Raw genomic sequence first — 57,671 nt, forward strand, 5'->3', positions numbered from 1 at the left:
ACTTCGAAAGAGCTGACATGACAGAAGGATTCGAGGTTGATACCGCTGAGGTCGCCGGCCTCGGAAGTCTGGCGGACCGTATCGGTCACGGCACCTTGGCGAGCCATCGCTATATCGGCGAACATGCAGGCCTCAGCGGCACCATCCCCGGACAGATTTTACAACGGTTGGCACCGTTCATCACGAACTATCAGGCCAAGAAGATCCCCGTCTTAGGAAGAAGCCTGGCAGATCGAACGGATAGTCGAAATATGCTGGCAAGCTATGGATCTGACCATGAAACTTGTCCGCAACATCGAGGAAGTGGTCGACGATTTCGGGTGGTTCCTGGATGCGATCGCCGATCCCACCGGCCGGATCGGCCGGACCATCGAACAGCATCTGACCCCGCTGACCGACTTTCTGGACAAAGGAAAACCGCAATCGACACCGAAAAGACTGCCGACAGCACCCCACTGATCTTCACTCCCGACGAGAGGTTCTCCGTCGGAGAAGGCTCAGCACCCTGGCAGGACGCATGACCGACGACCCAGCAATGAGTGCTGCTCGAGATCGCGTACTCGACTCGCTGAATCGGCTCGATGCGGCACGTCGGCACGCAGTGAGTGTCACCATCGGGGCATCGACCACGCGTCACGCCGTCACTGCAAAGTTTCTTGCGCGCCTCGCCGAATCGACACATGCGTCGCCGGAGTTGCGTGAGTTTTCTCGGCGAGTTTCAGCGAAAGACACCACTTGGGACCGCCTCGAATTCGACGCAAAACCCATACCCGCCGAGGTGCGCGAACTCCGCGCAGACCTCAGCGTCGATTGGCCGGGAAATTGGCCACTACAGACCGAGGAACAGCCGTTTCGCATCGAATGGCAATGACCGCGGACGCGCGCAGACCTTTCTGATCTGCGAGACTTCCGAATATGCGGGGAATTATTCTGGCGGGCGGTACCGGGTCGCGTCTTCATCCGATCACGATGGGCATCAGCAAGCAGTTGGTGCCGGTGTACGACAAGCCGATGATCTATTACCCACTCTCGACGCTGATCTTGGCCAATATCCGCGATATTCTGATCATCACCACCGAACAGGATTCGCAGCAGTTCCAACGTCTGCTCGGTGACGGCTCCCAGTTCGGCATCAACCTGACATACAAGGTTCAGCACGAGCCGAACGGGCTCGCTCAGGCATTCGTCCTCGGAGCGGACCATATCGGCTCCGACAGTGCCGCTTTGGTGCTCGGCGACAACATCTTCTACGGCCCCGGACTGGGATCGCAACTGGGCAGATTCGGTGACATCGACGGCGGAGCAGTCTTCGCCTACGAGGTGAAGGATCCCAGCGCATACGGCGTCATCGAGTTCGACGCCGCCGGCAAGGCGATCTCGTTGGAAGAGAAGCCGAAAGTCCCGAAGTCGAACTTTTCCGTCCCCGGCCTGTACTTCTACGACAACGACGTACTCGCCATCGCCCGCGATCTGGAGCCATCGGCGCGGGGCGAATACGAGATCACCGACGTCAACCGGCACTACCTCGACGCTGGGCGTCTTGCCGTGGAAGTGTTGCCCCGCGGGACGGCATGGCTCGATACCGGCACCTTCGATTCGCTACTCGATGCTTCCAATTATGTGCGCACCATCGAGCAACGGCAGGGCCTGAAAATTGGTTCACCGGAGGAAGTGTCGTGGCGTCGGGGATTCATCACCGACGATCAACTGCGGGAACGGGCAACAAAGCTGGTCAAATCCGGGTACGGGCAGTATCTGCTCGACCTCGTCGATCGCGGCAAGTAGAGGATTTGTGTAGATGAGTTTTCGTGAATTGAAAATCCCCGGTGCGTTCGAATTCACCCCACGTCAGTTCGGTGACGATCGCGGTGTGTTCTTCGAATGGTTCAAATCCTCGGACTTCGAACAGGCCGTCGGGCGGCCGTTGGAGTTGGCGCAGGCGAACTGCTCGGTCTCTGCAGCCGGGGTGCTGCGCGGTATCCACTTCACCGACACCCCACCCGGCCAGGCGAAATACGTCACCTGCACCAAGGGCGCGTTTCTGGATGTGATCGTCGATCTGCGGGTCGGGTCGCCGACATTCGGGACATGGGACAGTGTGCTGATCGACGACGTCGACCGTCGTGCGGTGTATCTCCCGGAAGGCCTCGGGCATGCGATCTTGTCGCTCGAAGACGGCTCGACGGTAATGTACCTGTGCTCGATCGAGTACGCCCCGAGTCTGGATCGCGACATGAATCCGCTCGATATCGATCTGGCGATCGACTGGCCCACCCTCGCCCGCGACGGCTCCCCACTCGAGTACCAACTCTCCGACAAAGACAAAGCTGCACCCTCACTCGCGCAGGCCATCGACGCCGGATACTTGCCGACCTACACAGCCTGAGCGCAGACGATCAGCGGATCTTGAAGATCACGGTGCGCTGGACGATGAAGTTGATGACCGTCGCGGTCCCTTGGGCGATGACGAACGCTGCGGCGCTGTACAGGATCGTCTCAGGCCAAACATGTCCGAAGACGGTGTACAAAGCGTTCTGCACCCCGAAGGTCGCAGCGTAGAGCGCGACCACAGCAATGAATCGAGCGCGCGAAGGTGCCGCGCGGAACGTCCAACGCCGATTTATCAGGTACGCCACCGTCGTACCCACGATGAATCCGACGGCTTTGGCGATCGACAGTTGGAAGTCGAGGCCGTACTGCAAGGCGATGGTGATGGAGAAGTCGAAGATCGCCGACAGCACTCCCGTCGCCAAGAAGCGGATCACCTGGGTCTTGAGATCCAGGGCGTCGTCGGCGATGTTCTCGGTCAGCGGCAGCTCGACGGGGAGGGGAACGTGGTGCTGGAGTTCCTCGTCTTCGGCTGACCAGTCGTCGGGTTGCGGCACGATCACCCACACTAGCTGTCTCATCGACGAGAGCGCAGCCTGCGAAGCGACCGAGATGACCGAGTACCCTCTAGACCGATGTCCACGACAGCCGACGACGCACTCTTCCCCCTGGAACCACAGGCCGGGAACACTGCGCCGCTACCCACGCAGACCCGCACGCTTTCCGGATGGGGCCGCACCTCGCCGTCCACCGGTGAGGTGCTCTCGACTTCCGACCTGGAGCTCATCGCGAGCGCAGTCAAACAAGTCGCAGAGCAAAACGACAGCAAGCCCTCTCACCTGCGCCGCGGCGTCATTGCGCGTGGCCTTGGCCGCTCGTACGGCGACAATGCGCAGAACTCGGGCGGCCTCGTCATCGACATGACGGCGCTCACCGGCATCCACAGCATCGACGCTGGAACTCGTATCGTCGACGTGGACGGCGGCGTCAGTCTCGACCAGCTGATGCGCGCAGCACTGCCCTTCGGCCTGTGGGTTCCGGTGTTGCCGGGGACGCGTCAGGTCACCATCGGTGGCGCGATCGGCACGGATATCCACGGTAAGAACCATCACAGTGCCGGTAGCTTCGGCAACCATGTGCGCTCGATGGAGCTCCTCACCGCTGATGGACAGATCCGGCACCTCACCCCGACAGGAAAAAGTGCCAAGCTGTTCTGGGCCACTGTCGGTGGCAACGGCCTCACCGGGATCATCCTGCGGGCGACCATCGAGATGACGCCGACCGAGACGGCCTATTTCATCGCCGACGGTGACGTCACCCGGAACCTCGACGAAACCATCGCCCTGCACAGTGATGGCAGCGAGAACAACTACGACTACTCGAGCGCCTGGTTCGACGCCATCGCCGCCCCGCCGAAGCTCGGCCGTGCCGCCGTGTCGCGTGGGTCCTTGGCGAGGCTCGATCAGCTGCCCGAGAAACTGCAGAAGGATCCGCTTCGATTCAACGCGAAGCCGCTGCTGACGTTCCCCGATGTGTTCCCCAACGGGCTGGCCAACAAGTTCACGCTCGGCGCGGTCGGTCAGGCGTGGTACCTCAAAGCAGGTAATTACCGGAACAAGGTTCAGAACCTCACGGCGTTCTACCACCCGCTCGACATGTTCGGTGAGTGGAATCGTGCATACGGTTCGAACGGGTTCCTGCAGTACCAGTTCGTGGTGCCGCCGGAGGCTGTCGACGAGTTCAAGAAGATCATCGTCGACATTCAGAAGTCGGGGCACTACTCCTTCCTCAACGTCTTCAAGCTGTTCGGTCCGGGAAACAAAGCGCCACTGAGCTTCCCGATCCCAGGCTGGAACATCTGCGTCGATTTTCCGATCAAGGCAGGCTTGGGCGAGTTCGTTCGAGAACTCGACAAGCGCGTCCTCGAATTCGGCGGACGCCTCTACACGGCGAAGGACTCACGCACCAGCGCCGAGACCTTCCATGCGATGTACCCCCGGATCGACGAGTGGATCAAGGTTCGCCGATCCGTCGACCCCACAGGCGTTTTCGCCTCCGATATGGCCAGAAGGTTGGAATTGTTGTGACGATCGACGCTGTGGGCAACCCACAGACCATTCTCGTACTCGGCGGAACAAGCGAGATCGGCCTGGCGATCGCCGAGGAGTACCTGTCGAAGTCACCGGCACGCGTCATTCTCGCCGCACTGCCGAACGACCCTCTCCGTGACGGCGCCATAGCACAGCTGACCGCCAAGGGCGCCAAGTCCGTCGACGTCATCGATTTCGATGCGCTCGACACAGCGTCGCACCCCAAGGTGATAAACGAAGCCTGGTCCAAGGGCGACGTCGACGTCGCAATCGTCGCATTCGCGGTAGATTTCGACGCCGAAGAACTGTGGCAGGACCAGCGCAAGGCAGTGCTCGCCGCGAACATCAACTACACGGCATCGGTTTCGGTCGGTGTGCTGCTGGGCGAGAAGATGAAAGCACAGGCCTACGGCCGCATCATCGTCATGTCCTCGGTGGCGGGTGAGCGGGTTCGTCGCTCCAACTTCGTCTACGGCTCCACCAAGGCCGGACTCGACGGCTTCTACCTCGGGCTCGGAGAAGCGTTGCGCGAGTTCGGTCCTCGCGTCACGGTCGTTCGGCCGGGAATGGTGCGCACCAAGTTCAGCGCGCACGTCAAGGAAGCGCCGATGACCGTCGACAAGGAGGTCATCGCGAAGCTCGCGGTGAACGCTTCGCAGAAGGGCAAAGAGCTCATCTGGACGCCGGCGCCGTGGCGTCTGGTGATGATGGTTCTGCGGCACGTCCCGCGGCCGATCTTCCGCAAGCTCCCTATCTAGATGAGACGAGCGCTCGGCACGGCCTTCGAAGGCGTACTGGCCGCTCTCGTCGCGGCAATTGTTGCGACGGTCGGGTTGTATGCCTTCTCACTCGTCGAGTGGCCGGCATTCAACTCGTCCAACGTCACCCGCGCCGTGACGACGCTCGGCCAAGTCGCCTGCGCCATCGCGTTCGCAGTGGCCATCGCGCTCTACCGTCGAGGAAAGCTCGAATGGTTGGCGAAGTCACTGACGTGGGTCGGGCTGTCCGGATTCGTGACGATCACCCTCGGAATGCCGCTGGCCGCAACCAAGCTGTACTTGTTCGGCGTCTCGGTCGACCAGGAGTTCCGTACAGAATATCTGACGCGGCTCACCGATTCGGCCGCACTCCGCGATATGACGTACGCAGACGTCCCGCCCTTTTATCCCGCGGGATGGTTTTGGCTGGGCGGGCGCGTCGGAAACCTGCTCGGCATGGATGGCTGGGAAGTGTTCAAGCCGTTCGCAATCGGATTCCTCGCCGTCACCGCAGTGCTGGCCTTCACGCTGTGGAAAGCACTCGTGAGGGTCGACTGGGCCGTCGCCGTCAGCGCAGTGACAACTGCACTGGTCGTCGCCTATGCATCTCCCGAGGCCTACAGCGCCGTCATCGCCCTGCTGATCGCGCCTGCACTCCTGTTGGCCTGGGGTGCGCTGAACAGACCGGTTGCTGCCGGTGTCAGCGGACGCTTGAATGGCGCCTTCAAGCCATCTGATCGTATGAATGGACCATTGAAGCGATCAGGGGGCGCGGGCGAACCCCAGCGATCAGGGGGCACGGGCTCCTGGGGATGGGGAGCGGTCGTGGGCACCGGCCTGTTCCTCGGCCTGGCCGCCACTTTCTACACCCTTTACCTGGGCCTGGCTGCGTTCGCGGTCACGTTGATGGCCGTCGTATCGGCGATCTCGGGTATCAGGGCCCAGAAGAGCTGGCGCGCGGCGATTCCTGTTGCCGTCCGACTTGTCGTCATCGCAGCTATCTCCGGTCTCGTGGCGCTGACCGTGTGGCTCCCCTATCTGGCCGACGCTCTGACCGGGACGCCGTCGACGTCGGGAACCGCTCTGCACTACCTTCCGGAGGCCGGTGCGACACTGCCGTTTCCGATGTTGGAGTTCTCGTTGGTCGGTGCACTGTGCCTTGTGGGAACGTTGTGGCTCGCGGTGCGGGCGGCGTCTTCGCGTCGCGCCCAGGCGTTGGGCATCGGCGTCGTCGCGGTCTACCTATGGACGCTTCTGTCGATGGCTGCCACCGTCGCGGGCACGACGCTACTGTCGTTCCGACTCGAAGCCGTCCTGATCGTATTGCTCGGCGCAGCAGGCGTTTTCGGCTTCCTCGAAGGCTCCAAAGCGATCTACCAGGCGATCAACGAACCGTCACGGTTCAAGATTGCGGCCGTCGTGATCGCGGCCGTCGGGGCAATGGCGTTCGCACAGAGCATTCCGCAGATCCTCCAAACCGAGATCACCGTCGCCTACTCCGATACCGACGGTGACGGCGTGCGCGCCGACAAGCGTCCGCCGAGCGCGGTGTCGTACTACAGCGAAGTCGACGCTGCCATCGGCGAGCAGATCGGCAGACCTCGGGACGAGACGATCGTGTTGACTGCCGACACGTCGTTCCTGAGCTACTACCCGTACTTCGGGTTCCAAGGCCTGACCTCGCATTATGCGAATCCGCTCGCCCAGTTCGACGAGCGCGCTGCAGCTATCGCAGACTGGGCGAAGCTCGAGTCTCCTGACGAACTGATCGCGGCCATGGACGGCAGTGCATGGGCGGCGCCGGATGCGTTCCTGTTCCGGCGTGGGGCCGAGGGTTACACCCTTCGGTTGGCCGAGGACGTGTACCCGAACGATCCGAACGTCCGCCGCTACACCGTCACTTTCGACGAATCGTTGTTCGAGGATCAGCGGTTCACCGTCACCGACATCGGCCCGTTCGCCCTGGTCACCCGCATTGCCTAGAAGAATCACATAACGTTCACGTAACGTGCATCGCGATGACAAACACCGATCGGACTGTGCTCGAGCAGCCGCAGACTGCCCCAGCGTCGAAACTCGGGTCGATCTCGACACGTGTACACACTGTGCTGATCTCGCGCGTGGACCGCGCCGACGTGGCTACTGCCTCCTTGTTCACGGTCCTCGCGCTGTTCGTCATGCAGGGGCAATGGCGCAACCTCAGCAATGGATACCTCTACAACAGTGGCCAGGACCAGGCCATGTGGGAGTGGTTCCTCTCCGTCGCGGCGCACTCGGTCGCCCATCTCGACAACCCGCTGTGGAGTGATCTGCAGAACTACCCCGCGGGCGTCAACATGATGGCGAACACCGCGATGTTCGGACTGTCGATCCCATTGGCGCCGATCACGCTGATGTTCGGCCCCACGGTGACCTGGGCGATCGGGCTCACCGTCGGTCTAGCCGGTACGGCCTATGCCTGGTATCGGCTGTTTGCCCGCAGGTTGGGCGCATCGCGCGGCGCATCCGCCTTGGGCGGTGCACTCTGCGGATTCGCCCCCGCCATGGTCTCGCACGCCAACGGTCATCCGAACTTCGTGGTCCTGTTCCTGCTGCCGGTGATCGCCTCGATGGTCATCCACATCGCACACGACGGACCGACGGCAAAGCGGACGATCGCCCTCGGACTCGTCGTTGCGCTGCAGATCTTGCTCGGCGAAGAACCATTGCTGATCTTCGCGATCTCGTTCGGAATCTTCGCCGCCGTCTTCTACCTCGGCAACCCTCGAAGAATCGTGTCCGCGGTCGCCAACGCGGCCAAGAGCCTGCCGATCGCAGCCGTGATCGCCGTCGCAGTCGTTGCTGTTCCACTGTGGTGGCAGTTCCTCGGTCCGCAGAGTTACTCGTTCATCGAGCACGGCAACATGGGTAACGACGCCAAAGCCCTCTTCCAGTTCCCGACGCAGTCCATCGGCGGAAAGGTGACACCAGGCCAGGACGTGCGCATCAATGCCACCGAGGAGAACGCCTATCTCGGTTGGCCACTGCTCGTGCTGTGCCTCGCTGCGACGTTGTGGATGTGGCGCGACGCCCGAGTGCGAGCAGCTGCCGCTACCGCGGTCGTCATGGGTGTCCTCTCACTCGGGACCGTGCTGTACATCGGCAAGAACGACACCGGAATCGAACTTCCGTGGAAGTGGTTCGCGGAGGCCCCACTCGTCGAATCCGTGTTGGAAACTAGATTCGTCCTCGGCGCGGTGCCCGCACTCGCGCTGATCCTGGTGTTGGCCACCGACAAGGCATTCGGACGCGGCATTCGCCCCTTGCCGGGCCTGTGGTCGATCGCGTTGGCGCTCGCTCTCCTTCCGTTGTTCCCGATGCCGTTGCAGGCGGTGGAGAGAACCCCGACGCCGGCGTTCTTCGCCGACGGCGAATGGCGGGACTACCTCGACGGCGGTTCGATCGTCACCGTCCCGCTACCTCGACCCGAGGACGCCCGTCCGCTGCTGTGGCAGATCGACGCCGGGATGGGTTTCCCGCTGGCAGCCGGTTACTTCGTCGGGCCGAGCGATCACGAAGACAAGAAGGCGAAATACGGTGCCGTCGACCGAAGGACAGCACTTCTGCTGGGCTCGGTTCAGAACTCCGGCACGGTTCCGGACATCACCGCCGAGCAGAAGAAGCAGGCCATCGAAGATCTGGACTATTGGAACGCCGACGTAGTCGTGCTTCCACCGGGCAAGAACAACAGGGCATTGCGTGCGACGGTCGATACTCTCCTGGGCACCCAAGCCCAGTTCCACGGTGGGGTGTGGGTCTGGGACGTGCGTGCGCTCACACCCTGACACACTGACCTGCACGAAACGAGCGACGACGTGACCGTGCAATAGCATGGGCAACCGTGTCCACCGCCGCAGCCACCGCACCGAACCCGACTTCTCGGAAATCGTCGCCACGCATCTCCGCCGGAGTCGTTGCCGTCGTCTCCGGCGTGATCGCCGTGCTCGCTGCGGTCCTGACACCGCTGTTGCCGGTCACTCAGGATTCGGCGTCGATCAGCTGGCCGCAGAACGGGACGCTGACGTCCGTCGAAGCGCCGTTGATTTCCTACACACCGCTGTCTTTGGACGCGTCCATTCCATGTGCCGTGATCGAGAACGCACCGCCTGGCACACTCGTTCTCTCCACCACCGCGCCCAGCGCCCCCGACGCACAAGGCGTCGGACTGGTCGTCACCCGCACCGAAAGCGGCATGCAGGCCGTGCTGCGCGAGCGCGTCCTGCTCACTCTCACCAACGCACAGCTGGCGTCCTGCTCGTCGGTCGACATCAGCTCGACGAATACCGGATCGACCGCGTCGGCACCGGGCACCGATGCAACAGGCTCGATCGACGGCGACGCGCGCCCGCAGACCGTCGGCATCTTCACCGAATTGCAGGGGGCTGCGCCTGCCGACTTGCGTGTCGATATCCAGATCGACTCGCGATTCTCTTCCACCCCAACGCTTCTCAAGAAACTCGCGATGGCCGCCGCAGTCATCTTCACGATCATCTCGCTGATCGCACTGCACCGGCTGGACCTGCGGGACGGACGGCGCGGACGCCGATTCTTCCCCTCGCATTGGCTACGCATCACGGTCGTCGACGGAGTGGTCGCCGGCGTTCTGCTTCTCTGGCATTTCATCGGCGCCAATACCTCGGACGACGGCTACCTGCTCACGATGGCACGAGTGTCCGAACACGCCGGCTACATGGCCAACTACTACCGCTGGTTCGGTGTCCCAGAGGCTCCGTTCGGCATGCCGTACTATGACATGCTCGCCGCGTTCGCCAAGGTGTCCACGGCCAGCCCATGGATGCGACTGCCTGCGCTGATCGCCGGTCTGCTGTGTTGGGCCGTCATCAGCCGCGAGGTGATTCCGCGCCTCGGTCGCGCAGTGCGGTCGGACAAGGTTGCGATCTGGACCGCCGGGCTCGTCTTTCTGGCGTTCTGGCTCCCATACGACAACGGTCTTCGCCCCGAGCCCGTCATTGCCCTCGGCGCCCTGTTGACCTGGTGCTCGGTCGAACGTGCCATCGCGACGGGCCGGTTGCTTCCCGCAGCCGTCGCCGTGCTCATCGCGGCGTTCTCGCTCGCCGCCGGGCCCACTGGACTCATCTGCGTCGCGGCACTGCTGGCAGGAGGTAGACCGCTCGTCCGCGTTCTCATCTCGCGTGCTCGTCACGTCGGCTGGTTCCCGGTCCTGCTACCGATTCTCGCGTCGGGTGTAGTAATCGTCGCCGCGGTCTTCGCCGACCAAACCCTCTCGACGGTCCTCGAAGCAACGCGGGCACGTGCCGCTGTGGGCCCGAACGTCCCGTGGTTCGAAGAGCGCACCCGCTGGGACTCGCTCATGGAGATCACACCGGACGGTTCACTCGCGCGAAGATTCGCTGTGTTCGTCATGATCTTGTGCGTTATCACCACGATCGTCGTGATGCTGCGTCGAAACGGCCGCATTCCCGGTGTGGCACTGGGGCCCTCGCGTCGGATCGTGGGCATCGTGATCGGCGCACTGGCTCTCATGATGTTCACCCCGACCAAATGGACCCACCATTTCGGTGTGTACGCCGGTCTGGCCGCGTCACTCGCCGCCGTTGCTGCGATCGCCGTCGCATCGGCCACACACGACAACCCACGAAACCGAACTCTGTTCACCGCAGCCGTACTGTTTCTCACCGCTCTCGCGTTCACCGGCTCCAACGGCTGGTGGTACGTCTCGAGTTACGGCATCCCGTGGTTCGACAAGCCTCCGATGATCCTCGGAAAAGGCTTCTCGACCATTTTCCTCGGACTGACAATTCTCGCGCTGCTCTACGCCGGATGGCAGCATTTACGCGCGCCCTACCGTGCCACTGCCAGGTCCGCGCGCTTCGGAGTCTCGGCTCTGACGGTCATGTCCGCCTTCGTCGTGCTGTTCGAACTCGCGTCCTTCGTCAAAGGTGCGGTCGCACAGTATCCGGCCTACTCGGTGGCGCGCTCGAACCTGAACGCACTGACCGGAAACTCCTGCAGCCTGGCCAACGACGTACTGGTGGAACAGGACCCCAATGAGGCGATGCTGACGCCGATCGGTTCCACCCTCGCAGATTCCCTCGCAGGTGAGGGCACCGCAGGCTTCGCACCCGACGGTGTCCCGACCGACCTCACCGCCGACGAAGAAGACGTATCGCAAGAGAGCACACGCGGATTCAGCGACGACACGACAACCGATCAGCAGACGTCGAGTTCCTCCGGGTCCTCAGGCACCGAAGGCGGCACCACCGAGGGCACGGGCATCAACGGAAGCTCCGTCGCACTGCCCTTCGGTCTGGACCCCTCGCGCACACCCGTCCTCGGCAGCTACGGCGCGGACACATCGGAGCCCTCGACCCTCACCACCGAGTGGTTCTCACTCCCCACAGTGCCCGACGGGGATTTCCTTTCCATCAGCGCGGCCGGCCGAATCAGATCCGTCGACTCCGACGGCATCGTCGCATCCGGCCAGCCGCTCGAAGTGGAGTATGCCGCCGTCGATCAGGTTCTCGGACGAGTAACTCCGATAGACGTCGGACCGCAGCCGTCCTGGCGCAATCTCCGCGTGCCCTTGTCCGAGATTCCCGAGAATGCCGATCGGGTCCGACTGGTCGCAACCGACTCCGACATCTCGTCCGACCAATGGCTTGCCGTGACACCCCCGCGCATACCGCGCACAGTCCCGCTCGTCGACGTCATCGGGTCCGATACGCCGGTGATGCTCGACTGGACCGTCGCGCTTGGATTCCCGTGCCAACGCCCGTTCGACCACAAAGACGGCGTCGCGGAACTGCCCGAGTACCGGATATTGCCGGATCGGAGTGGCGCGGCCGCGCACAGTCCGGTCATGGACGCGTTCGGTGGAGGCCCCCTCGGCTGGCAACAACTCGTACTCTCCGCCGAAGTGGTCCCGACCTATCTGCGCGACGACCTCGACCGCGACTGGGGATCACTCGAACGGTTCAGCCCACTCGATCCGTCCGCAAGGCCCGCAGAGCTGACGGTCGAGACCGTGACACGCAGCGGATGGGAGTCGGAGGGCCCGATCAGGGTCGAATGAAACGGGTATCTTCCCGGTTCTTTCACGATGCGAATGTGGTGAACCGATCGCGCTCGCATACCATCGTCAACCGTGCCCGACGCCGTGACAGATTCTTCCGCCGTGCCCTCCGCCTCACCGAGGAAGGGTTCTGCAGTCGATCTTCGATCCCAGGTGCGCACCACGCGCCTGGTTGCCATCATCACCGGTCTGCTCGGCGCGTTTCTCGCGATCCTGACCCCGTTTCTTCCGGTCGCGCAGACCACGTCGACGATCAACTGGCCCGAGGCCGGTTCGCTGCAGGACATCGATGCACCGCTCGTGTCGCAGGCTCCCCTCGCCTTCACTGCGAGCATCCCGTGCAGCGCCGTCGCACAGCTACCGCCGTCGGGCGGCCTTCTACTGGCAACCGCACCACCTCAGGGTGAAGGGGCAGCGCTCAACAGCCTCTTCGTGCGCGTCAGCGAAGCCTCCGTGGATGTATTGGACCGCAACGTAGTCGTCGCCACAGCACCGCGTGCGGACGTCCAGGGCGCCGCGTGTGGCTCCATCGAGATCACCTCGGACATCGACTCGACCACGGCCGAGTTCACCGGCTTGTCCGACAAGCAGGGCAATCCGCGCTCCGGACGTCTCGACGGCGACTTACGTCCCCAGGTCGTCGGACTCTTCACCGACCTCTCCGGCGCCGCGCCTGCAGGAATGTCGGCGACGATCGACGTCGACTCGCGGTTCTCCTCGAGCCCGACGATTCTCAAACTGCTCGCGATGATCCTGGCGGTCGTCTGCACCATCCTCGCTGTGGGCGCGCTCGGCCGACTCGACGGCATCGACGGCCGCGGTCACCGCCGGTTCTTCCCGTCGAACTGGTGGAAGTTCACCGGCATCGACGTCACGGTCGTCGGCGTCTTGATCGGCTGGCACTTCGTCGGAGCAAATACCTCCGACGACGGCTACCTGCTGACCATGGCCCGCGCGGCCGAGAAGTCCGGCTACATGGCCAACTACTTCCGGTGGTTCGGCGTCCCCGAAGCACCGTTCGGCTGGTACTACGACGTCCTCGCACTGTTCGCCAAGGTGTCCACGGCCAGCCCCTGGATCCGCCTACCCGCATTGATCGCCGGAATCCTGTGCTGGATGGTCATCAGCCGCGAGGTCGTTCCGCGCCTGGGTCGCGCAGTACGCAAATCGAACGTCGCACTGTGGACCGGTGGCCTGGTATTCCTTGCGTTCTGGTTGCCGTACAACAACGGACTGCGCCCGGAGCCGATCGTTGCCGTCGGTGCGCTGCTCACCTGGTGCTCGATCGAACGCTCCATCGCAACCGGAAGATTGCTACCCGCGGCCGCCGCTTTCTTGATCGGCGCATTCACACTCGCTGCCGCACCTACCGGATTGATGTGTGTCGCAGCATTGTTGGCAGGCGCACGGCCCATGGCTCGAATCGTCATTCGACGTCATCGCCAAGTCGGTACGTTGGCACTCGTAGCGCCACTTGCAGCGGCAGGATTCCTCGTTCTCGTCGTCGTCTTCGCCGACCAGACCTTCGCCACCGTCATCGAATCCACCCGAGTCCGTACGGCCATCGGCCCGAGCGAGGCGTGGTACCAGGACTTCCTGCGCTACTACTACCTGTTCGTCCAGACCGTGGACGGTTCCGTCGCACGCCGATTCGCATTCCTGGTGATGCTGCTGTGCCTGTTCTCGACACTGTTCATCCTGCTGCGACGTCGACGCGTCCCCGGCATTGCCAACGGACCCGCATGGCGTCTCATCGGCGTCGTATTCGGAACCATCTTCTTCATGATGTTCAACCCGACCAAGTGGACGCACCACTTCGGTTCGTACGCCGGTATCGCCGGTAGCCTCGCGGCACTGACGGCCGTCGCCATCTCGGCCAGTGCACTCCGATCGCGCAGAAACCGCACGATCTTCCTTGCCGGTCTGATGTTCGTTCTCGCACTGGCATTTTCGGGCATCAACGGCTACTGGTACGTCTCGAGCTACGGCGTCCCGTGGTTCGACAAGACCGTGTCCCTCGCCGGCAACGAATCCGGAACACTGTTCCTCGCCCTGTTCGCACTCGCCCTGGCGCTCGCTGCCTGGCAGTACCTCAGGGAGGGATACGCGCCACCGCAACCACGAGCCACCAGCGAACGCGGCAGACGCATCAAGAAATTCGCTGCAGCACCGCTCACCGTCGTCGCCGGACTCATGGTCCTCTTCGAGATCCTCTCGCTCGTCAAGGGAGCCGTCTCGCAGTACCCCGCATACTCACTGGCCCGGTCCAACATCGAATCCTTGACCGGCAAAAGCTGCGGTTTGGCCACCGACGTTCTCGTCGAATCGGATCCCAACGCCGGAGTCCTCGATCCGATCCCCGCCGGCTTCGACCCCGAAACCGGCCCCCTCGGTGGCGAAGACCCCTCCAACTTCACTGCAAACGGCATTCCCACCGACCTCAGCGCCGACGCCGTGGAAGTCAAACCAGGACAAGGCAATACCGATCAGCAGAGCGTCGGACCGGCCTTCGAAGAAGGCCAGAGCTCCGGAACCGGAGGCGGAATCGGCGACCGTGGCGTCAACGGATCCACCGCCGCACTCCCCTTCGGACTCGACCCCGCCACCACCCCGGTCCTCGGCTCCTACCAACCCGGAATCCAGGAACCCGCGTCGGCGACCTCCAGCTGGTACGCACTCCCCGAAAGATCCGACACTGCACCGCTGATCGTCATCTCGGCCGCCGGACGCATCCTGTCGGTCGACGACACCGGCGCACTGACCTACGGGCAGTCCCTCCTCGTGGAGTACGGCACTCGCCAACCCGACGGAACGATCGACGTCCAGGGCACCTACCTGCCCCGCGACATCGGACCCGCACCGTCGTGGCGCAACCTCCGCATCCCCATCGCGGACCTACCCGAAAGCGCCGATGCCGTACGCATCGTTGCCAACGACCCCAACCTCACCGGCGACCAATGGTTCGCGTTCACTCCGCCGCGAGTACCACAGCTCGAAACGCTCAACAGCCTCATCGGCAGCGAACAACCCGTCCTTCTCGACTGGGCCGTAGGACTCCAATTCCCGTGCCAGCGCCCCTTCGACCACCAATACGGCGTTGCCGAAGTACCGAACTACCGCATCCTCCCCGACCGTCCACTGGCAGTCAGCTCTACCGACACCTGGCAGTCCGGGGACAACGGCGGCCCCCTCGGCTGGGCAGAACTCCTCGCCAAGCCCATCACCGTTCCCACCTACCTGGACCGCGACTGGGCCCGTGATTGGGGCTCCCTCGAGCGCTATGACCAGTACTACCCACAAGCAGTTCCACCGACCATCGACACCTCCGAGGTCACCAGGTCGGGCCTCTGGACTCCCGGGAATCTGCGGGTGTTCGACAAGTAGCTTCACCGTTGGGGGTGGGCCGTTGGGGTGGGTGGGCTTTCACCACCCGCTTCAATGGTCCACTCATACGATCAGATAGCTTCTGGGCGCCATTCAAGCAGTGCGCGACGGCTGTTGGACCGTTGGGGCGGGCCTCACCACCCGCTTCAATGGTCCACTCATACGATCAGATAGCTTCGGGGCGCCATTCAAACAGTGCGCGACGGGTGGTGGGCCGGTCATCAGGGCGGTATCGCCGGCCCACATAGCGCACGGCACTGACATTCAGGAGCCTTGTCTCGGCAATTACGCCGAGTTGTCCACAGTCAAAGCCTGCGTCAACACGCGTCCGGCCTGCCCTGGTCGCAGGGCGTTCGACCGTCGCCGAACTCTGCAAACTGCCTTTTATGAAACGCGGTAGCTGGGCAACGAACCGATACATCCTGGATGGGGCATCCCTCAACGGCGTCATCACCCGTCGGGCACTTCGACAATGCGGAGTGTCGGACGGATCTATTACCCTGCGAACTGCTGACGGCGGCAAGTGGCGTCGAATACTGCCGGGAATCATCTTGTTGCACAATGGCAGTCCCACGCTTCTACAACAACAATCTGCCGCTTTGCTCTATGGCGGCGAACAGAGCATGCTCACCGGTGGCACCGCCGTAATGCAGCACGGCTTCGACCGTGTCGGGGGCGACGTCCACATCCTCGTTCCGGCGACCATGCGTCGAGCGTCGTCGTCGTTCGTACGTGTCGAGCGGACGCACCGCCTACCGGAACCATTACATCGTGGCCGCTTGGCCGTCGCCCCACTGCCACGCGCGCTCGTCGACGCCGCACGGGCATTGCGGCATACCGGGGCCTGCACTCGCCTGTTCGCGGAAGCTGTTCAACGCGGTGCGGCCGATCTCGACGAGATAGTCCGCGAACTCAGGGATGGCCCCCGACGTCACGGCGCCGTCGGTTGGGCAGCCGCGAGCGAACTTGCCGACGATGCGCATTCCGTTGCCGAGGTTCAAGCACAGAAGCTCTACATCACCTCGGGGCTTCCGAAAATGGTCCACAACCGCGACATCCTCGACACCGACGGCAGATTTCTCGGACGACCCGACGGCTGGATAGATACTGTCGGATTCGGTTGGCAGATAGACTCGTTCGCCCATCACCTGAGCCCAGCCGACCACGCCAAGACCCTGAAACGTCGAGCGGACATGGAACGTATCGGAATCATCATCGTTGCGCACCTGCCGAAGCAGATCAGAGACGACCCATCAGGGGTACTGGACGACCTTCGAGCCGGCTACGCCCGTGCACTTGCCCGCCCGCGGCCACCTGTGCACATCGCCCAAGCATGAATGGCGCACACAAGCTAACTGATCGTATGAATGGATCATTCAAGCGGATGGTGAGGCGCGCCTCGAACCGGCCGAACAGCCGTCGCGCACTGCATGAATGGCGCACACAAGCTAACTGATCGTATGAATGGACCATTCAAGCGAAAGGATCAGATAGGAAGCAGGTGATGCTTCCGCGGATTCTTGAACACCTCTTTGTTCTCGAGCAGCTTGAGTGCTTTGCGGAGTTCGAGGCGCGTCTGGGACGGTTCGATGACGGCATCGATGTAACCGCGTTCGGCTGCGACCCATGGCGTTGCTACGTGCTCGTTGTAGAAGTTGATGAGCTGCGCTCTCACTGCCGCGGCGTTGTCTCCTGCCGCGGCGAGTTGCTTGCGGCCGATGATGTTGACGGCGCCTTCTGCACCCATGACGGCGATACGACCGGTGGGCCAAGCGAAGTTGATGTCGGCACCCAGTTGCTTGCAGCCCATGACTGCGTAGCCGCCGCCGTAGGCTTTGCGAACCACGACGGTGATCTTGGGAACCGATGCTTCGATGTAGGAGAACAGGAATCGTCCGCCGCGCTTGATGACGCCGACCTTCTCCTGGTCGACGCCGGGCAGGAAGCCTGGAGTGTCGACGATGAAGACGAGCGGGATGTTGTAGGCGTCGCAGATCCGGATGAAGCGTGCTGCTTTGTCCGAGCCGTCGGCGTCGAGTGCTCCGGACAGGAACATCGGCTGATTGGCGACTACACCGACCGATTTACCGTCGACGCGGGTGAGTCCGGTGATGACGTTCTGTGCGATGCCCGTGGACATCTCGTGGAATTCGCCGTCGTCGAACATGCGAAGGATGATGTCGTGCATGTCGTAACCGGCGTTGTCGGCGTCGGGCATGACCTTGTCGAGTAGCAGGTCAGACTCGGTGATCTCGGGCTCGATGCCCGGATTGACTACCGGCGGGTCTTCCTGGCAGCTCGACGGCATGTAGCTCAGGTAGTTCCGTACCCACGCGAATGCGGCTTCTTCGTCCACGGCAACGTGGTGGACGTTGCCGTATTCGGCCTGCTTGCGTGCACTTCCGAGTTCGTCGAGGCTGACGTCCTCTCCGGTGACGGACTTGATGACGTCCGGCCCGGTGACGAACATGTACGCCTCTTCGGTGGCGACGACGACATCGGTGTTGATGGGTGCGTAGACGGCGCCGCCTGCACACTTGCCGAGGATGACCGATACCTGCGGGCACATACCGGACAACGGCTCGTGCCGACGGCCGAGTTCGGCGTACCACGCGAGCGAGGTGACGGCGTCCTGCACGCGCGCGCCGCCGGAGTCGTTGATTCCGATGACCGGGCAACCGACCTTGATCGCGAAGTCCATGATGCCCGCGACCTTGCGGCCGAACATCTCGCCGACGGTGCCGCCGAAGACGGTCTGATCGTGCGAGAACACGGCAACCGGTCGCCCGTCGATGGTGCCGTGCCCGGTGACCACTCCGTCGCTGTACAGCGCGGTGGGATCGTTCGGAGCCTTGACCAGTGCACCGATCTCGATGAAGCTGCCCGGGTCCAGTAGCGAGTCCACGCGTTGTCGAGCGCTCGGGATGCCCTTCTTCGCCCGCTTGGCGATACCTATCTCACCCGCCGGCTCTCTGGCGAGTTCGAGGTTGGCGCGCAGATCGGCCAACTTTTCGGCGGTGGTACCACTCAAGGCTTAGCTCCTGACTCGATTTCTTCGAGCTTCTTCGTCATGTGTGCCGCAATTCTGCCAATGTACGGCTCGTCGACGATCGCAAGGTGATCGCCTCCGATCTCGACGATCTCGAGGTTCTTCACAACAGGTCCCCACCCACCGTGGGCTTCACGGGTGGCATAGGCGGGCTCCAAGGCGATGGCATCGTCGTGGTACTTGTCGGCCATGTACAGCGTCACCGGTCCGCCATACGGCTTCAGTTCCGCTGTCTGGATGGCACGGTTGTCCAGCCAGGACGTGCGCTGATGCTCGATGATGCCGCCGGGGATCTTCGCACCGCTGAGCTTGACGAGATCGGTGATGATGCGGATCTGGCCTTCGTCGTCGGCTTCGACGAGCTTGTCGTACGGAATCGGGTAGTCGACGTCGTAGGTCTTCTTGGCGAAGGCCGCGTACCGCTCCCACCGCTTGCGCACCTCGTCGCGAGTGTCCGGGATTTCGGTTCCTGGCATCACCGTATCGAGCAGCCCGATGTAGGCCACCTCGATGCCCTGTTCCTCCATTTGCCTGGAAACTTCGTATGCAAGGATGCCGCCGAGCGACCATCCGACGAATACGTAGGGACCTTCCGGCTGGATTGCACGGATCAGCGGCACATATTCTGCGGCGCGCACGGAGATCGGGCCTTCGACGCGTTCGAGTCCGTACATCGGGGTTCCGGCGGGAAGCTTCCGAAGCAGCGGCTCGTAGGCGACCGTGGAGCTGCCCGCCGAGTGGAATGCGAACACCGGGGTGGCCGTGGAACCTTCGGGGCGGGCGCGCAAATTGCGTACCACTCCGTCGATTTCGCCGCCTTCGAGGTGCGGACGTACCTTCTCGGCCAGCTGCTCGATGGTCTCCGAGTCGAGGACGTCGTCGAAGGTGACTTCGCCACCGGCCCGCTCGGTCAATCGGGCCGCCAACTTTTCGGCCACCTCGTCGTCGAGGATCGGCAACGTGTTGAAGATGCCCTTGGCGGACTCCTTCGTCACGACGGCCCACGTCGCGAACGTCATCCGCTCGGCGTTGTCGCGCGGCGGAACGTCGGAGCCTGCAGCCTCGGCGAACCCTTCTTTGCCGCCCAGGTCCGACATCGAATCGGTCTGCGCTACAGCAGGCGTCGTGTCGGGAGCGGCTTCGGCGGGCGCGGGCGGGGGGACCGAGTCACGAGTCTCGGCCTCTTTCTCCGCGGCCTGTTGCTCGGCGAGGGCCGCAACCTCTTCACGATTCTCCAGCGCGTAGCGCAGGTACTTCTCGACCTCGAGCAGGTTGGCATCTCGTACTGCCTGCAATTGCACGGTGGGTATGTCGAATTCGTATTCGACGCGGTTCTTGATACGCACAGCGCTCAGTGAGTCGAGACCGAGTTCGATCAGCGGCACCTCGGGTGGGAGGTCCTCTGGGGCGTATCCCATCGACTCGGCAACGATGATCGCCAACCGGTCTTCGAGCTTCTGACTACCGTTCGCGTCCCAGCGATCACCGAACGTCTCGACGACCTCCGGCAGCTCTTCCATCGGCGAGGTCGACGACTGCGCCACAGCGACAACGGGTTCCGGTAGCGGATCGCCAGAGGTGACCACGGCCTCGTGCAGCAGAGTGAACGCAGATCCCTGATGGGCGTGCACCTGAACGGAGGCGCCACCGAGGTGGGAGGTCACCGTCGTGACGACGGTTCCGGTCTTGGGGACCGCTGCGTGTGACACCGAGTGTCCGAGTTCGACGCTCGAAAGAACTTGCGACGCTGCTGCCTTCACCAGCTCGTCGAAACTTCCGAGAGCCGATGCCTGCACCTCCCACACGTGCCGACCGTCCGGCAGCGCAACCCGGGAACCGGGGACGTGGGAGTTACCGCTCGAGTTGATTCGCGAGTCGAGCCAGAACTCTTTGCGCAGGTAGGAGGTACGCGGAATGGCTGCGTAGTCGCCATCGGCGAACAGCGTCGTCAGATCGAGGACGTGACCATGTACGTACAGTTGAGCGAGTGCCGCGAGGAACGTCTCGGACTCGTCTTCCTTACGCTTGAGTGTCGGGATCAACGTCGAATCGGCAACTCCTGCAGCCCATGCCGTACCCGCAATCGACATCAGTGCGACGGGGTTGGGAGCCAACTCGACGAACGTGGTGTGACCGTCGCCGACGGCGATATTGACTGCCTGCGTGAAGTAGACCGGGTTTCGCATGCCCTTGGTCCAGTACTCCACACCGTGTATCGGTTCGTGGCCGGCGCGGTAGTGCGCCTGCTTGTCGACCGAAGAATAGACACCGGCACGAAGTTTTCCAGGCTCGATGCCTGCCAACTCCGCCGCCAGCTCACCGAGGAGTGGGTCGACTGCAGCGGTGTGGCCTGCACCCTTCACGTCGAGTATGCGGGCCATCTTGCCAGCGGCCTCGGCCATCTCGACGAGTGCCTCGACCTGTCCGCGTGGTCCGCCGACAGTCGTATGTGTCGGAGCCGCATAGACACATGGCTCGACGTCGGGGAACTGATCGGTGAGCGCAGTGACCTCGTCCGGCGTGTACTCCACGAGTGCCATTGCGCCCTGGGACGCCGCACCGAGACCTTCCTGGCCTTCCGCGAGAAGTCGTGAGCGCGCGTAGATGATGCGAACCGCGTCTTCGAGGTTCAGCCCACCCACGACGTATGCCGCAGCGACCTCACCCATCGAATGTCCGATGACGGCTGAAGGTTCGGCGCCATGGGCACGCAGTGTTGCCGCCAGAGCAATCTGAATGACGAAGATGGCGACCTGCGAGTTCTCGAACTCGTAGTTCTGCGAATCGTCGAGAATGATCTCCTTGATGGAGTAACCGGCCTCGTCGAGCAGCAGTTCGTCGACCTCGTCCACCGCAGCGGCGAACGTTGCATTGTTGCGGTACAGCGCATGTGCCATCTTGCGATGTTGTGAGCCGAAGCCGGAGAACACCCAGACGGCTCCGTTGGACGCAGGCGAGTCCGCGGAGAACACGCCCTGCCCTGGCTTTCCAGAGGCGATGGCACGCAATCCGGTGATGGCTTCTGCGTGCGTCGAAGCGAGAACGACTGCACGAGAACGCCCGTGGTTCCGCTTGGCCAGTGCCCGTCCGACATCGGCAAGAGGAGTGATGCTTCCGGCTTCGGTTTCGAGCCAGTCTGCCAGCTCCGAAGCGGCGCGCTTACGCCTGGAGGGCAGTGCGGCCGAGACTGCCAGCACGACAGTCTGCGGAACGGACTCCACGAGAATCTGTTCGGCTTCGGCAACCGGGTCCGTGGTCTCGACATCAGATACCGGTATGCGTGTATCAGCTTCCGCTGGTGCAACTTCCGCGCCGAGAGCCTCCGGAACAGCCTTGACGTATTCGGTGACCACGACATGCGCGTTGGTGCCGCCGAAACCGAAACCGGAGATCCCGGCGACGGCCTTGCCGGTGTATCGAGGCCACTCGGCTCCCTCGGAAACGACCTTCAGATGCGCCTTGTCGAAGTCGATGTACGGGTTGGGACCCGCGTAGTTCAGCGAGGCAGGCAACCGGTTGTGCTGTAGTGCTAGGACGACCTTGATCAAACCTGCTGCACCCGCAGCGGATTCGAGGTGACCGAAGTTCGTCTTCGCCGAACCGAGCAGCGCGGGCTTGTCCTCGCTACGGCCCCGCCCGACGACGCGTCCGAGCGCGTCCGCCTCGATGGGATCGCCGAGAATGGTGCCGGTGCCGTGGGCCTCGATGTAGTCGACCCCGGACGGGTTGATGCCGGCATCACGGTAGGCGAAGCGAAGAGCGTCCGCCTGAGCGTCGGGACTCGGTGCGAGAAGACCATTGGAGCGACCGTCAGAATTGATCGCCGAACCGGCGATGACCGCGAGAATGTCGTCTCCGTCGCGCTCGGCGTCTTCGACCCGCTTGAGCACGACGAGGCCGCCACCCTCGGATCGGATCATGCCGTTGGCGTCGGAGGAGAAGGCCTTGATCTTGCCGTCCGGCGCCAGTACTCCCGTCTGGCCGAAGCCAACGGTGATCGGCGGTGCCAGCAACATGTTGACGCCACCGGCTACGGCGAGATCGGATTCGCCGTCGCGCAAACTTCGAACGGCCTGGTGCACCGCCACGAGTGCGGACGAGCATGCGGTGTCCACCGCGATGGACGGTCCACGGAAGTCGTAGAAGTACGACACTCGGTTAGCGACGATGGCCGTCGAAGTACCGGTCAGTGCGTACGGGTGAACCGCCGGGTCGCTGACAGCAAGCAACTGGTAGTCGTTGGACGAGCTCCCGATGAAGACACCGACCTGCGAGCCCTTGACAGAACTGGCCGGGATGCGTGCATGCTCGAGGGCTTCCCAGGTGAGCTCCAGTGCCAGCCGCTGCTGAGGATCGACATTGACGACCTCGTTGGGCGACATCGCGAAGAACTCCGCGTCGAACGTCTTGACGTCATCGAGGTAGCCGCCCTTCGTGACGGTCGCGTCGACAGCTGCCTTGATGACCGGATCGGAGGTGAACTCCTGCCACCGCCCCTCGGGCAGGTCGGTGATGCCGTCGCGGCCCTCACTGAGCATCGTCCACATCTCTTCGGGCGTGTGCCCTGCGCCTGGGAAGCGCGTCGAGACGCCGACGATGGCGATGTCGTGCGAAGAACCAGCCGCGTTGCCCTGGAGGTAGTACGCGTCGTCGGCGGCCTCGTCGGGAACATCGGGTTCGCCTTCGATGATGCGGGTGGCGAGCGACGCGATCGTCGGATGTTGATACGCGACCGTAGCGGTCAACGTGACACCCATGAGTTCCTCGATATCACCGCTGAGTGCGACGGCGTCGCGAGAGGCGAGACCGAACTCTTCCATCGGCCGATCGTCGGAAATCTGCGCAACCGGCTGCCCGGTGGCGTCGGCGACCCAGTTGCGCAGCCACTCACGCAGCTGCGACACGGTCATATCCGCCCCAGAGCTGTCTGTCACTCGTACGGCATCGATCTCATGGTTTGCCATCAACTCACCAAGCTACCTGTCCATTGGAAAAGGTGGTCTCTGAAGAACTTCCGGATGACACTCAGTCCGGTTGTTCCACGTCGGGGAAAGCGTTCTGCTGGTGACCGCCGCGCAAGGTGCCCTCGATGTAAGCGGCTTTGCATGCGCGTCGAGCAATCTTGCCGCTCGAGGTACGCGGAATGGAACCGGCAGGCACAAGGAGTACGTCGCGAACCGTCACACCGTGGCGGGTGGAAATCGCGGTGCGAACCTCGTCTGCGATCGGTGCTGGGTCGGCCTTGCCGGAACCGGGCGCGCGCTCGGCAACGATTACGAGCTGCTCCGAACTGTCGTCGGGGTCCTTGGTCAGGGCTGAGCCGCTGAATTCGAACACGACCTCGGGCAGCTGGTTCAGTGGAACCGAGAATGCCGCCACGAATCCTGGACGCAAGGCCTTACTGGACTCCTGCGCGGAGAATTCGATGTCCTGTGGGTAGTGATTTCTTCCGTCGACGATCACGAGGTCCTTGACGCGACCGGTGATGTAGAGCTCGCCGCCGTGGTAGACGCCGTAGTCGCCGGTGCGCATCCATTTGGCGTCGTCGGCTGCACCCTCGGCATGCGATCCCTGAGGGATACGACTGACGAGCTTGTTGTGGAAAGTCTCGATGGTCTCTTGCTCACGGCCCCAATAACCAAGACCGATGTTCTCTCCGTGCAGCCAGATCTCACCGACGTGATCGTCGGTGACCTCGCTCGCGGTATCGGAGTTCACGATGGCAGCCCACTGGCTTCGAGCAACCTCACCAGTGGAGACCTGTGGAATTGCGCCGACCGCATCTTGTTCCACGACGACGAAGTTGCCCGCGTTGAGCTCGACCCGGTCGACGTACACGATCTTGGCCTCGTCGCGGTGATTGATGGTAGAGACGAACAGCGTCGCCTCCGCCATGCCGTAGGAGGGCTTTATTGCCGTCTTCGGGAGGCCGTACGGACCGAAAGCGTCGTTGAACTTCTTCATCGACGACGTGGTGACCGGCTCACTGCCGTTGATGAGCCCGATGACATTGGAAAGATCGAGTGTCTCGCCGTTCTTCGGCAACCCACGCTGCGCGGCATGCTCGAACGCGAAGTTGGGAGCGGCCGCAAACGTGCCCGCGCCGTCGGAGACCGCGGCAAGTTCCTTGATCCAGCGCCATGGGCGCTGCACGAACGCACGCGGGCTCATGATGGTGATGTACCGGCCGCCGAGGGCGGGCAGGATGACCGTCAGCAATCCCATGTCGTGGAACATCGGCAGCCAGGTGACACCGCGTGAATCCACGGTGATCTCCATGCTGTCCACCATTTGGAGGGCGTTGACGCCGACCGCGCGGTGGGTGATCTCGACGCCGGCCGGGGTACGGGTCGAACCCGAGGTGTACTGCAGATACGCGATGTCGTCGAGCTTGGCGTCCGGTTCCACCCAGGTCTCGCCGACGCTGTCTGGAATGGCATCGACGGCGATGATGCGCGGACGCTGCGCGGCGGGCAGTCCTCGGAAAAATGCTCGAACCCCTGCTGCGGACTGGGTTGCTGTGAGAATGGCCGACGGCTCACAGTCGCCGAGCACGGCATGCAGCCGGTCGGAGTGACCCGGCTCGTCCGGGTCGAAGAGCGGAACCGCGATGGTCCCCGCGTAGATGGCTGCGAAGAAGGCGATGACGTAGTCGAGCCCCTGCGGCGCCAGAATTGCGACACGATCACCAGGTGAGGTGACCTGCTGCAGACGAGCGGCCACGGCGCGTAGGCGGCGTCCGAACTGCGCCCAGGTGAGCTCGTGAGCTTCACCGTCGCGTTCGGTCGAGTAGTCCATGAATCGATATGCCAGTGTGTCGGCATTCTGTGCAACGTTCACCTCGACGTGGCGGACGAGAGTCTTACCCTCGCCGATGACGATGTGGCCGTTCTCATCGATGTATTCATCGAATGTGTGGCTCATGTGTTCGCTTCTCCTCCGCGGAATCCGCTGCTGCTGCACGAACGGGCAACGGCCCGCGCCCCGATTTTTCTTCTCGACTCACGCAAACGCAGTACAGCGTGAAATATTACTAGCTGGTAATTGTCAGGAAGGCCAAACCCGCCGGCCCCGCCCTTCGACGGCCGAACGTCCGGTCACTCACCCTTCAACAACTCGATGACCGGCGCGAACGCTTCCATCTGTGTGGGGAAAACCCCGACATAGGACATCGTTGTCTTCGCGCGAACGTTACGGATCTGATCGGCAATTTCCTCGTAGGTTCCGAACGCGAGATACGGCGAGGTCAAAATATCCTCGATACTCAACTTCACATCCACGTCGACGTTCGGCGGATAGCCGTTGTCGAGAGCAGCCAATGCCATCTCCGCCATCTGCTCACGATCGTCCGTGACCACGATGGTCGTGATGGCCCAGTTCAGTTCGATCTCCTCGAAGCGCTCACCGGCTGCCTCACGGATGAGCTCGACGCGCTCGAGCGTCTTCTCCAATGTCATACCGGACAGACGAAGCTTGCCGTCTTTCGTCGAACTCGGTACGACCGAGATGATGTCGGCATACTTTGCGGCCAGGGCCAACATCCGAGGGCCACCGCCGCCGACACAGATCGGCGGTCTCGGTCCCTGACGTGGCCGTGGGCTGCCCTTCAATCCGGTGATCTTGAAGTGCTTGCCCTCGAAATTGCATTCTTTGCCGCGAAGCAAAGTATCGAGAATCTGGAGGCTTTCCTCGAGCTTCTCGATCCGAACGCCCGGCCGGTCGTAGGTGATACCTGCCTTGTCGTACTCGTCCCGCATCCAACCTGCGCCCAGCCCGAGCTCGAGGCGACCACCCGAAAGAACGTCGATGGTCGCGGCGTCCTTGGCCAGAATCGCCGGATGCCGGAACCCGTTCGCGAGAACTGCGGTACCCAGACGGATCTTCTCCGTCGCCACCGCGAGCGCTCCGAGCGCTGCAATCGGGCCGACCTGATTGCCGAGGTGATCCGGGATCATGAAGCTGTCGTAGCCGAGCTCCTCTGCCAGCTGCGCCAGCTTGATGAACTTGCGCGCCCCACCCTCCTCGGCGTTGCCCTCACCGCCAGCTGCGAAGCGGAACGGACGAAGCGCCCTGATCTGCCCGTCAGCGGGTAGATCCGGGGCCTGGGCGGAACACATGTATAGGTCTCCTCGATGCGGGTACGCGTAGATTCCAGCGCCGATTGCGCCTAGTCCAAGCGGCCACTCTATCTGCTCACTACCCGGGAATACACCTGCCGGGGTACACGAGGACCAGCTTTGTGCCTATTCCTCAGAGGGCGGTGAGGACCTTGTGACTCCTCCACTGGGCCCCACCCCTCTGCTCAGGAGTGTGGAATCGACGGCGCTTGCTCGATCAGACCGGCCGCCCACTGCGCAATCCACTGCGTCGACGTCGTGCCGCTGTCGTCGACGACGAAGGTGTTGTACGACGCATGCACCGGATTACCTGCAGCACCCACGAGAATTCCGAGGCTCTGCGGAATGTTCCGAAGCGACAAACCTTCCGACGGGGCAGTACAGATGAGATCGCCTGGCGCACATATCTGATTGACCACCGAATCGAGTGAACCGAATCCACCTGCGCGGGCCCCGGTCATCGTGACGCCGGGAAAGTCGAGACCGCCCAGCGCAACCTCGGCGCCGACGCCGTCGACCGGCGGTCCGATGTCCTGACCGGAGGTGCCGTCACGGCGCCCGTCCGCGATCAACGTCACGCCCAGAACCTTGTCCGCTGAGACCGGGCCGTTGCCTGCACCGATCTCGGCCGCAATGTCGCCTGCGATCACAGCACCCTGAGAGAAGCCGGTCAGGATGTAACTTGTCAGCGGGCAATTCTCGCTGACGCGGGACATTTCGGCCTTCGCTACCGCAGCACCCTCTGTGCGGGAGTTGTTGTAAGACTGCTGACCGTCGGGCGGGAACGCGATCGGATTGGAGAACTGCGCGACGTACGGGACCGTGTACACGCTCGCCCGCCCCGGCTCGAACTGCTCCTGCAGAGGCCGAGTCACGTTCAGCATCAACGACAACGGATTGGCCGACGGGTTGTACGGGTCATCGGTCGCCGACGATTCCCAGGTACCGGGAATGGCAATGACGGAGACATCGGCACAATCCGCCGGTTGTGACGTCTGTTCGCCCGGACCGGGCTCTGGAATCGGAGAAGGCACAGTGTTCGGCAGCCTTCCGGCAAGCAGATACCACGCGGCCACGATGATCAGACCGAGAACGACTGCTACCGCAAGGAGCTTCGGTAGCAGACGCCTCTTTTTCTTCGTCCCGTTCGCCATCGAGTCCGTCAGGCCTTACAAATCGTGTTCTGCGCGGCCGTGATGTAGAGCTGCGCGGTCTCGCCTGCCTGCTCAGCTGTGATCTGCGTACCCGAAGCACTGGCCTCGACCCCCACGTTGGCTGTCACGAACGTCGAGATCTCGTCCGGTGCGACACCCTGCGACTGTGCCGAGCAAATGTAGGAGGCCGTCGAGATCGCGATCTCACCGTTGCCTGCCGGGGTGACCCCAGCCTTTTTCAACTCGTCGAGAAAGGCTTGGCCTCGATCGTCGACCGGCGCCTGGGTTGCACCCGGAAAATCCTCCGGGACAGGCTGTGGCTGCTCCGGTGGTGCCGTCGCCGCCTCACCGGGACTCGTCACGGCGGCCGACGTCGTCGACTCGCTCGCCGAGGTCGTTGCCGAGGTGGACGACGATTCCGCCGTCGCCGTCGTCGTCGTGGCGGTGGTGGTCGGTACTCCGGTGGCGGTGGAATCGTCGCTTCCGCAGGCGACCAACATTCCGCCTGCAGCTACGGCGAGAACACCCATCGACAGGGTTCGGGCCAGAGACGTTCGCATGTTCAATCCAGTCCTCACAAGCGCATGATTCACGAGCGACATCGTTCAACGCGTGAGGGTACAGAGTTCCGCTGAGAGAAACCTGAAGCGGGACCCCGAACCTTTCACGCAGCGATCATGGCGCGATTGTGACCTTGCCATCCTTCACAGTGATGATGCCGAACTGGAAGTTCTGTTGCACGCCGCCACCGTCGATATCGAACTGATCACTGGTGATATATCCCAATCGGCCACCCTCGTAGCCGACGCTCTTCCATGCATCGAAGATCTCACCGTTGCGAATTGCCCACGCCCCGGTCAGCGGACTCCAGTAGACGTTGCCACCCTCGAACTCGTTGAACCGGCCGCCATCCCTGATCGGACCGAGCTCACTGGTCTTCGGGAAGCCGAGTGGGCCGTTCTCCCAACCGAGTTGGCCGTACTTGCCGAGGATCATTCCCTGCACCGAGTGGGTACCGAGTTCGGGACTGAAGTACATCGCGCCGATCTCGAAGCCCTGCACCGCGCCAGGCTTCGACGGTGTCGCCACCTCGTCGAGCACCGGGTAACCCAAGGGGCCACCCTCGTAGCCCTGGCGTGCCCACTCGTCGAGGATCGCACCACGCACAGCGTGGGCACCGGTCTGCGGCGTGAAGTAGACCATTCCGTTCTGGAATGCGTTTCCGCGTCCGCGTCCGTCAGGAGTTGCGAACTCGCCGGTCTTCGGGAAGCCCAGTGGGCCCGAAGGACCGCCGGAGCCCTGGTAATTGCCGCCGATCGCACCTGCGACTACCTGAGCACCGGTGTCGGGCGAGAAGAAGACGCGTCCGAACCTGAAGTCCTGGGCCCGACCGCCTGCGACGTTGTACTCCGGTGTCAGGCAGTCGCCCAGCCAGGAATTTGCGCCCGACGCGTTACCGATCGCTCCGGCGGCGTTGCACGCGGGCTTGTCCACATCGACGTCGAGTGCGCCGGCGAGCTGCGGCCAGAGCTGATGCAGCTCGAACTGCCAGTACTCCCACGTATGTGTTCCCGACGGCCGGTAGTTGACCTGGGCGGGGATGCCGAGCTTGTTCAGCTTGGTCGCAAATGTCTGAGAGGTCAGGCGCGAAAGAATTTCCAGCCCCATACCGGCGTAGTTGGAGCTGACGCCCGGGATGCCCGACGGCGGATCGTACGGTCCGGCAGCGCCGTTTCCGCTCGATACATAGAGACTGACGCCTTCGAGCTGATCGGCCAACAGGTAGGGGTCGTGCTGAGCCCAGAGCTCATTGGTAGGCGCGCCCCACATCGCTTTGGAGTTGTACCCGCCGGCGTCGGTCATCGCGTACTGAATCGCCTGTGGCATGCCGAGAGACGTCGTCGTCAGAATGCCGGACAGCGACGCTGCGAACGTGAAGAAGCCCTCGTTGCGTGCGGCGAGGAACATCGCGGCCGTGCCACCCATCGACAGGCCGACGACACCGCGAGTCTGGTTGGTTCGCCAGTCGTTTTCGAGGATCGGCGGGAGTTCCTTGGTCAGGAATGTCTCCCACTGATAGTTCTTCCCCTGATCCTGGTCGATCCAATCGGAATAGAAGCTCGACTGTCCGCCGACCGGCAGTACGACGTTGACGTTCTTGTCGGCAAAGTAGGACTCGATGTCCGTCTCCAGCGTCCAACCGTTCTCGGTGTCCGTCGCCCGGAGACCATCGAGCATGTACACCGACGGGAAGACCGCTTGCGGATTGATGTTCCAGTCGCGCGCAAGCAGGAGCTGGACCTGAATCGGAGTGCCCATCGACGGAGACGTGACCCAGAGCGCTACGCGACGGTCCGACAGCCAATCGACGTCGGTGACGGTAGCTCCGGAGGGTGCCTGCGTCTGCGCAGGCAGCGACGCGGGTACCGGAGTCGCTTGCGCGATGCCGGCAGCGCCGAACGGCGATGCCAGGGCGACGGCCAATGCCGCTGCTACTCCGAACCGAGCAAGCCCACTGCGCATGATGATGACTCTCCTTCGTTCTTGCTGACGATGTCTTTCTACACGCGAACTACGCCGAAGCACACGAGGCTCGCTGTGACTGGTGGTGCAATTGTTAATCGGTTCCATCTCGAGGCTCACGCCCACAGACGCGTAAATGCCGCCCTGCACCTTGTGCAGGACGGCATTTACGCGAATTCAGAACTCGATCTCGTGTTCGAAATCAGGCGTTCAGAGCCTCGAGGATCTGACCACGGGCTTTGAACAGCTCGGCGGACCAGTACGGCCACGCATGGATGCCGCTCGACGGGAAGTCGAACGTCGCAGGGATACCGAGCGTAGCCAGACGAACCTGGAATGCGCGGCTGTTGGCGAGCGCCAGGGCTTCGAGAGCCATGCCGTTTGCCGTGTTGTAGAAGTCGATCGGAGCACGCGGCTTGTCGAACTCGCCGGGTAGGCCGCTGGCAGCGGACACGTACAGCGACAAGCCCTTCAGCTTCGGAGCGAAGACGAACGGGTCGTTGCGAAGCCACGCCGGGCTCCAGGGCGGTCCCCACATGGAGTCGACGTTGAACCAAGACTGCGAGAGCATCGCCACGCGGATGGCTTCACGCATACCGGGAGCCGAGATGTTCAGGTATCCGGAGAACGAACCGGCGAACTTGAACTGGTCGCGGTGGTAAGCAGCGAGCGTCAGTGCGGCCGAGCCGCCCATCGAGATTCCGACGACAGCGTTGTTGCTACGCGAAACGCCGTAATTCTCCAGGTAGGCCGGAAGATCCTCCGTCAGGAAGGTCTCCCACTTGTAGGTGACTTCCTGGCCGTTGAGGTTGGACGCGGCATACCAGTCGCTGTAGAAGCTGGCCTGCCCACCGACGGGCATGACGAGCGAAACGTTGTCGCCTGCGAACTGGTCCTGTGCATTGGTTTCGAAGGACCATGCGTTGCGGTCGTCGCGGGCGCGGAGTCCGTCGAGCAGGTAGAGAGCGGCATCGCCGCCGCGCGCTGCCCACTGGACCTGGACCTTGATCGGACCCATCTCGGACGGGACGAACAGGTCTTCGCGTCCGCCGGCCGGGGCTTTGTGAACCACTGCGCTCGGTGCTGCGAGAGCGGTTGCGCCACCCACGACGCCGACGGCGAGTGGGAGGACCAGGGCCGCCGCGCCGACGCCGATGAGGCGCTTACCCCACCTAGCTTTACTGCTGAGGCCAGCAAATCGCATGAAATCGTGCTCTCTCTCGTCTACTGCAGGTCTCCGCGATGTTGCGGCGCCCGGCGTGCCAACAGGGCATCTTCGGCCCTGTCGGGCCGTAAGCAAAGGGGTCTTCGGTGGTGAACTAAGACTGGAGGGTATTCCAACCAGCAGCCCCAGAGCAAAACTGCGGCTTTGATGCCGCAGATCCGCCTGGGGCTGATATCGAAACTGAGACTAGCCTGTGAAAGCCCCGCTGACCAGCCCTTAAACGTCGTGAACTCTCACAAAAGGCCGGAAAACGGGGACTTCGCGGGGTACCTTACCCGATATTCGCACTCAGATCGGGTGCCATGATGTGAGCCTGTTCCTGCCAGTAGCCCCACTGATGGGTTCCCACTGCCGGGAATGCGTACGTCACGTTGTTCGCGCCGAGGCTCGCCATGCGGATCTGGAACGCGCGGCTGTTGGCCAGCGCGATTGCTTCGAGTCCCATGGCGTTGCCGGTGTTGAAGTAGTCGATCGGAGAGCGTGGCTGATCGAGCCCGCCTGGCAGACCGCTTCCTGCGAAGACCCACACGCGGGTGCCGTTGTCGCGAAGTCGCGGTGCGAACACGAACGGATCATTACGCAACCACGCCGGATCCCACGGCGGTCCCCACATCGCGTCGATGTTGAAGCGACCCGAATCGAGGAGCGCGAGACGCATCGCTTCGCGCATTCCGGGCGCCGAGATGTTCAGGTAGCCGGACAGCGAGCCCGCGTAGCTGAACTGGTCAGGGTGGTAGGCGGCGAGCGTCAGCGCAGCGCTGCCGCCCATCGAGATGCCGACGACGCCATTGCGATTCGGATTGAAGCCGAGGCGGCTGGAGAGGTTGTTGCGCAGATTCTGCGTCAGGAACGTCTCCCACTTGTACGTGGTCTGCTGTCCGTTGAAGTTGGACGGTGCGTACCAGTCGCTGTAGAAGCTCGACTGACCGCCGACAGGCTGGACGACGTTGATGTTCCATGACGCCAAGTACGCGCCGACGTCGGTCTCGTGCTCCCAGCCGGAAATGTCGTTGGTGGCGCGCAGACCGTCGAGCAGGTAGACCACACGATTGGTGTTGCCGTCAGCAGCGCGCCAGATGCGGCTCTTGATCGGGCCCATGCTGGAGTCGGTGACGAAGTCGAACGCTCGCGGATCGAACGCCGCGTTGGCGGTTGCGCCTGTCCCGGCCACGGCCAGACCGGCGGGCAGGATCACGGCGAGCATCAGTGCTGTGAGCACCCGACGCACCCGTCCCGCGCCGCTCTTCTTGGTTCTTCCCAGCATGCAGTCTTACCTCTCAGCGGTGTGGTGAGCCGTATCAGTGGGTTATTCGCCCGTTTCAGCGGTATGAAATTTGGCCCTTGCGGGACCAGCATTCACACACATCTTTCGCATACATCGGCCGAAGCGCGATACCCGTTACTAAAATGAGATATCCCATCTTGGCCTCGAATGGATATCGAAGCAACCGACGGCCGCTTAATTGTCCCCCTGCAGGATAGGGGGCTCTAAACCACATCTCTGTATTTCGTACTCTGGAACTCGATCGAATCGGTAGCCGGCATAGAACAGCGAACGTTTGATGTTCCTGACGAACAACTCTTCGGTCAGCGGGGCACGATACGAATCGATGAGTTCACGGGTGTCATCGCACGACAGAGCTACACGCGCCTGGGCGACCCAGTCCTCGTCCATGTACCAGGGCAGGAACGGATGTTTGTCGACGAGACCCAGATCGGCGACGACCCAGTCCGGGTACAAGTTCTTGTCGTGCCCGATGCGGCCGTTCTCCAGCCGCTCGGTATGAGAAGCCAGCGGGTAGGCAAGGCCCATTTGATCGATTACCCGCACATCGAGGCCGACGTTCATGCTCGTCATGCCCAGGTTCAAGAAGTAGACCGTGTGACCAGCGCCACCAGGTGGGATCGGCAGGGGCGGCGGCACGACATCCCAGTACGTGAACTGTGCCGAGGGCAACAGGAGCCCGCCGTCCGGGGTGTTCGCGATAGTTTCGACCATCGGTCGCATGCGCGGGTAGTCAAGGTAGTCCGTGGCGAGAATCGGGTGCGCATGCCCGGTGTTGAGGGAGTAGAAGGCACGCTCGTCCACGATTCCACTGCGACCGACAATGGACCCTTCCGGCATTCCAGTCGTGTTGGCGGCAAAGAATGCCCACACGATCGTCACCAGCCACAGAACGCCGCCACCAGCCGCTATCAGGACCTGTCGTATATCGGAATTCTTGTTCGGAATTGTCACGGGCACCACCGAAATAGGGAGAAGGAGAGTGAACAATGCCGGCAGGAGTGTGCGACCGTGCATGAAATCGCCACCGACTCGAACTGCATAAACAGCCGAGAGAAGTCCACCGATCAGGACGAATGCGACGACCGCGGTCCGGCTGCGTAAAAGGCTTTGCGCATCTCGGCGCGATCTCGGAATTCGCAGGCCTCCGAGGCCTGACATGGCAGCCGTCACCACGCCTACGACGAGCATCAGCAGCAGCGGCAACCACAGCATGTACGGTCCGAGCAAATTCCACAGATAATCGAAACCCTGCGCCCATTTCGCGCCGCCCGCATCCTTGGACACCGCGGTGTTCGGGTAGGGCAACCCGTAGTAACCCATCCGCCAGATCTGATATCCGACCGGCACGATGCCTGCGACGACGAAGACTGCGAGACGACTCTTCCAGGATTGACGCGCAAGAAACAGCATGATGAGCGCGAGCCCCGACAGAATGAGGAGTTCCGGGCGCACCAGCGGACCGAGGCCGGCCCAGAAAGCAAGGAACAGCCACGCGGGGCCACTGATGGTTCTGGTGCTCCAGCGGACCATCAGCAACCACAGCGCTGCAATCCAGAAAATGACCAGACATGTCTCGAGACCCGAAGTGGCGAAGTCTCGGGCAGGAGGAACCGCGATGTAGACGAGCACCCCAGCGGGAAGGTAGGCCACCACGCCGGCCGACCGCGTCCGAAGCGCATAGGTACCGAACATCGCCAGCACGATCGCAGCGGTCGACAAGACCAAAGCAATGGTCAGAACCACGTACTCGAGACGTATCTCGCTGAGCCAGCTGACCGCATAGACCAGGTAGGTCCAGATGGTGCTGGTATTGGTCTCCACACGCTCGCCGGCATTGAAGACCGGGCCGTTGCCGGCCAGAAGATTGCGGACCGTACGGAGAACGATCAGACCATCGTCGGCGATCCACCGCCGTTCCCAGGCACCGACAAGGAACAGCAGTGCGGACACGGCAACACCGATGCCGAAGATCGTCCTCGACGTGCGTGTAGGGGCGGGCAGCACCTCACGCGAGGTAGACGGCGACAACCACTACTCCGATCCACGCAAGCGCGAGTACCTGCAATACCCGATCGCCCAACGCGATCTCCTCGGGTTCACCTGCCTCGCCTCCATCGACATCCACTGCGTAACGCAGGATAGCGATAGTGAACGGAATCATCGAGATGGCGAACCAGTTGGTGGTGGTGGCGGCATCCTGTTCGAAAGCCCACAGGCCGTAGCAGAGCACGACGGCGGTAGCCGAGAGCGTCCACACGAATCGCAGATAGGTGGTCGTGTAGTTCTCCAGCGACTTACGGATCTTCGCGCCCGTGCGCTCAGCGAATTGCAACTCCGCGTATCGCTTACCGGCAGCCATGAACAGCGACCCGAACGCCATGATCAGCAGGAACCACTGCGAGAGCTGAATGGACGCAGCAACACCACCCGCGATGGCGCGGAGCAGGAATCCCGAGGACACGATGCAGATGTCCAGCACGGCCTGATGCTTGAGTCCGAAGCAGTACGCCAACTGGACGACGATGTACACCCCGATGACCAGGGCGAGCTTCCAGTTCGCGAAGAAAGACAGTCCGACGGCAAGGCTCAGGGACACCACGGCCATCGCGTACGCGATGTTGACCGGCAGCACACCTGCGGCGATCGGACGGAACCGCTTGGTCGGATGCGCGCGGTCGGCCTCGACATCGAGGGCGTCGTTGACCAGGTAGATGCCCGATGCCGCGAAACAGAACACGATGAAGGCCAGCGCGACGGGAAGAAGCACATCACCTTCGGTGACGGATCCTGCAGCCAGCGGCGCAGCGAGTACCAGGACGTTCTTGACCCACTGCCGGGGTCGAAGCGCTTTGATCACGCCATCGGCAAGGTTCTTCGGTGGTGCTCCGACGACGGAGGCTTCCTCGCTCATTTGTCTCCTTCGAACTTCAGGATGGCGGCTGCCGATATCGCGCCGAGCGCAGATCCTGCAAGTACATCTGTCGGGTAATGGACACCGAGAACGAGCCGCGAGAGCAGCATCGGTGGTACTAAGACGGCGGGCACCAGAACCGCTGTCAACGGTAGTCCGGTCAACCGGCCGAGCAACACGGCGGCTGCCGTAGACGAGGTCGCGTGCGAGGACGGAAAGCTCAACTTGCTGGGTGTGGAGACATTGATGCGCACCGACGGATCGTTGGGGCGCGGACGCCGCACAACTCTCTTGATCACGATCGACGCGGCGTGCGAACCCACTGCGCCTACGGCGACGCCCGCCCACTGCCGCCTACGCGGAGCATCGAGCACAGCGCCGATGCCCGCGATGGCGACCCAACCCAGAGCGTGCTCACCGAAGTGCGACATACCCCGGGCCACTGCAACAGCCCCCGGTTGCGCGCCGACCGTCGACTGAATCTTCGACAGGATGCGAACCTCGGCAGGCGAGCCGTTCACGCCCTTAACCCTCGTAACGAAAGACACGTTCCCAGGTTTCCTTACTGGTGAGGTGAGGGACGGCGTCGCGGTAGCGACCCTTGAGTTCGGGGAACCGGCGCGAGAGCTCGGTTCGGAGTGTCATTGCTTCTTTGAACAGTGCCGCCGCCTTCTCGCGGTCACGCTGACGGTAGACGACGCCGCGGCCGTCGGCGGTGGTGACGGTGACGCCATCGACCTGCGAGAGCAGGAACCACCGCGCATCGAGCGTCGGCACGTTGAGCTGTGGGCGCTCGTGGTGGCGGTCGTGCGCAGGCTTCAAGTTGTGCACGAGCCCCTTGGCCAGGCGAGAAATCTTCGACAGCGGATTTTTCGGCAATCCGACGGCTCCAACTTCCTCGCCCGAGGCGAGGGGCAGTTCGGTCGAAGAGCCGACGACGACGGCGTCGGGGTACGTCTTGCGCAGTGCGTGCACCTCACCGAGCGACGTCGGAAGGATCTCGAGGATGTGCTCGGGCCCTTCGAGGAAATCACGGATCGCCTTGTTCTGGATGGCGACAGTGGAGTACTCGAGGCACAGCAGGTGCTTGACGGTTGCTTTGACCGTGTCGAGCACCAGGCCGCGACCGTTGCCGGGCATGTGCAGCGCGGCGACGACGAGTCGGTTACGCAGGTGGAAGTACGCCTGCCAGTCGATGGCATCGTCCTTGTCACTCCATGCCATGTGCCAGATTGCCGCACCGGGGAGAGTGACCGTCGGGTATCCGGCTTCCCTTGCGCGCAAACCGTATTCGGCGTCGTCCCACTTGATGAACAGTGGCAACGGCTGACCGAGTTCTTCCGCGACGACGCGCGGGATCATGCACATCCACCAGCCGTTGTAGTCGACGTCGATGCGTCGGTGCAGTAGCTTGCTCGAGCGCAGTGGGTATTCGCTGAAGTCGTGGTCGTACTCGACGTTCTGCGCACCGGTCCACATGAAGTTGCTGCGATCGACCACCTCGCCCATCACATGCAGGTGGCTACGGGCCTGAAGGTTGAGCATCTGGCCGCCGACGAGTGTGGGAACCTTCGCAAATCGCGACATGGCGAGCGCACGAAGAATCGAGTCCGGCTCGATCTCGATGTCGTCGTCCATGAACAGAATGTGTTGGCAGTCGGTGTTGTTCAGCGCCTCGTACATGATGCGGCTGTACCCACCGGAACCACCGAGGTTGGCCTGGTCATGGATGGCAAGACGGCCACCCAGTCCTGCTTCGGCCTCGTCGAATCCGGGCTCGTCCCTGGCTTTTCTCGTACCCTGATCGGGCATGATGACGGCCTTGATCGCATCGAGCACCAGTGGATCCGAGCCCAGCGCCACAAGCGCTTTCACCGCATCGGTGGGTCGGTTGAACGTCGGGATCCCGACGGCGACCGTCGCCTCACCCGGTGCCTCGATCGGCGCGAACCATCCGGCACTCTCCAGGACGACCTCGGAGTCGGAGGTGATGTCGAACCAGATCCAACCGCCATCCTCGAACGGACCAAGATCGATCACGAACTCTTGTGCCGCATCACCGTCGACGGCTTCACGGCCCTCGACGTGGATACGTGAACTGTCCGCTTTAGAGCGGTAGACATCGATCCGGCAATGCCCGGAGACCTCCACGCGCAGCACGACGGACTTCAGGATGCTGTAGCGACGCCAGTAGCTCGCCGGGAATGCATTGAAGTAGGTGCAGAACGACACCTCGGATTCGGCGCCGACCGTCAACGAGGTGCGCGACAGCGAATGTGCCCGTCGGGCATTGGTTGTCGCCTCCTCGAGGTACAGGGTGCGCACGTCGAGCGGCTCACCTGGACGAGGCAACAGCACCCGCTGCAGAAGCGACTTACCGAAGTAGGGGGCGAAGTCGAGGGCGCCGTCCTCGAGCAGATGCTTGGCCGTCATTTGTCTCCTGCCAGGGCAGCGCCCGACTCGAAATGTGGTGCGAGCGTGTTGTCGTACAAGTTCAGCGCACTGGCGATGGCCATGTGCATGTCGAGGTACTGATAGGTGCCGAGCCGCCCGCCGAAGAGAACCCCGTTCTCGGCGGCTTCCTTCTTCGCGCGGTCGCGGTACGCCTCCAGTTTCTCGCGATCCGCAGGAGTGTTGATCGGGTAGTACGGTTCGTCGCCACTCTCGGCGAATCGCGAGAACTCTCGCATGATGACGGTCTTGTCGGTCGGGTACGCCCGCTCGGGATGGAAGTGGCGGAACTCGTGGATCCGGATGAACGGGACGTCGCCGTCGTTGTAGTTCATCACCGGCGTGCCCTGGAAATCACCGGTCGCCAGCACTTCTGTCTCGAAATCAATTGTGCGCCAGCCCAATTCGCCTTCGGAGTAGTCGAAGTAGCGGTCCAGCGGGCCGGTGTAGACAATCGGGGCATCCGGGCTCTCGGCGATCAACGTCTCACGCACGTCGAACCAATCGGTGTTCAGCCGGACCTCGATCAGGTCGCTTGCCGTCATGTTCTCCAACCACGCGGTGTAACCGTCGACCGGCAGACCCTCGTAGGTGTCGTTGAAGTAACGATTGTCGAACGTGTACCGCACCGGCAGCCGCGTGATGTTTCCCGCCGGCAGATTCTTCGGGTCCGTCTGCCACTGCTTGGCGGTGTAATCGCGGATGAACGCCTCGTACAGCGGGCGCCCGATCAGCGAAATCGCCTTCTCCTCGAAGTTCTGCGCAACCTTCGAATCGAACTCACTGGACTGCTCCTCGATGAGCGCACGCGCCTCGGCAGGAGAGTAATACTTACCGAAGAACTGCGAGATCAGACCGAGACCCATCGGGAACTGATACGACTGCCCCTTGTGCAGCGCGAACACACGATGCTGGTAGCTCGTGAAATCCGTGAACTGATTCACGTAATCCCACACCCGCTTGTTCGAAGTGTGAAACAGGTGAGCACCGTACTTATGGATCTCGATACCCGTCTCGGGCTCGGCCTCCGAGTACGCATTACCCCCAAGGTGATGGCGGCGGTCCAGAACAAGGACACGCTTGCCCAGCTGAGACGCCGAGCGCTCCGCCACAGTCAGTCCGAAGAACCCGGATCCGACGACAATCAGGTCGTATCGGCCGGTCACGGAGGCGTCGGAATCAACAGGCACAGGGTTTACGGCAGTCACGGGCAATCAGGGTATCCGACACCCCGCACACCCTCCGCTCCTGACTACCAAAGTCACTCCGCAGGCTCCGCTCCTGCCTCCTTGGAGTCACTCCGCAGGCTCCGCTCCTGACCTCAGAAGGTACGTATCCATCACCCAGCCGTGCTGCTTCTTGACCTCGGCGCGTACCCGGTCGATCTCGTCGATGCAGTCGTCCAACCTGCCGGACACCAACTTTTCGTCCACTGTTCCCAGATTGGCGCCCCAGTGAATGCCCCAACGGTTCTCCCCGACCAACGCTCGGCAGGCCAGGTGTCCGTCGAGCATGACCACGATGTTGTCCGCTCCGGCGGCCACATCGCTCTCGAGGGCCCGGCCGGTGGTGATGGTGATCGGACCACCGATTCGGTTGAGCACCAGGCGGTGGGCGGCGGCGAGCATCGACACGCTGCTGATGCCCGGCGTGACGTCGTAGTCGATATCGAGGGTTCCGAAGTCACGGACCCGCTCGATCACTCTGATGGTGCTGTCGTAGAGCGCAGGGTCACCCCACACGAGGAATCCCACGGTCGCCGACGGGTCCAGACCGAGCAGCACCTCCTCGTAGGCGCGGGCACGGGCGTCGTGCCAGTCCAGTACTGCGGTCCCGTAGTCGCTGGGCTTCCGGTCCCGCTCCGGGTCGGGGACCGCGATCACGCGGTACTCCCCCGGCACATGACGTCGCAGAATCTCCGCGCGCGCGTCACCTAGATCACCGACCGATGCGCCCTTGTCCGCGACGAGGAACACATCGACCTCGCGAAGCTTCCCGACAGCCTGGACGGTGATCTGGTCCGGATGCCCGCCGCCGATTCCGACGAGATGGATCTTCATGCTCGATCTCGGCAAGCGTCGTATAGGTGCGATTCCACGCCGGGGGTGCGGCCCACCGCAGGTCCGACGAGAATGACCGCAGCCTGGCGGAGCCCTGCGGCCTCGACCTGGTCGGCGATGTCGGCGAGGGTTCCGTTCAGGACGAGCTGATCGGGCTTGCTTGCATGAAAGACGACAGCGGCCGGGCAGCCGGCGCCGTACTCACCGACGATCTCCTCGACCAACGCCCGAATCCGGGTGATGGCCAAATGCAGCACCAGCGTCGACCGCGTTTCGGCGAACCGCGACAGCGCCTCGGTATCCGGCATCGCCGTCGAGCGCGCCTGCGTCCGAGTCAGCACCACGGACTGTGTCACCTCGGGGACCGTCAGCTCGATCCGTAGCGTGGCAGCGGCCGCCGCGTACGCGGGAACTCCGGGAGTGACATCCCAGGGCACTCCAGCGGCGTCCAGGCGGGCCGACTGCTCCGCGAGCGCGGAGTACAGCGATGGATCACCCGAGCACAGCCTTGCGACGTCGTCACCACGTCGGTGCGCGTCGACGAGTTCTTTCGTGATCGTGTCCAGGTCGAGGCGAGCGGTGTCGACGAGTCGAGCGCCCGGTGGGCAGTGCGCGAGAATCGCGTCGTCGATGTATGTACCAGCGTAAACACACACTGGACTGGCGTTGAGTAGCCCGACTGCGCGCAGTGTCAGCAGGTCGGGCGCACCGGGACCGGCACCGATGAAATGGACTGTCACAAGACAAAAGCGTAGGCGGTGAGTTTCGACGCGCCGCACGTACTGGCAATCCTCGCGGTGGCTAACTCTCAAGCTAAGGTTTAGCCTTGTGTCGAATGGGGTGGATGTGACCCATGTGGCTGTAGCCAGTACCGCCACATCGGAACGCACCACCTCATGAACAGTTCGCCTACAACCAGGAGTACCGCCTTGCACCGTCGAACGAAGCCGTCGATCGTTCTCGGCGCTGTCGCCCTGCTGGCCGTCGCGAGCCCTTTCGCGGCGTACAGCATCTCCGGCGATTCTGCGTCCACCGATGTTCGATCGGCCAACGAGACCACCCCGGTGACAGTGCCTACCAAGATCGTCGAAACGGCTCTGGCGGCAGCACCGGACATCGTCATCCCCCTCAGGGAACTGACTGGCCTTCCGCTGCCCGACCTCCGCCTGTCCGATCTGAAGTACCTGCCGCTCCCGGACAACATCGCCATTCCGCCGTTCCAGATACCGGAGATCCCCGGCCTGACGGTCCCCGACTCCTCGATACCGTCGGCACAGGCGCCGGCTCCGCTGGCACCGAGCGACGTGTCGGCTCCGGTAACTCCTCCTGCCGGTGACGATCCCGGCGCGCCACTCGGCGCTGTCGTCAAGGAACTGAAGCAGGACACCCCGTTCAGCATGGTCGCCCTGACGTCGACGGGTCTCGACAACGCGTCGGCGCAGATTCGTCGCCAGCTCGACGACGGATCCTGGGGCCCCTGGCTCGCAACCGAACCCGTCGACACAGGCGTCGACGACGCGGCCGCCGCACCCGAGAAGCAGGGCACCGAGCCGATTTTCGTGGGAGCAACCAAGGCAGTTCAGCTGCTGATGACTCCGCGACCGCAGGCGCCCGCCCCAGCCCCGGCACCGGCTCCAGCGCCCGCTCCGGAGATGGCGCCCGCCCCCGAGCAGCCACTCGGTTACACACCCGCGTCCGTCTCGAAGCCGTTGCGTCAGCAGGACACTCCGCTTGCGTCGGCCATCGACGGCATCAGTGCCGTCCTGATTCAGCCCGGTACGTCCCCCGCGGACGCCACACTCAGTGATCTCGCGACACCTGTCGCGGGAAGTACGGGCCCGAAGGTGATCTCGCGATCACAGTGGGGCGCAGACGAATCCATTCGTTGCGCCACCCCGGACTACGACGACTTCCTCGGCGGCGCGACAGTGCATCACACCGCAGGCAGCAACGAGTATTCGAAGTCCGAGTCGGTCGAGATCGTGCGGGCCATCTACGCCTACCACGCCCAGACACTCGGCTGGTGCGACGTCGGTTACAACGTCTTGGTCGACAAGTACGGCCAGATATTCGAAGGCCGCGCAGGCGGTTTGGACAAGCCGGTACAGGGTGCACACGCCGGCGGGTTCAACGAAAACACCATGGGCATCGCCATGATGGGCGACTTCTCCACCGAAGCGCCACCACAGGCGACCATCGATTCGGTCGGGTCGTTCCTCGGTTGGCGTCTCGGACTCGCCGGGCTCGACCCCAAGGGCAGCACGACGATGACGTCCGAGGGCACCGAGTTCACCTTCGTCGGCCAAGGCCAAGACGTCGACCTGCCGGTCATCTTTGCGCACCGTGACGTCGGGAACACCGCATGCCCCGGTGACGGCGCCTACGCAAAGCTGGACGAGATTCGCGATATCGCCGAAGCGTCGCTGGGCGGTGCCGAGGTGAGTTCTGCTCCTGTAGAGGCCGATCCAGCGGAACCGGTCCTCGAGGCAGCAGCACCGGAGGCGCAGACCCCTAACTCCGCGGGGACGGATGTCAGCGGCGCGCTCGGTGCCGGAGTTCCGGCTCTCGTCGACGAACTGCTCCGCCTTGCCGATCAGAATCCGATCGCACAGAAGTGGTTGGCCTCGGGCGGCGAAACTGGAATTCTCGGAACCCCGGTCAGCGGCCTCGTACAGGTCAAGGGTGGACAGTCCGCCGGGTTCGCCAACGGATCGATTTTCACGACCATCGCCGGTCAAGCAGTCGCGGTGATCGGCAAAATCTTCGAGCAGTTCCTCGCCCTGGGTGGGGAGAACGGTGATCTCGGACTTCCGAGTACGGATGAATACCGCGTCCCCGAGGGTCTGCGTACCGATTTCGAGAACGGTTCACTGATCTTCAACGAAGCAACCGGAATCGTCACTACGGTCATCAAGACCTACAACGACACCTACCAGCAGAAGATGGACGAAGGTGCCGTGTCGGCTCCGATCGAACCGGCTCCTGTCGCACCCGAGGTAGCACCGGCGCCGTAGGTTTCGGGCCCCGCTGCGGCCGACGCCGTAGCGGGGTTTGTCACCACCAGCGTTCGAGGACTACCGCCACCCCGTCGTCCACGTTGCTGACCGTCACTTCGTCGGCTGCAGCGAGGACGGCGGGGTGCGCGTTTGCCATGGCTACGCCTCGGCCTGCCATCTTCAGCATCGGGATGTCGTTGGGCATATCGCCGAACGCAGCAATGTCTTTCGCCGCCACCGACAGTCGCTCGGCGATCATGGCGACACCGGATGCCTTGGTGACACCGGGAGCCGACAGTTCGATCAGCCCGTTGTCGGTGGAGAACGTGATATCTGCCCGGCCGTCGATCAGCGGTTCGAGAGCGGCAACCATGTCCCCGCTCGACGCACTGGACAATCTGATGAGCAGTTTCACGGCCGGCACTTCCAACACCTCGGTGTCGGAAGTTTCCGTGTTGTCGGGATTGAGCCACGCGTGCTCGTAACCGGGTGAACTGACGAACTGCGGCGTCGCAGCGTCGTGTGCCGATTTACCGGTCCGCTCGGCCGCGAGCCCGCAACCGGGCAACACCGAGTACGCGACGTCGGCAAGCCACTGCAGCGTCTCGGCCGACAGCGTCTGGGTGTCGAGAATCCGGTCGGTGCCACTGTCGTAGATCACCGCGCCGTTGGCGCAGACACACATCGGTGCGTAGCCGAGTTGCTCGACGACGGGCGAGATCCATCGCGGCGGTCGCCCGGTCGAGAGGATGAAGGGGGTCCCCTCCCCGACCATGGTCAGAACCGCTCGTCGAGTGCGCTCACTGACCCGCTCGTGGGCGTCGAGAAGGGTGCCGTCGACGTCGCTGGCGACGAGGCGGGGCTGGGTCCGAGAGGTATCAGGCATCGCCGCCATTGTGCCCTAGTAGCCGCGGACGGCGGCTGGTGCGCTCACCAAGGGTGGGTGGTCACCTCCCCCCGGAGTGGGCAGGCATCACCCGGGGGCGCATGTTCGCAGGCACGCAGACGTCGTTGGTGGAGACAGCCGAGAGTGCCGTGCTAGTTGGTCCGTCCGGGACAGCCGAGACCCGTTCGAACGACATTGATACGACACTGATCGAAATCCAAGCGCGGCCTGCTTCAGCTGCCTGAGCGCATCAGTCCCATCGCACGGGCACGGACCCGAGGGAAGGCTGGGGAAGCACTGGACTGGAGCTTTCGATCAGCCAAAGCCGAAAGCGCAGTGACTGATTTTCTCTGGACAGCCAGCCAGTGGTGAGATACGTTTAACGAACGTTCGAAAAAGTTAGTTCGGTAACACCCAACACCCCACTGCTGCCACGGCAAAGTCCGAGCGCACCCCAGCGATTCCCTTACGCGGGCATCCAACGATCGAGAGGCGTTACCTGTGCGACCAAAGACCGGCCTCGCCCCGAGATTCAGGACGTTCGCGGCTGTGGTTGTCTCATTTGCCCTGCTGCTCGCTGGTTGCAGCAGTGGAGGGCACAACATCACCGGCGACAGCCTCAGTGAGATGGATCCAGTCACTCTCAGGTACGCGGACTACACGGGGGTGTCGTCCGCTGGTCCTTTTCGGAGCTTCGCGAAGGAAGTAGCCGAGCGCACCGATGGGAAAATTACATTCGACGAGTACTGGGGCGGTAGCCTGCTCGATGGCGCCGAGATGGCGCAAGGCGTCCGCGGCGGAATTGCCGATATGGGGATGTTCACACCTAGTTATTACCCATCCGAATTTCCTATGACAGATTGGGTAACTGAACTGGCCAGCATGGTCGAGTCGGAATACCCGTTGGGCATTCTTCAGGGTTTTGCCGCGAACGCACAGTTCGCGATGACAGACCCACTCATCAATTCGCAGTTCGAAGAGCAAGGTATGAAACAGCTTTTCAACTGGAGCCCGATCAGCAACTACGACTTGGCGTGCAAAGAACCAGTGCGCAACTTGGACGAAGCCCGAGGCAAGCGGGTGCGCAGCGCCGGTGGATTCATCGATGGCGAACTGGAGGCATTGGGAATGGTTCCCGTTAGCCTGCCGACCGGCGAGATTTACGAGGGTATTCAACGGGGAGTCATCGACTGCACGGTGGCCAGCGCCAAAATCATGATTGCTTTGTCGTTGTGGGAGGTGGCGACCTACCACATAAAAACACCACTGTCGGGATACACCCAATATGTTGTCATCAACGACGACTTGTGGAACAGCCTCCCCTTGGATGCCCAGCAGGCAATATGGGACTCGGCTTACACCTGGTTCGACGGATACCTTCGTGCGGAAGGAGTGATCCTCAATCAACGTCTCCAGGTCGAGGGCCCAGAACATGGGGTGCAGTTCTTCGACACCGACCCGGATATGTCGGAAGCAGTAAAGGCATATCAACGTCGTACGGTCGAAAGTCTCCCCTCAGAAGCGCCCGATGGCTTAGCAGAACCCCAGGCGGATATCGACCGTTACACGTCTCTGATGGCCGAGTGGAAAGAGCGACTGATCGGGCTCGGCTATGACGAGAGCACTGCGCTGCCTGATAATCCCAAGACCGTGGACCTCGACCTCGAACCCTACCGCGAGGCAGTACTGAAAAATGTATTCGATCCGATGCGCCCGTGAGCGGCAACTCGATTCCCCGCCACCGCACTGCTGAATACGAAGGTAATCATCAAGACTGTGAGGATAACGTGACCATTAAGTCGTCTCTGATACGCCCGTCTTTCGGTTGGCAAAGTGCGCTTAAATCAACGTTGTACGCCTGCGCAATGATCGGCGGTATCGTTACGTTGTTCATGGCTATTCATGTGGTTATCGAAGTAGGCGCACGAAATATTTTCAACAATCCGCTACCGGGAACTCTCGAGATCACTCAAAACTGGTCCATGGTCATCATCGTGATGCTCGCAATGGGGTATGCGGAACTAACTGGAGACCACATCAGGGCCCCGATTTTTACCCAGAAACTGTCACCAACCTCACTGTGGCTATCTAATATTCTCGTTGCTTCGATTGCACTATTCTTCATCGGCGCGCTTACCTATTATTCGATACTCGCGGCGCAGTTCTCTATCAGTATCCAGCAGGTTTCGCTCGGCTCACTGATGATCCCAATTTGGCCGGTAAAGATCGTACTGGCGATCGGGTTCGGCCTATTCACCCTGCAATTGCTGACCACACTCATCGTTCTGTGCAAGGACGGACGCCCCAGGAGTTCAAATGTCTGACACCAATTCGATGGTCGCGAACCACAGCGGGGCGACACCCCCTGAGATTGCAGCGCCGTCCGAGGAGGGGGCAACTCGACTGTGGGACTACGGGTACTGGTGCTGCATTGCTGCGGCCGGTCTTCTTGCCCTGGCAGTGCTGATCATGCCCGAAATATCCGACAGCACCGTCGGTATCCTCACGATCGTGCTGTCTGTTCTCCTGTTGATAGCCGGAGTTCACGTCGGTATCGCAATCCTCGCCGCGGGCGCACTCGGGTTGTGGAAGCTCGCCGGCACCAACGCGGTCGCTGTGACCTTCGAGGATATTCCCTTCAGCACGTCGGCAAGCTGGAGCCTTTCCGTCATTCCGCTTTTCATTCTGATGGGCATTGTGATGGGCAATTTCAATCTGACGGGAAAACTGTTCTCCGCTGCGCAAATATGGTTGGGACGGATGCCCGGGGGGCTGGCCGTCGCAACCAACTTCACTGGCGCAGGGTTGGCCGCGTCGAGTGGTAGTTCCATCGCAATCTCCTATGCGCTGGGCCGCACAACCATTCCGGAAATGATTCGGGCCGGATACAAGCCCTCGCTGGCTACCGGCGTCGTGACAATGGCGGGGACGTTGGGCATGCTCATCCCGCCCAGTGTGGTCTTGGTGATCTATGCGGGTGTCGCTGAAACCGCTGTGGGTCCGCAGTTGCTCGCTGCGTTGGTTCCCGGGCTGATCACAGCCCTGGCGTACGGCGTGCTCATCGTTCTTCGTTGCACGTTGGATCCCAGTTTGGCACCACGGTCCACACAGCGGTACAGCTGGCCCGAGCGCATCCGCGCCCTGTGGGACATGGTCCCAGTCACATTGATTCTGGTTCTGATCATCGGCGGCATGTTCACCGGAATCTTCACTGCAACTGAAGCGGGCGCTGTTGGTGCGATCGCAGCCATTGTTCTAGGCGCAATATTCGGTCCCGACAAGAGTGCAAAGTTCTTTTTCCGCACACTTCTCTCGTCATTGCGTGACACGGCTGCCGGCGTGGCAGCGATCTTCCTCTTGTTGATTGGCGTGCACGTGCTCACCCGAGTCGTCGCGCTGAGCGGTATCGCGAACAAGCTGACCAGCGCTATTGTCGACATGGGCGTTTCCCGCGTCGTCTTCTTACTACTCCTGATTATTGTCTTCCTGCTCCTCGGCATGTTCATGGACGGGCTGGCCATGATTTTGCTGACCGTGCCCATCTTGATTCCGGTGCTCACGGTGCTCGACATCGACATGATCTGGTTCGGCGTGTTCATGGTAATCCTTGTCGAATTGGCCCTGGTCACTCCGCCGATCGGCATGCTGACCTATATCGTGCACCGCCTTGCTCAGCGTGAGGAAGTAAACCTAGGCGTTCCCATCAGCCTGTCGGACGTGTTCAAGGGCGTAGCTTGGTTCGTCGCCGTGAGCGGCGGGATCCTTGTGCTCTTGATCTTCTTCCCCGATATCGCCCTCTGGTTGCCCGGGAACTCGGCCGCCTCATAGTCCCCTCGCTCGAACCGGCCCAACGAAGGAGCCCATTCCATGACCACTGATTCCATCCACGACGTCATACTCTCGGGCACCGATGGCCACGTCACCACGTGGACGCTCAACCTTCCCGACTCCCGTAACCCCATCTCGGGTGCTGCGGTGATCGACCGCCTCGTCGCACTCGTAGAGGCGGCGAACGAGGACTACAACACCCGGGTCGTCATCTTGACCGGCGCGGGTACCGCATTCTCCGCCGGCGGCAATGTCAAGGACATGGCCGCCCGCGAGGGCTTGTTCGGCGGAACGCCGCAGCAGCAACGCGAAGGCTACCGCCGGGGAATCCAGCGCATCCCCAAAGCGATGTACAACTGCGAGGTGCCCATCATCGCGGCGGTCAACGGGGCTGCGATCGGCGCGGGTTGCGACCTGGCGATGATGTGCGACATGCGCGTGGCATCGACACGGGCGTTCTTCGCTGAGAGCTTCGTCAAACTCGGCATCATTCCCGGCGATGGGGGCGCGTGGTTGTTGCCGCGTGCGATCGGCTTGGCGCGTGCCGCGGAGATGACATTCACGGGAGACCGCGTCGATGCGCAGACCGCGTTGGATTGGGGAATGGTCTCACGGGTGGTAGAGCCCGCAGACCTGTTGGCATGTGCCCAGGAGCTGGCCGCACGTGTGGCAGTCAACCCGCCGCACACCTTGCGCATGACCAAGACGCTGCTGCGCGAGTCGCAGCGCCAGGGTCTGGACGGACTCCTCGAACTCTCAGCGGCCATGCAACCGCTCGCCCACCACACAGAGGATCACGCCGAAGCCATTTCAGCGTTCATGGAGAAGCGCCCCGGCGACTTCATTGGCCAATAGGCCGCGCTGGTTATGCGCCAGTGAGCCGAGAGTTACCAGACGAGACCTTCAGGAGTAATCAATGGATCGCACGATATTCAACCCGGAACATGATGAATTTCGTTCTATGGCAAGGGAATTCATCACCCGAGAGGTGGTACCGAATCGCGAGGCCTGGGATGAGTTGGGTCGCCCGCCGCGTGAGTTCTTCCTCCGACTTGGCGAGTTGGGGATTCTGGGTATCGCTGCCCCGGAGGGGCATGGCGGCGGCGGCGACGCAAGTTTCAAGTATGCAGCGATCCTGTTCGAGGAGATCGCCCGCGCAGGCGCCTCTTTCGGTTCGTACACGGTGCACTCTTGCCTGGTCCTGCCCTATATCCTGCGGTACGGGACGCAAGAGCAGCAGCGGCGGTGGATCCCCGGAATGGCTTCTGGTGAACTCATGACCGCGATCGCGATGACAGAACCGGGAACCGGGTCGGACCTCGCGAACATTGCCACGAGCGCGACGTTGACCGAAGATGGAGCGCACTACCGCGTGAATGGTGCGAAGACCTTCATCACCGGCGGCGTCACCGCAGACATGGTCCTAACGGTGTGCCGCACCTCCGCTTACGATCCGCAGGACCGTCGGGCCGGGATTTCAATTCTGTGCGTGCCGACGAATTCAGCTGGCTTCAGCGTCGGGCGCAAGCTTGACAAGATCGGCCTGCACCAGCAGGACACCGCGGAACTCTCCTACAGCGACGTCCTGGTGCCCGTCGAAAACCTGCTTGGCGAGACGGGCGAGGCGTTCGGATACCTCGCCCACAACCTCCCGCAGGAGCGGCTGAGTATCGCGCTCAATAGTGTGGCGCACGCCGAATCCGCGATCATGCATGCAACCGAGTATGTGCGGGACCGGAAGGTGTTCGGTAAGCCCGTTGCCTCGTTTCAGAACACTAAATTTGTTCTTGCTGAGTGCATTACGGAAACTGAAGTCGCGCGAGTGTACGTCGATCAGTGTTTGGAGCTTCTCGATCGCGGCGCACTCACCGCCGCGGACGCAGCGAAGGCGAAATTGCATGCGACCGAGGTTGCCGGCCGAGTCATCGACAAATGTTTGCAGTTGCACGGCGGTTACGGATACATCACTGAGTACCCCATCGCGCGTCTCTACGCCGATTCTCGCGTTACCCGCATCTATGGCGGGACCAGCGAAGTCATGAAAACGATTATCGCGAAGAGCGCAGGACTATGAAATCGCGCCCACCAATGAGTAGACGGGAACTGTAATGTATCCAGGCGCATACGCCTACACCGAGCCGGACAAGGCCGCGGTCATCGAGGCAAGCACGGGACGCGTCGTCACCTACGCGCAACTCGAGCGTCGGTCCGTCCAGTTCGCGCATTGGCTTTTCGAGCAGGGGTTGCGGCGAGGCGACCACATTGCGATCTTGTCCGTGAACGATGCGACAGTGTTCGAATTGTATTGGGGCGCTATCCGATCCGGTCTCTACGTGACGTTGGTCAATAGTCATCTCGCCGCCGAAGAGGTCGCGTACATCGTCAACGACTCGCAGGCCGCGGTCCTGATCGTTTCCGCACCCCTGGCTGAACTGGCCGAGAGCATCGTCGACCGAACCCCCGCAGTGCAGGCGCGACTGGCTTTCGGTGGCACCGTACCCGGCCACCTCGCCTACGCCGAGCAGATGGCGTCGATGAGTACCGTGCCGTTCACCGATCAGCCGCGCGGAGCAGACATGCTCTACTCCTCCGGCACCACCGGCCGCCCCAAGGGCATTAAGCCAATCGTGGCGAACGTGCAGGTCGACGACCCACGCGGAACTTATGTTACGGCGATCATGCGCGATCGCTTCGCATTCGGTCCAGAGTCGGTTTACATGTCTCCGGCACCCATCTACCACGCAGGGCCGCTGCGTTATGGCACTGGCGCACAGGAGTTGGGCGGCACCGTTGTCTTGATGGACAGGTTTGATGCCGAGAAGTGCCTGGCGGCCATGGAGAAATATCGCGTGACCCACAGTCAATGGGTGCCGACGCATTTCATCCGAATGCTGCGGTTGCCGGACGCGGTGAGGGAGCGCTTCGACCTTTCAGCGATGCGCCTGGCCATCCACGCTGCAGCCCCATGCCCCGTCGAGGTCAAGCAGGCCATGATCGATTGGTGGGGCGAGATCGTCTATGAGTACTACTCATCGACCGAGTCCATCGGCGGGGTCAATATCTCCCCAGAGGAGTGGCGCCGCAAGCCAGGTAGCGTCGGCCAGAGTGGGCCCACATCAACCGGAATCGCGCACATTTGTAACGAGTCTGGTGAGGAGTTACCAGCCAACGAGGTGGGGCTCGTTTACTTTGAACGCGACGACTACGCCTTCGAATACCACAACGATCCAGTGAAAACTGCTGAGTCGCGGAATCCGCTGAACCCCACCTGGGCGACGGTGGGCGATGTTGGATATCTCGACGAGGACCAGTACCTGTTCCTCACGGACCGAGCCAAGTTCACCATCATCTCGGGCGGAGTCAATATCTATCCGCAAGAGATCGAGAACTGTCTCAGTGTGCATCCGAAAGTCTTCGATGTCGCTGTCATCGGCGTTCCCAACGCGGACATGGGAGAGGCCGTGAAGGCCGTTGTGCAACTGATCGACGGTATCGAGCCAACTGATGCCGTGTCAGGCGAGTTGATCGAGTACTGCCGTAGTCGTATTGCTCGGTACAAGTGCCCGACGTCGGTAACTTTCGTAGATGTCCTGCCGCGGACTGACACTGGGAAACTCGTCAAAGGAAAGATTATGGAGGTCTCATCATGAAGCGCGCTGTGATTGTCGACGCCGTCCGTTCTCCGATGGGTAAGGGGAAACCCGGCGGCGCGCTTGCGGGCGTGCACCCGGTTGACCTACTCGCCCAGGTACTCTCGGGACTGGTTGCCCGCAACGGTCTCGATCCCGCTCGAATTGATGACGTCATTGTCGGTGCCGTCAACCAGGCCGGGGAGCAGTCCGGCACCCCGGCCCGCCAGGCGGTGCTAGCTGCCGGCTTCCCGCTGCATGTTCCGGGAGTGACGATTGAGCGTAAATGCGGCTCAGGTCAGCAGGCAGTCGACTTCGCCGTGCAGGGGGTTATGGCGGGCGCCTACGACATCGTCATCGCTGGCGGAGTCGAGTCAATGAGCCGGTTGCCGATGGGATCCAACCGAATTGGCCAGGATCCGCATGGCCCGCGCGTCCGCGAGCGGTTCCCCGAACTTCCCTCGCAGGGCGTGGCGGCCGATCTGATCGCGCACAAGTGGGGGTTGACCCGCACGCAACTCGACGAGTTCTCCGCCCGCTCGCATTCCCGCGCCGCACAGGCTCGTACCGAGGGGTGGTTCGCCGAGGAGATCGTCCCCATTGCGACTCCGGAGGGCCTCGTCAGCGTCGACGAGACGATTCGCGAAAGCACCACTGTGGAGAAGTTGGCTGGGCTGAAGACGGTGTTCGCCACGGAATCGGTGCAGGAACAGTTCCCAGACGTTGGCTGGAGCGTCACGGCTGGTAACTCGTCACAGATCACCGACGGCGCATCGGCGCTCCTCATCATGTCGGAAGAGGCAGCTGCGGCACTCGGACTGACACCGCTCGCAGCCGTGGTGGCCTCCGCTGTGGTGGGCGACGACCCGGTCCTGATGCTTACAGGGCCCATCCCGGCCACCGCAAAGGTGCTCGGCCGCAGTGGCCTGGACCTGTCAGAGATTTCCACCTTCGAGGTCAATGAGGCGTTCGCGTCTGTGCCACTGGCGTGGCAGGCCGAGTTCGAGATTTCTGACGACCTGATCAATCCGCTCGGCGGCGCTGTGGCCCTCGGACACCCACTCGGGGCGTCAGGTGCCCGTTTGATGACCACAATGATCCATCAATTGCGTCGTACCGGTGGCCGATACGGCCTGCAAACCATGTGCGAGGCCGGCGGCATGGCGAACGCCACGATCATCGAATCACTCACGCAGTAAATCACTTTCAACAACTGGAGACCGAACGAACATGGACATTTCACAGGGATCGGCAGTGGTCACCGGGGGCGCATCCGGCTTGGGACTGGCCACAGTGGCAGAATTCGTCAAGCGCGGGGTGCCCACTGTCATCATTGATCTACCAACATCTGCGGGCGCGCAGGTCGCTGCGGAGTTTGGCGAACTAGTGAGCTTCTCCCCCTCCGACGTCACCGATCCCGTCGGCGTCGACGCAGCACTGGACGTGGCCGAATCAAAGGGGCCGATACGCGCGACTGTCCATTGTGCGGGGCGCGGGGCAACTGTGCGCGTGGTCGATCGTGACGGCAATCCAGGGTCCCTAGAGGATTACGAGGCCGTGGTACGAACAAACCTGATCGGCAGCTTCAACGTTTTGCGCCTCGCCGCCGCCCGCATGGTGTTCAACGAGTCGGAAGAGGGCGAGCGAGGCGTCATCATCATGACCGCTTCTGTTGCAGCCTGGGAGGGGCAGATCGGACAAATTCCATACGCCGCCTCCAAAGCGGGCGTTGTCGGTATGACAATCGTCGCCGCCCGCGACCTCGCCCGCAAGCAGGTCCGTGTCAACAGTATCGCCCCCGGAATCTTTGATACCCCGATCCTCGCGCGACATTCGCAGGAGATTCGAGATGGGCTGGCGGCTCAGGTCCCCCATCCATCGAGGATGGGCCGCGCAAGCGAGTTCGCCCAGTTGGCCCTGCACATCGTGGACAATGCCATGCTCAATGGCGAAACCATCCGCATTGACGGTGCGATCCGCATGGCGGCCCGGTAATGGCTGATCAAGTGCTCGTCGACGTAATAGATGGTGTCCAGATCATCACGATCGACCGCCCCAACTCTCGCAACGCCATCGACATGAAGACCGCCAAGGCAATCGGTGCCGCCATGCAGGAACTAGACAAGCGAGATGACCTTCGTGCCTGTGTCCTGACCGGCACCGGCAGCGTATTTTGCGCGGGAACGGACCTGAAGGCCTTCGTTGCCGGCGAGCCGGCACCTGTTGTCCCCGGCCGCGGGTTTGCTGGGTTCATCGAAAGCCCTCCCGACAAGCCGCTCATTGCTGCGGTCAACGGCTTCGCGCTCGGTGGCGGTATGGAAATCGTGTTGGCCTGCGATCTCGTCGTTGCCGATGAGACCGCCATGTTCGGGTTGCCCGAAGTTAAACGTGCGCTTCTCGCCGGTGCGGGTGGCCTGATGAGGCTGCCTCGCCGAGTGCCCTATCAATTAGCCATGGAGATGGCGCTGACCGGCGAGCCCATCAGCGCCGCGGTCGCGAAGCAGGCGGGCTTGGTCAATCGACTGACCGCCGCCGGCGAGTCCCGGACCGTCGCCATCGAACTCGGCCAGAAGATTGCGAAAAATGGACCGATGGCGGTGCGGTCGACCAAAGAAATTTTGATCAAATCTCGAGACTGGAGCAGTGAGGAAGAATTTGAGCGAATGTGGGAGATCTACGCACCCGTGCGCTCGTCAGCCGATGCGTATGAAGGCGCACTGGCTTTCCGTGAGGGTAGAGCACCCCGCTGGGGCGCAACCCACCAGGACATGCCAGCCTATTTCGCACACCGTCAGTGATTGCCGGATGGACTGAGGATGACAGGAGCATTCATGGCACCGACCACAAAGCAGCGAGAATTCATTGATATCGCGCGGAGTGAGTTCGTAGAGTTCGGCTACGGTGGCGCGTCGATTCGCTCGATCGCCAAGCGCGCGGAAATGAGCCTATCGGCCCTTTACTACCACTACGCCAGCAAGCAAGAGTTGTTGGTAGCGATCCTCGACGACGGACTCGAGACATTCCTCATGATGTGTCGTACGGAGCTTGATTGCAGTGACTCTTCCGCGCAGAGCAAGCTTCGTGCCATGGTGACCGCGTTCGTCAAATTTCGTACCCTGCACCAGGAGCAGAGCCAACTCGTGCAAACAGAGGTACGCAGCCTGGAACCTGCCAACTTGGAGAGCTACGAAGCGCGCCAGCACGAGCCGCTCCATACCCTTCAAAAGATCATCGACGACGGGGTTCGCGACGGGAGTTTTCACACTGAGAACCCCACGGATGCGAGAAGGGCCATCGCTGCGATGTGCAATGCGATCGCCCACTGGTACCGGCCTGACGGCGGCACCACAGTCGACGAACTCGTTCAGCGCTACACCGATCTGGCGCTGGTGATCGTCGAGGCGATGCCAACTCCCGACATATCCGACATACGCAAGAGTGTGGAGTGACACATGCCAAAAAGTCTTATCCCGCAACCTGACCCGGGTTCTGCGGCTTTGGACGATCTCCGCCTAGAGGTGCGAGCGTTCGTGCGAAAGCAGGTCGACGATGGAGTCTTCAAACCCAACGTCGACACCTGGCTTACTCAGTGGAACGAAACGTTCAGTCGCGAGTTGGCTCAGCGTGGATGGCTGGGTATGACTATCCCCACGGAGTACGGCGGCCATGGCCGGACGTTCCTCGAGAGATTTGTCGTCACGGAGGAACTTCTCGCCGTCGGCGCTCCAGTCGCCGCTCATTGGATCGCCGACCGACAAGCGGCGCCTTCCTTGCTCAAATACGGCTCGCAGGACCAGCGGCAGCGTTTCCTGCCAGGCATCGCGCGCGGAGAGATCTTCTGGGCCATCGGGATGTCGGAGCCAGAATCAGGCTCTGATCTCGCCAGCGTGAAGACCCGTGCCACACGAGCCGAAGGTGGGTGGACTATCTCTGGGACCAAACTATGGACATCCGGCGCCCACAAAGCCCACGCATTCTTCCTATTGGCCAGGTCTTCCGCACTCGATCCCTCAGACCGTCACGCGGGCCTAAGCCAGTTCATCGTCCTGCTCGACAGCCCCGGCGTAGAAATACGGCCGGTCTACACAATGTCCGGAGACCATCATTTCAACGAAGTGATTCTTGATTCTGTTTTCGTACCGGATGAGCTGGTCATGGGCACTATTGGCGACGGTTGGCAGCAAGTGACCTCCGAACTCGGCTTCGAGCGCAGCGGCCCCGAAAGATTCATGTCGACCTTCGCGCTGCTGGCCGCGGCGGTAGACGAGGTCGCAAAAGACCGACTCCCGGCAGACCCCGGCATCGGACGGCTCACGGGCCGAATGTTTGGTCTCCACCAAATGTCGACTGCCATCGCGGGGGCACTCTCGCGCGGCGAAAGCGCAGACACCGCCGCGGCTGTGGTGAAGATCCTCGGCACTGAAGTCGAAGGCGACGTCGCCGAGCTCGTCGAGGAGATCACGGGTGACACGCAGGTGGACTTCACCGAGCTTTTACGTTCGAGCCTCATGCAGCGTCCGGGATTCACACTGCGTGGCGGCACCTCAGAAGTTCTGCGCGGCGTTGTCGCGCGGGGATTGGGAATGCGCTGATGACTGATACCGACAACCAGGACCTCGCCGACATGCTCGACGGGGTTATGTCCAGCTATCGGGCGACTAGCCCCGTTGTCACAGGGCCGATCGAGATTGACCGTGTCTTCTGGTCAACGCTTGACGAGTTGGGCCTCACTCGACTAACCGCGTCCACGGAGCAAGGCGGCAGCGACGCTACTTGGGCCGAAGCGGCACTGTTGCTCTCGACCGCAGGGCGCCACGCAGTCAGCCTTCCAGTCGTTGAAAATGACCTGTTGGCACACTGGCTGCTCGGCCTAGCGGGCATCGGGGCAGCGGACGACCTGATCCGTACAGCCTGTGTTCTGGACTCGAGCGGAACCGCTCGCAATGTGCCTTGGGCGAACGAGGTCGACCGTATCGTTGTGGCCTGGCAGGTGGAGGCAGGTTGGTTGGTTGAGGACGTTGACCGCGGCGCATTCGAGATCGACCTGGATCGCAACATCGCGGGAGAGCCTCGCGGCGATGTGCGAGTAAACCTCGACAATCTCATGGGTACATCTGCCAGTGTGGAGACAGATCTCGGACTGACGCTTCTGCTCCGCGGCGCTCTAGCAAACGCGCTGCTCATGGTCGGTGCCATGGAACGTGTCCTCGATCTGGTGGTCGCCCACACCACTGCGCGCACGCAATTCGGACGCACTCTCGCCAAATTCCAGGCCGTACAGTTCATGGCCGCCGATATCGCTACCGAGGGCCTGTTGGCGCGTGCTGCTGCCGATGCTGCTGTGGTCGCCGCGGTAGAGCATGGCTTCGACAGCGACCAGGCTGCTTTCGCCATAGCGGCCGCAAAGTCATGCGCGGGACACGCGGCGACGCTGGTCGCTCGCAACGCCCATCAGGCATTCGGCGCAATCGGCTTCACCAGTGAGCATGAATTGCACATGTATACGAATCGAATTTTGGCTTGGAGGTCGGAATGTGAATCGGTACGGCACTGGGACAACGTGCTCACCCACGCGATTGCGAAGGCTGGCAGCGTAGGCGTGTGGCCGCTGATAGTCGATTGACCGCGGCGCGGTTGCCTTCCACTACTTCCTCGAGTAAGTCCGGTTTCTACACCACGAACGCGCATTTCGTCCCTGTGGCACGACAGTCGGTTCGGCGTAGAACCGCATCTTCGTCACCGTGCCCGACTCAGTGACAATATCGACGCGAGGCCTGCCGGACCTACAAGCACTCCGCTGCCGACGACTGTGGGGCGGTGCGCGAGGGTCGTGCCGGCGTTGCGGGGCTTGCGCCGGGCCACCCAGCCGAGGTGAGGATTCGATCACACTGCAGGCCGTAG

At 62.3% G+C, this 57,671-nt stretch carries 43 protein-coding genes (1 of these 43 running past the window's edge); 25 read left to right on the forward strand and 18 right to left on the reverse strand.

Annotation, left to right across the window (positions count from 1 at the left end; genetic code table 11):
- The 5 genes from QMK32_RS05650 to QMK32_RS05670 all read left to right on the forward strand — a co-directional run.
- Positions 1 to 16 carry the 3' portion of a DUF8017 domain-containing protein gene (locus QMK32_RS05650; protein ID WP_283473586.1) on the forward strand. Its footprint begins 749 nt before the window's first position, so 16 of the gene's 765 nt are visible here — the last part of the coding sequence; its start codon lies off the left edge, out of view; it ends in the stop codon at positions 14 to 16.
- 248 nt (positions 17 to 264) lie between these two features.
- Positions 265 to 459, forward strand: a complete 195-nt coding sequence (locus QMK32_RS05655; RefSeq protein WP_283473588.1) for a hypothetical protein — start codon at positions 265 to 267, stop codon at positions 457 to 459.
- Positions 460 to 517: 58 nt separating this feature from the next.
- Positions 518 to 871, forward strand: a complete 354-nt coding sequence (locus QMK32_RS05660) for a hypothetical protein (protein ID WP_283473589.1) — start codon at positions 518 to 520, stop codon at positions 869 to 871.
- Positions 872 to 915: 44 nt separating this feature from the next.
- Positions 916 to 1,785 (forward strand): glucose-1-phosphate thymidylyltransferase RfbA, encoded by an 870-nt coding sequence (rfbA, locus tag QMK32_RS05665; RefSeq protein ID WP_269301835.1) that lies wholly within the window; start codon positions 916 to 918, stop codon positions 1,783 to 1,785.
- Between the two features lie 13 nt (positions 1,786 to 1,798).
- The gene (locus QMK32_RS05670) at positions 1,799 to 2,386 is read left to right on the forward strand and encodes a dTDP-4-dehydrorhamnose 3,5-epimerase family protein (RefSeq protein ID WP_283473590.1); all 588 of its coding nucleotides are present in this window, start codon (positions 1,799 to 1,801) and stop codon (positions 2,384 to 2,386) included.
- Between the two features lie 10 nt (positions 2,387 to 2,396).
- Here QMK32_RS05670 and QMK32_RS05675 read toward each other — a convergent pair whose 3' ends face one another.
- Complete coding sequence (locus QMK32_RS05675) at positions 2,397 to 2,909, reverse strand: GtrA family protein (protein WP_283473591.1); 513 nt, start codon at positions 2,907 to 2,909, stop codon at positions 2,397 to 2,399.
- Positions 2,910 to 2,963: 54 nt separating this feature from the next.
- Here QMK32_RS05675 and dprE1 point away from each other — a divergent pair, with 54 nt between their 5' ends.
- From dprE1 to QMK32_RS05710, 7 genes are all read left to right on the forward strand, one after another.
- On the forward strand, positions 2,964 to 4,415 hold the full coding sequence (gene dprE1 / locus QMK32_RS05680; RefSeq protein WP_283473592.1) for a decaprenylphosphoryl-beta-D-ribose oxidase: 1,452 nt from the start codon (positions 2,964 to 2,966) through the stop codon (positions 4,413 to 4,415).
- Entirely contained in the window at positions 4,412 to 5,176 is a 765-nt protein-coding gene (gene dprE2 / locus QMK32_RS05685) for a decaprenylphospho-beta-D-erythro-pentofuranosid-2-ulose 2-reductase (protein ID WP_283473593.1), read from the forward strand. Before dprE1 ends, dprE2 begins: the two co-directional genes overlap by 4 nt.
- Positions 5,177 to 7,159 (forward strand): galactan 5-O-arabinofuranosyltransferase, encoded by a 1,983-nt coding sequence (locus tag QMK32_RS05690; protein WP_283473594.1) that lies wholly within the window; start codon positions 5,177 to 5,179, stop codon positions 7,157 to 7,159. It abuts the gene before it with no gap.
- Positions 7,160 to 7,194: 35 nt separating this feature from the next.
- Positions 7,195 to 9,000, forward strand: a complete 1,806-nt coding sequence (locus tag QMK32_RS05695) for a glycosyl transferase (RefSeq protein ID WP_283473595.1) — start codon at positions 7,195 to 7,197, stop codon at positions 8,998 to 9,000.
- A gap of 56 nt (positions 9,001 to 9,056) precedes the next feature.
- The gene (locus QMK32_RS05700) at positions 9,057 to 12,269 is read left to right on the forward strand and encodes an arabinosyltransferase domain-containing protein (protein WP_283473596.1); all 3,213 of its coding nucleotides are present in this window, start codon (positions 9,057 to 9,059) and stop codon (positions 12,267 to 12,269) included.
- 72 nt (positions 12,270 to 12,341) lie between these two features.
- A complete protein-coding gene (locus QMK32_RS05705) occupies positions 12,342 to 15,653 on the forward strand; it encodes an arabinosyltransferase domain-containing protein (RefSeq protein ID WP_283473597.1) in 3,312 nt (1,103 codons plus the stop codon).
- A gap of 386 nt (positions 15,654 to 16,039) precedes the next feature.
- Complete coding sequence (locus QMK32_RS05710) at positions 16,040 to 16,990, forward strand: hypothetical protein (RefSeq protein WP_269301845.1); 951 nt, start codon at positions 16,040 to 16,042, stop codon at positions 16,988 to 16,990.
- 149 nt (positions 16,991 to 17,139) lie between these two features.
- Here QMK32_RS05710 and QMK32_RS05715 read toward each other — a convergent pair whose 3' ends face one another.
- From QMK32_RS05715 to cobM, 16 genes are all read right to left on the reverse strand, one after another.
- On the reverse strand, positions 17,140 to 18,684 hold the full coding sequence (locus QMK32_RS05715; RefSeq protein ID WP_283473598.1) for an acyl-CoA carboxylase subunit beta: 1,545 nt from the start codon (positions 18,682 to 18,684) through the stop codon (positions 17,140 to 17,142).
- Positions 18,681 to 23,612, reverse strand: coding sequence for a polyketide synthase Pks13 (pks13, locus tag QMK32_RS05720; protein WP_283473599.1), 4,932 nt, complete (start codon positions 23,610 to 23,612; stop codon positions 18,681 to 18,683). Before pks13 ends, QMK32_RS05715 begins: the two co-directional genes overlap by 4 nt.
- A 115-nt stretch (positions 23,613 to 23,727) precedes the next feature.
- Complete coding sequence (fadD32, locus tag QMK32_RS05725) at positions 23,728 to 25,626, reverse strand: long-chain-fatty-acid--AMP ligase FadD32 (RefSeq protein ID WP_283473601.1); 1,899 nt, start codon at positions 25,624 to 25,626, stop codon at positions 23,728 to 23,730.
- 173 nt (positions 25,627 to 25,799) lie between these two features.
- Positions 25,800 to 26,819, reverse strand: a complete 1,020-nt coding sequence (locus QMK32_RS05730) for an LLM class F420-dependent oxidoreductase (protein WP_283473602.1) — start codon at positions 26,817 to 26,819, stop codon at positions 25,800 to 25,802.
- Positions 26,820 to 27,004: 185 nt separating this feature from the next.
- Positions 27,005 to 27,973 (reverse strand): cutinase family protein, encoded by a 969-nt coding sequence (locus QMK32_RS05735; RefSeq protein WP_283473603.1) that lies wholly within the window; start codon positions 27,971 to 27,973, stop codon positions 27,005 to 27,007.
- Positions 27,974 to 27,981: 8 nt separating this feature from the next.
- Complete coding sequence (locus QMK32_RS05740) at positions 27,982 to 28,533, reverse strand: DUF732 domain-containing protein (RefSeq protein WP_283473604.1); 552 nt, start codon at positions 28,531 to 28,533, stop codon at positions 27,982 to 27,984.
- Positions 28,534 to 28,648: 115 nt separating this feature from the next.
- Positions 28,649 to 30,496, reverse strand: a complete 1,848-nt coding sequence (locus QMK32_RS05745; protein ID WP_283473606.1) for an alpha/beta hydrolase-fold protein — start codon at positions 30,494 to 30,496, stop codon at positions 28,649 to 28,651.
- Positions 30,497 to 30,698: 202 nt separating this feature from the next.
- On the reverse strand, positions 30,699 to 31,700 hold the full coding sequence (locus tag QMK32_RS05750; protein WP_269301852.1) for an alpha/beta hydrolase: 1,002 nt from the start codon (positions 31,698 to 31,700) through the stop codon (positions 30,699 to 30,701).
- 292 nt (positions 31,701 to 31,992) lie between these two features.
- A complete protein-coding gene (locus QMK32_RS05755) occupies positions 31,993 to 32,985 on the reverse strand; it encodes an alpha/beta hydrolase (RefSeq protein ID WP_283473608.1) in 993 nt (330 codons plus the stop codon).
- Between the two features lie 195 nt (positions 32,986 to 33,180).
- Positions 33,181 to 35,037: an arabinofuranosyltransferase AftB family protein gene (locus QMK32_RS05760; protein ID WP_283473609.1), complete on the reverse strand. Its 1,857-nt coding sequence runs from the start codon at positions 35,035 to 35,037 to the stop codon at positions 33,181 to 33,183.
- The gene (locus QMK32_RS05765) at positions 35,015 to 35,920 is read right to left on the reverse strand and encodes a decaprenyl-phosphate phosphoribosyltransferase (protein WP_283473610.1); all 906 of its coding nucleotides are present in this window, start codon (positions 35,918 to 35,920) and stop codon (positions 35,015 to 35,017) included. Before QMK32_RS05765 ends, QMK32_RS05760 begins: the two co-directional genes overlap by 23 nt.
- Positions 35,917 to 36,441, reverse strand: a complete 525-nt coding sequence (locus tag QMK32_RS05770; protein WP_283473612.1) for a phosphatase PAP2 family protein — start codon at positions 36,439 to 36,441, stop codon at positions 35,917 to 35,919. Before QMK32_RS05770 ends, QMK32_RS05765 begins: the two co-directional genes overlap by 4 nt.
- Positions 36,442 to 36,445: 4 nt before the next feature.
- Entirely contained in the window at positions 36,446 to 38,353 is a 1,908-nt protein-coding gene (locus tag QMK32_RS05775) for a glycosyltransferase (protein ID WP_283473613.1), read from the reverse strand.
- Complete coding sequence (gene glf / locus QMK32_RS05780) at positions 38,350 to 39,579, reverse strand: UDP-galactopyranose mutase (RefSeq protein ID WP_283473614.1); 1,230 nt, start codon at positions 39,577 to 39,579, stop codon at positions 38,350 to 38,352. The genes QMK32_RS05775 and glf overlap by 4 nt, the downstream gene beginning before the upstream one ends.
- A gap of 87 nt (positions 39,580 to 39,666) precedes the next feature.
- On the reverse strand, positions 39,667 to 40,431 hold the full coding sequence (gene cobF / locus QMK32_RS05785) for a precorrin-6A synthase (deacetylating) (protein ID WP_283473616.1): 765 nt from the start codon (positions 40,429 to 40,431) through the stop codon (positions 39,667 to 39,669).
- Positions 40,428 to 41,171 carry a precorrin-4 C(11)-methyltransferase gene (gene cobM, locus QMK32_RS05790; protein WP_283473617.1) on the reverse strand — a complete coding sequence of 248 codons (744 nt, stop codon included), beginning with the start codon at positions 41,169 to 41,171 and terminating at the stop codon, positions 40,428 to 40,430. The genes cobF and cobM overlap by 4 nt, the downstream gene beginning before the upstream one ends.
- Positions 41,172 to 41,360: 189 nt before the next feature.
- Between cobM and QMK32_RS05795 the strand changes: the two genes are divergently transcribed.
- The gene (locus tag QMK32_RS05795) at positions 41,361 to 43,445 is read left to right on the forward strand and encodes an N-acetylmuramoyl-L-alanine amidase (RefSeq protein WP_502943534.1); all 2,085 of its coding nucleotides are present in this window, start codon (positions 41,361 to 41,363) and stop codon (positions 43,443 to 43,445) included.
- A gap of 40 nt (positions 43,446 to 43,485) precedes the next feature.
- Here the strand turns inward: QMK32_RS05795 and QMK32_RS05800 are convergent, their stop codons facing one another.
- On the reverse strand, positions 43,486 to 44,322 hold the full coding sequence (locus QMK32_RS05800) for an HAD family hydrolase (protein WP_283473620.1): 837 nt from the start codon (positions 44,320 to 44,322) through the stop codon (positions 43,486 to 43,488).
- A 540-nt stretch (positions 44,323 to 44,862) separates the two neighbouring features.
- Here QMK32_RS05800 and QMK32_RS05805 point away from each other — a divergent pair.
- The 12 genes from QMK32_RS05805 (at position 44,863) to QMK32_RS05860 (ending at position 57,393) form a co-directional block, all read left to right on the forward strand.
- Complete coding sequence (locus tag QMK32_RS05805) at positions 44,863 to 46,032, forward strand: C4-dicarboxylate TRAP transporter substrate-binding protein (protein ID WP_283473621.1); 1,170 nt, start codon at positions 44,863 to 44,865, stop codon at positions 46,030 to 46,032.
- On the forward strand, positions 46,029 to 46,637 hold the full coding sequence (locus QMK32_RS05810; protein ID WP_283473622.1) for a TRAP transporter small permease subunit: 609 nt from the start codon (positions 46,029 to 46,031) through the stop codon (positions 46,635 to 46,637). Before QMK32_RS05805 ends, QMK32_RS05810 begins: the two co-directional genes overlap by 4 nt.
- The gene (locus tag QMK32_RS05815) at positions 46,630 to 48,141 is read left to right on the forward strand and encodes a TRAP transporter large permease (RefSeq protein ID WP_283473624.1); all 1,512 of its coding nucleotides are present in this window, start codon (positions 46,630 to 46,632) and stop codon (positions 48,139 to 48,141) included. The genes QMK32_RS05810 and QMK32_RS05815 overlap by 8 nt, the downstream gene beginning before the upstream one ends.
- A gap of 39 nt (positions 48,142 to 48,180) precedes the next feature.
- A complete protein-coding gene (locus QMK32_RS05820; protein WP_283473626.1) occupies positions 48,181 to 48,996 on the forward strand; it encodes a crotonase/enoyl-CoA hydratase family protein in 816 nt (271 codons plus the stop codon).
- A gap of 61 nt (positions 48,997 to 49,057) precedes the next feature.
- Entirely contained in the window at positions 49,058 to 50,215 is a 1,158-nt protein-coding gene (locus QMK32_RS05825; protein WP_283473628.1) for an acyl-CoA dehydrogenase family protein, read from the forward strand.
- 34 nt (positions 50,216 to 50,249) lie between these two features.
- Positions 50,250 to 51,791, forward strand: coding sequence for an acyl-CoA synthetase (locus tag QMK32_RS05830; RefSeq protein ID WP_283473630.1), 1,542 nt, complete (start codon positions 50,250 to 50,252; stop codon positions 51,789 to 51,791).
- Positions 51,788 to 52,969 (forward strand): thiolase family protein, encoded by a 1,182-nt coding sequence (locus QMK32_RS05835; RefSeq protein WP_283473632.1) that lies wholly within the window; start codon positions 51,788 to 51,790, stop codon positions 52,967 to 52,969. Before QMK32_RS05830 ends, QMK32_RS05835 begins: the two co-directional genes overlap by 4 nt.
- A gap of 31 nt (positions 52,970 to 53,000) precedes the next feature.
- Positions 53,001 to 53,765 carry an SDR family NAD(P)-dependent oxidoreductase gene (locus tag QMK32_RS05840; protein ID WP_283473633.1) on the forward strand — a complete coding sequence of 255 codons (765 nt, stop codon included), beginning with the start codon at positions 53,001 to 53,003 and terminating at the stop codon, positions 53,763 to 53,765.
- The gene (locus tag QMK32_RS05845) at positions 53,765 to 54,568 is read left to right on the forward strand and encodes a crotonase/enoyl-CoA hydratase family protein (RefSeq protein ID WP_283473634.1); all 804 of its coding nucleotides are present in this window, start codon (positions 53,765 to 53,767) and stop codon (positions 54,566 to 54,568) included. Before QMK32_RS05840 ends, QMK32_RS05845 begins: the two co-directional genes overlap by 1 nt.
- A 33-nt stretch (positions 54,569 to 54,601) precedes the next feature.
- The gene (locus tag QMK32_RS05850; RefSeq protein ID WP_283473635.1) at positions 54,602 to 55,219 is read left to right on the forward strand and encodes a TetR/AcrR family transcriptional regulator; all 618 of its coding nucleotides are present in this window, start codon (positions 54,602 to 54,604) and stop codon (positions 55,217 to 55,219) included.
- A 3-nt stretch (positions 55,220 to 55,222) separates the two neighbouring features.
- Positions 55,223 to 56,362, forward strand: coding sequence for an acyl-CoA dehydrogenase family protein (locus tag QMK32_RS05855; RefSeq protein WP_283473637.1), 1,140 nt, complete (start codon positions 55,223 to 55,225; stop codon positions 56,360 to 56,362).
- The gene (locus tag QMK32_RS05860; RefSeq protein WP_283473638.1) at positions 56,362 to 57,393 is read left to right on the forward strand and encodes an acyl-CoA dehydrogenase family protein; all 1,032 of its coding nucleotides are present in this window, start codon (positions 56,362 to 56,364) and stop codon (positions 57,391 to 57,393) included. Before QMK32_RS05855 ends, QMK32_RS05860 begins: the two co-directional genes overlap by 1 nt.
- The last annotated feature ends 278 nt before the right edge of the window (positions 57,394 to 57,671 follow it).

The sequence above is a fragment of the Rhodococcus sp. H29-C3 genome, assembly GCF_030063405.1.
Lineage (GTDB): Bacteria > Actinomycetota > Actinomycetes > Mycobacteriales > Mycobacteriaceae > Rhodococcoides.

What these genes read in the sequence shown, in the direction of transcription:
- QMK32_RS05655 (WP_283473588.1), top strand. Translation starts at nt 265, where the DNA reads ATGGATCTGACCATGAAACTTGTCCGCAACATCGAGGAAGTGGTCGAC.
- QMK32_RS05660 (WP_283473589.1), top strand. Translation starts at nt 518, where the DNA reads ATGACCGACGACCCAGCAATGAGTGCTGCTCGAGATCGCGTACTCGAC.
- rfbA (WP_269301835.1), top strand. Translation starts at nt 916, where the DNA reads ATGCGGGGAATTATTCTGGCGGGCGGTACCGGGTCGCGTCTTCATCCG.
- QMK32_RS05670 (WP_283473590.1), top strand. Translation starts at nt 1,799, where the DNA reads ATGAGTTTTCGTGAATTGAAAATCCCCGGTGCGTTCGAATTCACCCCA.
- QMK32_RS05675 (WP_283473591.1), bottom strand. Translation starts at nt 2,909, where the DNA reads ATGAGACAGCTAGTGTGGGTGATCGTGCCGCAACCCGACGACTGGTCA.
- dprE1 (WP_283473592.1), top strand. Translation starts at nt 2,964, where the DNA reads ATGTCCACGACAGCCGACGACGCACTCTTCCCCCTGGAACCACAGGCC.
- QMK32_RS05690 (WP_283473594.1), top strand. Translation starts at nt 5,177, where the DNA reads ATGAGACGAGCGCTCGGCACGGCCTTCGAAGGCGTACTGGCCGCTCTC.
- QMK32_RS05695 (WP_283473595.1), top strand. Translation starts at nt 7,195, where the DNA reads ATGACAAACACCGATCGGACTGTGCTCGAGCAGCCGCAGACTGCCCCA.
- QMK32_RS05710 (WP_269301845.1), top strand. Translation starts at nt 16,040, where the DNA reads ATGAAACGCGGTAGCTGGGCAACGAACCGATACATCCTGGATGGGGCA.
- pks13 (WP_283473599.1), bottom strand. Translation starts at nt 23,612, where the DNA reads ATGACCGTGTCGCAGCTGCGTGAGTGGCTGCGCAACTGGGTCGCCGAC.
- fadD32 (WP_283473601.1), bottom strand. Translation starts at nt 25,626, where the DNA reads ATGAGCCACACATTCGATGAATACATCGATGAGAACGGCCACATCGTC.
- QMK32_RS05730 (WP_283473602.1), bottom strand. Translation starts at nt 26,819, where the DNA reads ATGTGTTCCGCCCAGGCCCCGGATCTACCCGCTGACGGGCAGATCAGG.
- QMK32_RS05735 (WP_283473603.1), bottom strand. Translation starts at nt 27,973, where the DNA reads ATGGCGAACGGGACGAAGAAAAAGAGGCGTCTGCTACCGAAGCTCCTT.
- QMK32_RS05740 (WP_283473604.1), bottom strand. Translation starts at nt 28,533, where the DNA reads ATGCGAACGTCTCTGGCCCGAACCCTGTCGATGGGTGTTCTCGCCGTA.
- QMK32_RS05745 (WP_283473606.1), bottom strand. Translation starts at nt 30,496, where the DNA reads ATGCGCAGTGGGCTTGCTCGGTTCGGAGTAGCAGCGGCATTGGCCGTC.
- QMK32_RS05750 (WP_269301852.1), bottom strand. Translation starts at nt 31,700, where the DNA reads ATGCGATTTGCTGGCCTCAGCAGTAAAGCTAGGTGGGGTAAGCGCCTC.
- QMK32_RS05755 (WP_283473608.1), bottom strand. Translation starts at nt 32,985, where the DNA reads ATGCTGGGAAGAACCAAGAAGAGCGGCGCGGGACGGGTGCGTCGGGTG.
- QMK32_RS05765 (WP_283473610.1), bottom strand. Translation starts at nt 35,920, where the DNA reads ATGAGCGAGGAAGCCTCCGTCGTCGGAGCACCACCGAAGAACCTTGCC.
- QMK32_RS05775 (WP_283473613.1), bottom strand. Translation starts at nt 38,353, where the DNA reads ATGACGGCCAAGCATCTGCTCGAGGACGGCGCCCTCGACTTCGCCCCC.
- cobF (WP_283473616.1), bottom strand. Translation starts at nt 40,431, where the DNA reads ATGAAGATCCATCTCGTCGGAATCGGCGGCGGGCATCCGGACCAGATC.
- QMK32_RS05800 (WP_283473620.1), bottom strand. Translation starts at nt 44,322, where the DNA reads ATGGCGGCGATGCCTGATACCTCTCGGACCCAGCCCCGCCTCGTCGCC.
- QMK32_RS05815 (WP_283473624.1), top strand. Translation starts at nt 46,630, where the DNA reads ATGTCTGACACCAATTCGATGGTCGCGAACCACAGCGGGGCGACACCC.
- QMK32_RS05820 (WP_283473626.1), top strand. Translation starts at nt 48,181, where the DNA reads ATGACCACTGATTCCATCCACGACGTCATACTCTCGGGCACCGATGGC.
- QMK32_RS05825 (WP_283473628.1), top strand. Translation starts at nt 49,058, where the DNA reads ATGGATCGCACGATATTCAACCCGGAACATGATGAATTTCGTTCTATG.
- QMK32_RS05830 (WP_283473630.1), top strand. Translation starts at nt 50,250, where the DNA reads ATGTATCCAGGCGCATACGCCTACACCGAGCCGGACAAGGCCGCGGTC.
- QMK32_RS05835 (WP_283473632.1), top strand. Translation starts at nt 51,788, where the DNA reads ATGAAGCGCGCTGTGATTGTCGACGCCGTCCGTTCTCCGATGGGTAAG.
- QMK32_RS05840 (WP_283473633.1), top strand. Translation starts at nt 53,001, where the DNA reads ATGGACATTTCACAGGGATCGGCAGTGGTCACCGGGGGCGCATCCGGC.
- QMK32_RS05845 (WP_283473634.1), top strand. Translation starts at nt 53,765, where the DNA reads ATGGCTGATCAAGTGCTCGTCGACGTAATAGATGGTGTCCAGATCATC.
- QMK32_RS05850 (WP_283473635.1), top strand. Translation starts at nt 54,602, where the DNA reads ATGGCACCGACCACAAAGCAGCGAGAATTCATTGATATCGCGCGGAGT.
- QMK32_RS05855 (WP_283473637.1), top strand. Translation starts at nt 55,223, where the DNA reads ATGCCAAAAAGTCTTATCCCGCAACCTGACCCGGGTTCTGCGGCTTTG.
- QMK32_RS05860 (WP_283473638.1), top strand. Translation starts at nt 56,362, where the DNA reads ATGACTGATACCGACAACCAGGACCTCGCCGACATGCTCGACGGGGTT.